At 71.5% G+C, this 55,662-nt stretch carries 57 protein-coding genes, 1 tRNA gene and 1 riboswitch (2 of these 59 cut by a window edge); of the genes, 11 read left to right on the top strand and 47 right to left on the bottom strand.

All coding sequences use genetic code 11. The annotated features are described in order from the left end of the window. The 7 genes from folE to dacB form a co-directional block, all read right to left on the bottom strand. Window positions 1-438: the 5' portion of a GTP cyclohydrolase I FolE gene (gene folE, locus C9J87_RS00570; RefSeq protein ID WP_010831370.1), read on the bottom strand. Its footprint begins 171 nt before the window's first position; only the first 438 of its 609 coding nucleotides appear in the window; it begins with the start codon at window positions 436-438; its stop codon lies beyond the left edge, outside the window. Between the two features lie 14 nt (window positions 439-452). Beyond that, the gene (gene ftsH / locus C9J87_RS00565) at window positions 453-2,501 is read right to left on the bottom strand and encodes an ATP-dependent zinc metalloprotease FtsH (protein WP_107704464.1); all 2,049 of its coding nucleotides are present in this window, start codon (window positions 2,499-2,501) and stop codon (window positions 453-455) included. Between the two features lie 122 nt (window positions 2,502-2,623). Then, window positions 2,624-3,175, bottom strand: coding sequence for a hypoxanthine phosphoribosyltransferase (gene hpt, locus C9J87_RS00560; RefSeq protein WP_036491889.1), 552 nt, complete (start codon window positions 3,173-3,175; stop codon window positions 2,624-2,626). 212 nt (window positions 3,176-3,387) lie between these two features. Next, the gene (locus tag C9J87_RS00555; RefSeq protein ID WP_107704463.1) at window positions 3,388-4,326 is read right to left on the bottom strand and encodes a hypothetical protein; all 939 of its coding nucleotides are present in this window, start codon (window positions 4,324-4,326) and stop codon (window positions 3,388-3,390) included. Window positions 4,327-4,518: 192 nt separating this feature from the next. Next, window positions 4,519-5,505: a tRNA lysidine(34) synthetase TilS gene (gene tilS, locus C9J87_RS00550; protein ID WP_107704462.1), complete on the bottom strand. Its 987-nt coding sequence runs from the start codon at window positions 5,503-5,505 to the stop codon at window positions 4,519-4,521. Then, window positions 5,502-6,524: a zinc-dependent metalloprotease gene (locus C9J87_RS00545; RefSeq protein WP_107704461.1), complete on the bottom strand. Its 1,023-nt coding sequence runs from the start codon at window positions 6,522-6,524 to the stop codon at window positions 5,502-5,504. The genes tilS and C9J87_RS00545 overlap by 4 nt, the downstream gene beginning before the upstream one ends. Window positions 6,525-6,533: 9 nt before the next feature. Beyond that, window positions 6,534-7,991, bottom strand: a complete 1,458-nt coding sequence (dacB, locus tag C9J87_RS00540; RefSeq protein ID WP_010831364.1) for a D-alanyl-D-alanine carboxypeptidase/D-alanyl-D-alanine endopeptidase — start codon at window positions 7,989-7,991, stop codon at window positions 6,534-6,536. Window positions 7,992-8,128: 137 nt separating this feature from the next. Between dacB and C9J87_RS00535 the strand changes: the two genes are divergently transcribed. Then, on the top strand, window positions 8,129-8,620 hold the full coding sequence (locus tag C9J87_RS00535) for an inorganic diphosphatase (RefSeq protein ID WP_036489966.1): 492 nt from the start codon (window positions 8,129-8,131) through the stop codon (window positions 8,618-8,620). A 48-nt stretch (window positions 8,621-8,668) separates the two neighbouring features. Here C9J87_RS00535 and C9J87_RS00530 read toward each other — a convergent pair whose 3' ends face one another. Genes C9J87_RS00530 through C9J87_RS00505 form a run of 6 tightly spaced genes read right to left on the bottom strand, consistent with a single transcriptional unit; the run spans window position 8,669 to window position 14,089 of the window. Next, entirely contained in the window at window positions 8,669-9,541 is an 873-nt protein-coding gene (locus tag C9J87_RS00530; protein WP_036489965.1) for an RNA polymerase sigma-70 factor, read from the bottom strand. Beyond that, the gene (locus tag C9J87_RS00525; protein ID WP_010831361.1) at window positions 9,538-10,113 is read right to left on the bottom strand and encodes a carboxymuconolactone decarboxylase family protein; all 576 of its coding nucleotides are present in this window, start codon (window positions 10,111-10,113) and stop codon (window positions 9,538-9,540) included. The genes C9J87_RS00530 and C9J87_RS00525 overlap by 4 nt, the downstream gene beginning before the upstream one ends. 52 nt (window positions 10,114-10,165) lie before the next feature. Further along, on the bottom strand, window positions 10,166-10,855 hold the full coding sequence (locus C9J87_RS00520) for a class I SAM-dependent methyltransferase (RefSeq protein ID WP_107704460.1): 690 nt from the start codon (window positions 10,853-10,855) through the stop codon (window positions 10,166-10,168). Further along, window positions 10,852-11,433 (bottom strand): alpha/beta hydrolase, encoded by a 582-nt coding sequence (locus C9J87_RS00515; RefSeq protein ID WP_107704459.1) that lies wholly within the window; start codon window positions 11,431-11,433, stop codon window positions 10,852-10,854. Before C9J87_RS00515 ends, C9J87_RS00520 begins: the two co-directional genes overlap by 4 nt. Next, the gene (locus C9J87_RS00510) at window positions 11,430-12,086 is read right to left on the bottom strand and encodes an SDR family oxidoreductase (RefSeq protein ID WP_107704458.1); all 657 of its coding nucleotides are present in this window, start codon (window positions 12,084-12,086) and stop codon (window positions 11,430-11,432) included. The genes C9J87_RS00515 and C9J87_RS00510 overlap by 4 nt, the downstream gene beginning before the upstream one ends. Further along, complete coding sequence (locus C9J87_RS00505) at window positions 12,083-14,089, bottom strand: acyl-CoA dehydrogenase family protein (RefSeq protein ID WP_107704457.1); 2,007 nt, start codon at window positions 14,087-14,089, stop codon at window positions 12,083-12,085. The genes C9J87_RS00510 and C9J87_RS00505 overlap by 4 nt, the downstream gene beginning before the upstream one ends. A 24-nt stretch (window positions 14,090-14,113) precedes the next feature. On the opposite strand from C9J87_RS00505, the gene C9J87_RS00500 reads away from it, so the two are divergent. Beyond that, complete coding sequence (locus C9J87_RS00500) at window positions 14,114-14,992, top strand: sulfotransferase domain-containing protein (protein WP_107704456.1); 879 nt, start codon at window positions 14,114-14,116, stop codon at window positions 14,990-14,992. Between the two features lie 161 nt (window positions 14,993-15,153). On the opposite strand, the gene C9J87_RS00495 is transcribed toward C9J87_RS00500, so the two are convergent. The 5 genes from C9J87_RS00495 to C9J87_RS00475 all read right to left on the bottom strand — a co-directional run bounded on the left by C9J87_RS00495 (window position 15,154) and on the right by C9J87_RS00475 (window position 21,834). After that, a complete protein-coding gene (locus C9J87_RS00495; protein WP_107704455.1) occupies window positions 15,154-16,671 on the bottom strand; it encodes a C40 family peptidase in 1,518 nt (505 codons plus the stop codon). A 338-nt stretch (window positions 16,672-17,009) separates the two neighbouring features. After that, a complete protein-coding gene (locus tag C9J87_RS00490) occupies window positions 17,010-18,056 on the bottom strand; it encodes a phosphatase PAP2 family protein (RefSeq protein WP_232819793.1) in 1,047 nt (348 codons plus the stop codon). A gap of 32 nt (window positions 18,057-18,088) precedes the next feature. Further along, the gene (locus tag C9J87_RS00485; protein ID WP_107704453.1) at window positions 18,089-19,096 is read right to left on the bottom strand and encodes an ABC transporter ATP-binding protein; all 1,008 of its coding nucleotides are present in this window, start codon (window positions 19,094-19,096) and stop codon (window positions 18,089-18,091) included. A 2-nt stretch (window positions 19,097-19,098) separates the two neighbouring features. Further along, window positions 19,099-20,733 carry an ABC transporter permease gene (locus C9J87_RS00480; RefSeq protein WP_010831352.1) on the bottom strand — a complete coding sequence of 545 codons (1,635 nt, stop codon included), beginning with the start codon at window positions 20,731-20,733 and terminating at the stop codon, window positions 19,099-19,101. Window positions 20,734-20,742: 9 nt separating this feature from the next. Beyond that, window positions 20,743-21,834, bottom strand: coding sequence for a thiamine ABC transporter substrate-binding protein (locus tag C9J87_RS00475; protein WP_107704452.1), 1,092 nt, complete (start codon window positions 21,832-21,834; stop codon window positions 20,743-20,745). Beyond that, window positions 21,826-21,932: riboswitch (TPP riboswitch) on the bottom strand. It overlaps the preceding gene by 9 nt. Before the next feature lie 58 nt (window positions 21,933-21,990). Between C9J87_RS00475 and C9J87_RS00470 the strand changes: the two genes are divergently transcribed. Further along, the gene (locus C9J87_RS00470) at window positions 21,991-22,890 is read left to right on the top strand and encodes an alpha/beta hydrolase (protein WP_010831350.1); all 900 of its coding nucleotides are present in this window, start codon (window positions 21,991-21,993) and stop codon (window positions 22,888-22,890) included. Beyond that, window positions 22,887-23,318, top strand: coding sequence for a GNAT family N-acetyltransferase (locus C9J87_RS00465; RefSeq protein WP_010831349.1), 432 nt, complete (start codon window positions 22,887-22,889; stop codon window positions 23,316-23,318). The genes C9J87_RS00470 and C9J87_RS00465 overlap by 4 nt, the downstream gene beginning before the upstream one ends. Here C9J87_RS00465 and C9J87_RS00460 read toward each other — a convergent pair. From C9J87_RS00460 to C9J87_RS00450, 3 genes are read right to left on the bottom strand one after another with little or no spacing between them, the layout of a single operon-like run. Beyond that, entirely contained in the window at window positions 23,306-24,358 is a 1,053-nt protein-coding gene (locus C9J87_RS00460; RefSeq protein ID WP_198652185.1) for an MBL fold metallo-hydrolase, read from the bottom strand. The genes C9J87_RS00465 and C9J87_RS00460 overlap by 13 nt on opposite strands. Window positions 24,359-24,362: 4 nt before the next feature. Further along, entirely contained in the window at window positions 24,363-25,193 is an 831-nt protein-coding gene (locus C9J87_RS00455) for an SDR family oxidoreductase (RefSeq protein WP_232819792.1), read from the bottom strand. Beyond that, on the bottom strand, window positions 25,190-26,263 hold the full coding sequence (locus tag C9J87_RS00450) for an NAD(P)H-dependent amine dehydrogenase family protein (protein WP_107704451.1): 1,074 nt from the start codon (window positions 26,261-26,263) through the stop codon (window positions 25,190-25,192). Before C9J87_RS00450 ends, C9J87_RS00455 begins: the two co-directional genes overlap by 4 nt. Window positions 26,264-26,362: 99 nt before the next feature. On the opposite strand from C9J87_RS00450, the gene C9J87_RS00445 reads away from it, so the two are divergent. Together C9J87_RS00445 and C9J87_RS00440 are read left to right on the top strand one after the other, a co-directional pair. Beyond that, window positions 26,363-26,767: a four-helix bundle copper-binding protein gene (locus tag C9J87_RS00445; RefSeq protein WP_107704450.1), complete on the top strand. Its 405-nt coding sequence runs from the start codon at window positions 26,363-26,365 to the stop codon at window positions 26,765-26,767. A gap of 17 nt (window positions 26,768-26,784) precedes the next feature. Then, the gene (locus tag C9J87_RS00440) at window positions 26,785-26,988 is read left to right on the top strand and encodes a hypothetical protein (RefSeq protein ID WP_157953074.1); all 204 of its coding nucleotides are present in this window, start codon (window positions 26,785-26,787) and stop codon (window positions 26,986-26,988) included. 10 nt (window positions 26,989-26,998) lie between these two features. On the opposite strand, the gene C9J87_RS00435 is transcribed toward C9J87_RS00440, so the two are convergent. From C9J87_RS00435 to C9J87_RS00370, 14 genes are all read right to left on the bottom strand, one after another. Further along, window positions 26,999-27,778, bottom strand: a complete 780-nt coding sequence (locus C9J87_RS00435) for a glycerophosphodiester phosphodiesterase (protein ID WP_010831344.1) — start codon at window positions 27,776-27,778, stop codon at window positions 26,999-27,001. A gap of 24 nt (window positions 27,779-27,802) precedes the next feature. Then, complete coding sequence (locus C9J87_RS00430) at window positions 27,803-28,450, bottom strand: YdeI/OmpD-associated family protein (RefSeq protein WP_010831343.1); 648 nt, start codon at window positions 28,448-28,450, stop codon at window positions 27,803-27,805. A gap of 10 nt (window positions 28,451-28,460) precedes the next feature. After that, window positions 28,461-29,150, bottom strand: a complete 690-nt coding sequence (locus C9J87_RS00425) for a hypothetical protein (RefSeq protein ID WP_010831342.1) — start codon at window positions 29,148-29,150, stop codon at window positions 28,461-28,463. 105 nt (window positions 29,151-29,255) lie between these two features. Continuing rightward, complete coding sequence (gene dmpG, locus C9J87_RS00420; protein WP_010831341.1) at window positions 29,256-30,284, bottom strand: 4-hydroxy-2-oxovalerate aldolase; 1,029 nt, start codon at window positions 30,282-30,284, stop codon at window positions 29,256-29,258. Then, entirely contained in the window at window positions 30,281-31,219 is a 939-nt protein-coding gene (locus tag C9J87_RS00415; RefSeq protein ID WP_010831340.1) for an acetaldehyde dehydrogenase (acetylating), read from the bottom strand. The genes dmpG and C9J87_RS00415 overlap by 4 nt, the downstream gene beginning before the upstream one ends. Further along, window positions 31,216-32,010: a 2-keto-4-pentenoate hydratase gene (locus C9J87_RS00410; protein ID WP_036489960.1), complete on the bottom strand. Its 795-nt coding sequence runs from the start codon at window positions 32,008-32,010 to the stop codon at window positions 31,216-31,218. The genes C9J87_RS00415 and C9J87_RS00410 overlap by 4 nt, the downstream gene beginning before the upstream one ends. 66 nt (window positions 32,011-32,076) lie before the next feature. Then, window positions 32,077-32,838: an IclR family transcriptional regulator gene (locus C9J87_RS00405; protein ID WP_010831338.1), complete on the bottom strand. Its 762-nt coding sequence runs from the start codon at window positions 32,836-32,838 to the stop codon at window positions 32,077-32,079. A gap of 36 nt (window positions 32,839-32,874) precedes the next feature. Further along, window positions 32,875-33,642 carry a SurA N-terminal domain-containing protein gene (locus C9J87_RS00400; RefSeq protein ID WP_010831337.1) on the bottom strand — a complete coding sequence of 256 codons (768 nt, stop codon included), beginning with the start codon at window positions 33,640-33,642 and terminating at the stop codon, window positions 32,875-32,877. A gap of 127 nt (window positions 33,643-33,769) precedes the next feature. Further along, window positions 33,770-33,845: transfer RNA gene (locus tag C9J87_RS00395), tRNA-Thr, on the bottom strand. Window positions 33,846-33,921: 76 nt separating this feature from the next. Next, the gene (locus C9J87_RS00390; RefSeq protein ID WP_107704448.1) at window positions 33,922-34,494 is read right to left on the bottom strand and encodes a hypothetical protein; all 573 of its coding nucleotides are present in this window, start codon (window positions 34,492-34,494) and stop codon (window positions 33,922-33,924) included. Between the two features lie 48 nt (window positions 34,495-34,542). Further along, on the bottom strand, window positions 34,543-36,099 hold the full coding sequence (locus C9J87_RS00385) for an alpha/beta hydrolase (protein WP_010831335.1): 1,557 nt from the start codon (window positions 36,097-36,099) through the stop codon (window positions 34,543-34,545). Further along, window positions 36,096-37,268, bottom strand: coding sequence for a DNA polymerase III subunit delta' (locus tag C9J87_RS00380; protein ID WP_010831334.1), 1,173 nt, complete (start codon window positions 37,266-37,268; stop codon window positions 36,096-36,098). Before C9J87_RS00380 ends, C9J87_RS00385 begins: the two co-directional genes overlap by 4 nt. Beyond that, on the bottom strand, window positions 37,265-37,897 hold the full coding sequence (tmk, locus tag C9J87_RS00375; RefSeq protein WP_010831333.1) for a dTMP kinase: 633 nt from the start codon (window positions 37,895-37,897) through the stop codon (window positions 37,265-37,267). The genes C9J87_RS00380 and tmk overlap by 4 nt, the downstream gene beginning before the upstream one ends. Before the next feature lie 42 nt (window positions 37,898-37,939). Beyond that, window positions 37,940-38,389, bottom strand: a complete 450-nt coding sequence (locus tag C9J87_RS00370; protein WP_107704711.1) for a hypothetical protein — start codon at window positions 38,387-38,389, stop codon at window positions 37,940-37,942. Window positions 38,390-38,479: 90 nt separating this feature from the next. Between C9J87_RS00370 and C9J87_RS00365 the strand changes: the two genes are divergently transcribed. Further along, on the top strand, window positions 38,480-39,202 hold the full coding sequence (locus tag C9J87_RS00365) for a PLD nuclease N-terminal domain-containing protein (RefSeq protein ID WP_010831331.1): 723 nt from the start codon (window positions 38,480-38,482) through the stop codon (window positions 39,200-39,202). 131 nt (window positions 39,203-39,333) lie between these two features. Here C9J87_RS00365 and topA read toward each other — a convergent pair whose 3' ends face one another. Further along, window positions 39,334-42,066 (bottom strand): type I DNA topoisomerase, encoded by a 2,733-nt coding sequence (topA, locus tag C9J87_RS00360; RefSeq protein ID WP_010831330.1) that lies wholly within the window; start codon window positions 42,064-42,066, stop codon window positions 39,334-39,336. A gap of 258 nt (window positions 42,067-42,324) precedes the next feature. Between topA and C9J87_RS00355 the strand changes: the two genes are divergently transcribed. Further along, complete coding sequence (locus C9J87_RS00355) at window positions 42,325-43,149, top strand: hypothetical protein (protein WP_010831329.1); 825 nt, start codon at window positions 42,325-42,327, stop codon at window positions 43,147-43,149. A 19-nt stretch (window positions 43,150-43,168) separates the two neighbouring features. Here the strand turns inward: C9J87_RS00355 and C9J87_RS00350 are convergent, their stop codons facing one another. The 3 genes from C9J87_RS00350 to C9J87_RS00340 form a co-directional block, all read right to left on the bottom strand. Continuing rightward, complete coding sequence (locus C9J87_RS00350) at window positions 43,169-44,626, bottom strand: DUF7059 domain-containing protein (protein WP_010831328.1); 1,458 nt, start codon at window positions 44,624-44,626, stop codon at window positions 43,169-43,171. A gap of 121 nt (window positions 44,627-44,747) precedes the next feature. Continuing rightward, window positions 44,748-47,060, bottom strand: a complete 2,313-nt coding sequence (locus tag C9J87_RS00345; RefSeq protein WP_010831327.1) for a sodium-translocating pyrophosphatase — start codon at window positions 47,058-47,060, stop codon at window positions 44,748-44,750. 162 nt (window positions 47,061-47,222) lie between these two features. After that, entirely contained in the window at window positions 47,223-47,558 is a 336-nt protein-coding gene (locus tag C9J87_RS00340; protein ID WP_036491863.1) for an STAS domain-containing protein, read from the bottom strand. 158 nt (window positions 47,559-47,716) lie between these two features. On the opposite strand from C9J87_RS00340, the gene C9J87_RS00335 reads away from it, so the two are divergent. Further along, complete coding sequence (locus C9J87_RS00335; protein ID WP_232819791.1) at window positions 47,717-50,053, top strand: DEAD/DEAH box helicase; 2,337 nt, start codon at window positions 47,717-47,719, stop codon at window positions 50,051-50,053. A 9-nt stretch (window positions 50,054-50,062) separates the two neighbouring features. Next, window positions 50,063-50,368 carry a hypothetical protein gene (locus C9J87_RS00330; protein WP_010831324.1) on the top strand — a complete coding sequence of 102 codons (306 nt, stop codon included), beginning with the start codon at window positions 50,063-50,065 and terminating at the stop codon, window positions 50,366-50,368. Between the two features lie 6 nt (window positions 50,369-50,374). Here the strand turns inward: C9J87_RS00330 and C9J87_RS00325 are convergent, their stop codons facing one another. The 8 genes from C9J87_RS00325 to ssd form a co-directional block, all read right to left on the bottom strand. After that, complete coding sequence (locus C9J87_RS00325) at window positions 50,375-50,746, bottom strand: Rv3654c family TadE-like protein (RefSeq protein ID WP_107704446.1); 372 nt, start codon at window positions 50,744-50,746, stop codon at window positions 50,375-50,377. After that, window positions 50,743-51,072, bottom strand: a complete 330-nt coding sequence (locus C9J87_RS00320; RefSeq protein ID WP_232819790.1) for a TadE family type IV pilus minor pilin — start codon at window positions 51,070-51,072, stop codon at window positions 50,743-50,745. Before C9J87_RS00320 ends, C9J87_RS00325 begins: the two co-directional genes overlap by 4 nt. A gap of 38 nt (window positions 51,073-51,110) precedes the next feature. Next, window positions 51,111-51,323 (bottom strand): DUF4244 domain-containing protein, encoded by a 213-nt coding sequence (locus tag C9J87_RS00315; RefSeq protein ID WP_051204084.1) that lies wholly within the window; start codon window positions 51,321-51,323, stop codon window positions 51,111-51,113. Between the two features lie 174 nt (window positions 51,324-51,497). Beyond that, a complete protein-coding gene (locus C9J87_RS19550) occupies window positions 51,498-51,644 on the bottom strand; it encodes a hypothetical protein (protein WP_157953073.1) in 147 nt (48 codons plus the stop codon). A gap of 61 nt (window positions 51,645-51,705) precedes the next feature. Beyond that, a complete protein-coding gene (locus C9J87_RS00310; RefSeq protein WP_107704443.1) occupies window positions 51,706-52,410 on the bottom strand; it encodes a type II secretion system F family protein in 705 nt (234 codons plus the stop codon). After that, the gene (locus C9J87_RS00305) at window positions 52,407-53,174 is read right to left on the bottom strand and encodes a type II secretion system F family protein (protein ID WP_010831320.1); all 768 of its coding nucleotides are present in this window, start codon (window positions 53,172-53,174) and stop codon (window positions 52,407-52,409) included. The genes C9J87_RS00310 and C9J87_RS00305 overlap by 4 nt, the downstream gene beginning before the upstream one ends. Then, the gene (locus C9J87_RS00300; RefSeq protein ID WP_010831319.1) at window positions 53,174-54,325 is read right to left on the bottom strand and encodes a TadA family conjugal transfer-associated ATPase; all 1,152 of its coding nucleotides are present in this window, start codon (window positions 54,323-54,325) and stop codon (window positions 53,174-53,176) included. The genes C9J87_RS00305 and C9J87_RS00300 overlap by 1 nt, the downstream gene beginning before the upstream one ends. Beyond that, window positions 54,325-55,344, bottom strand: a complete 1,020-nt coding sequence (ssd, locus tag C9J87_RS00295; protein WP_036491855.1) for a septum site-determining protein Ssd — start codon at window positions 55,342-55,344, stop codon at window positions 54,325-54,327. Before ssd ends, C9J87_RS00300 begins: the two co-directional genes overlap by 1 nt. A gap of 178 nt (window positions 55,345-55,522) precedes the next feature. On the opposite strand from ssd, the gene C9J87_RS00290 reads away from it, so the two are divergent. Then, a protein-coding gene (locus C9J87_RS00290; protein WP_010831317.1) for an HAD family hydrolase crosses the window boundary here: on the top strand, window positions 55,523-55,662 show its beginning. Its footprint extends 658 nt past the window's final position; only the first 140 of its 798 coding nucleotides appear in the window; the start codon lies at window positions 55,523-55,525; its stop codon lies off the right edge, out of view.

Genomic DNA, 55,662 nt, shown 5'->3' with positions numbered 1-55,662 from the left:
GATCTCCATCAGTGCGTCGGCCACCTGGGTGGTGAGGCGCTCCTGGACCTGCGGACGCTTGGCATAGACGTCGACCAGGCGGGCCAGCTTGGACAGCCCGGTGATCTTGCCGCTCTCGGCCGGGATGTAGCCGACGTGGGCGACCCCGGTGAAGGGCACGAGGTGGTGCTCGCACATCGACCACAGCTCGATGTCGCGCACCAGCACCATCTCGTCGTGACCGATGTCGAACGTCGTGGTGAGCACGTCCTCCGGGCGCTGGCGCAGGCCCTGGGTCAGCTCGGCATAGGCCCGCGCGACCCGGGCCGGCGTCTCCAGCAGCCCCTCGCGCTCCGGGTCCTCGCCGATGGCCGCGAGCAGCTCGCGGACGGCAGCCTCCGCACGCGCGTGGTCGTAGTCGGGGATCTCGCGCTCGTCGAGGCTGATCGGATCGGTCATCGTCGCGGGTCCGTTCAGGCCGGGGGTGCAGGAGGCTCGGTGTCGCCCGGCAGGTCACCGTGCGTGTCGCCACCCGAGCCCGGCGGCGTGAGGATGACGCCACCCTCGCGACCGGACGCCAGGGCACCCGCAGCGGCGCGGTCACGGATCTCCTGCGGGATCTCCACGGGCGGGATCGTGCTGGGCGTGCGCGCGTCGGAGCCGGTCCACGCCGGACGGTCGGGGTGCAGGCGCAGCGGGACGAAGATCTCGGCGATCTCGGCCTTGTCCAGGGTCTCCTTGTCGAGGAGCTCCAGCACCAGTGCGTCGAGCACGTCGCGGTTGTTCTCGAGGGTGTCGAAGGCTTCCTGGTGGGCCGTGGAGAGCAGCTTCTTCACCTCCTCGTCGATGATCGCGGCGACCTCTTCGGAGTAGTTGCGCTGGTGGCCCATGTCGCGGCCCATGAACGGCTCGGAGGAGCTGTCGCCGAGCTTGATCGCGCCCAGGCGGTCGCTCATGCCGTACTGCGTGACCATCGCGCGGGCGAGGTTGGTCGCCTTCTCGATGTCGTTGCCGGCGCCGCTGGTGACGACGTGGAAGATCAGCGCCTCGGCCGCCATCCCGCCCAGCATGTAGGCGAGCTTGTCGAGCATCTCGCTGCGCGTCTGGCTGTACTTGTCCTCGTCGGGCAGCACCATCGTGTAGCCCAGCGCACGACCGCGCGGCAGGATCGTCACCTTGTGCACCGGGTCGGTGCCGGGAAGCGCCGCGGCGACGAGGGCGTGGCCGCCCTCGTGGTAGGCCGTGATCAGCTTCTCCTTCTCGCTCATCAGGCGAGTGCGTCGCTGCGGACCGGCGATCACGCGGTCGATGGCCTCGTCGAGGCTCTCGTCGGTGATCAGCTTCTCGTTCTGGCGCGCGGTGAGCAGCGCGGCCTCGTTGAGCACGTTGGCGAGGTCGGCACCGGTGAAGCCGGGCGTACGGCGAGCAACGCTGAGCAGGTCGATGTCGGCCGCGATCGGCTTGCCGCGCGAGTGCACCTTCAAGATCATGTGCCGGCCGTTGAGGTCGGGGGCGTCGACGGCGATCTGGCGGTCGAAGCGGCCCGGGCGCAGCAGCGCCGGGTCGAGCACGTCGGGCCGGTTGGTCGCGGCGATCAGGATGACGCCGCCGCGGACGTCGAAGCCGTCCATCTCGACGAGGAGCTGGTTGAGGGTCTGCTCGCGCTCGTCGTGACCGCCGCCCATGCCGGCGCCGCGGTGGCGACCGACGGCGTCGATCTCGTCGATGAACACGATGGCGGGAGCGTTCTCCTTCGCCTGCTCGAACAGGTCGCGCACGCGGGAGGCACCGACGCCGACGAACATCTCGACGAAGTCGGACCCGGAGATGGAGTAGAACGGCACGCCCGCCTCACCCGCGACAGCGCGGGCGAGCAGGGTCTTGCCGGTGCCGGGCGGGCCGTAGAGCAGGACGCCCTTGGGGATCTTGGCGCCGACGGCCTGGAACTTCGCCGGCTCCTGGAGGAACTCCTTGATCTCGCCGAGCTCCTCGATCGCCTCTTCACAGCCGGCGACGTCCGAGAACGTCGTCTTCGGCATGTCCTTGGTGATCAGCTTGGCCTTGGACTTGGCGAACTGCATGACGCCGCGGCCACCGCCCTGGGCCTGGTTCATCAAGAAGATGAACAGCAGCACGATCAGCGCGAACGGGAGCAGGGTGACGAGCAGGGAGCTGAGCAGGCTGGGCTGCGGGTTCTCGGAGTTGGACTCCTCGATGGTGCCCGTGTCGACCTGCTCGTCCACCAGCGCGAGCAGGCTCTCCTGCTGGCCGTCGATGTAGTGGGTCAGCACCTTGTCGCTGCCCTCGCGGGTGCCGTCGTCCAGGGTCGCCTGGATCTCCTGGTCACCGTCGATGAAGGTGATCTCCTTGACGTCGCCGTCCTTGATCCAGGTGCTCAGCTCGGACGTCTTGACCTCGTCGTACCCGCCGTTGGGTGCGAGGTACTGGATGGCCAGCAGGACGCCGAACATGGCCAGCACCATCCACAGCCAGGGGCCCTTGAATATGCGCTTCACTTGCATCTTTCGCCAGGGGTGATCAGGAGTGACGCGACGCTACCTCGTCGCGGCCAGCCTGTGGTCTTGGTGGTGCCAGTCGTGCTTACGCAGGCATTGTTTCAGGCGGGGTGAAAGCGAGGCGCCGCTCAGGAGTAGACGTGGGGGGCCAGCGTGCCGATGTCGCGCAGGTTGCGGTACTTCTCGCGGTAGTCCAGGCCGTAGCCCACGACGAACTCGTTCGGGATGTCCCAGCCGACGTACCTCGGCTCCACCGGCATGCTCAGCGCCTCCGGCTTGCGGAGCAGGGTGGCGATCTCGACGCTGGCCGGGCTGCGGCTGCCGAGGCTATTGACCAGCCAGCTCAGCGTCAGCCCGGTGTCGATGATCTCGTCCACGATCAGCACGTGCCGACCGGTGATGTCGGTGTCGAGGTCCTTGAGGATGCGCACCACGCCGCTCGACTTTGTGCCCGAGCCGTAGGAGCTGATCGCCATCCAGTCCATCTCGACGTGGCGCGGCAGCGCCCGCGACAGGTCGGCCATGACCATCACCGCACCACGGAGCACGCCCACCATCAGCAGGTCCTGGCCCTCGTAGTCGGCCGCGATCTGGGTCGCCATCTCAGCCAGCCGCGCCTGGATCTGCGCTTCGGTGAACAGCACGTTGACGAGGTCGTTCTCCACGTGGGCTGACTCCATGGCGTCAGCGTAGATGCACGCCGGCCTCTCGTCGCCACGGGTCCGTGCGGCGTACGACGCTCCTGCTCGCAATCGCCTCCCGATGGATTTCCACTCCTGCGAGTGGAAGTTCATCCGGGGGTGAGCGTGGGAGGGCCGATCCTGACCTGCATTTCCACTCGAGCGAGTGGAAATGCATCGGTGGGTACGGCGACGCGCGGGCGGCGCAGCCGTCAGGCCGCGGCAGCCTGCCCCGGGAAGTGCGGGCGCCAGTCGTCGCTCGGCCGTTCGGGCAGACCAGGCAGGCCGCGGGCGGCCAGCAGACGGAACACCCGGTCGACGGTCTCCTCCGGCCTCTTGTAGACCCCACCGGCCACCACCACGAGGATGCGCCAGTCATCGTCGTCGATGGCCTCGCGACGCTCGAGATCGCTCTCCCACTGCTCGATGCGTTCGACGTGATGGCGCCCGTCGTACTCCACGACGACGCGCACCTCTGGCCAGCTCAGGTCGTAGCGCCTGATCTCCATGCCGTCCTCGTCGCGGATGCTGACGTTGACCACCGGCTCGGGCAGCCCGGCCAGCACGACCAGCATCCGCAGCCGCGACTCCATGGGCGAGTCGACACGGGCGCGCACCCAGCGAGCGGCTTGGCGCGCCAGGAGTCCGGCCCGACCGGTCGCCTTCTTCGCGGCTCGCTTGAGCTGGCTGATGCGGACGCCCTGCCGACGCACCATCCAGTCACCGGCGACGACGAGCTCGACCAACGGGAGTTCCTCGGCGAGCTCGACGAACAGGTCCGTCAGCACCGAGACACGCACACCATGGACGACGGCCACGTCCGCTCCCGGGCGGTGATGGGTCGTCACGCCCCGTCGGCGCAGCCGGTGGGCGTCCGCAGAGACGGTGACGTGCTCGCCCGGTCGTGTGCTGACCGGCACCCGCCAGACACGCGCCGCTGAAGCATGGGAGGCGAAGGCATCGTCGAAGTAGCAGGCGAGGGCCGCCTTGACCCGCAGCAGGGCAGAGTCCGGAACCTCCGCCGACACGATGATGCCGTGGAGCAACCGGCGGAAGGCCGGCGAGTCGACGTACGACCGGGAGTAGCCGGCACGCAGGGCCCGGAACCGTGGGAACGGCTCACGAGGGTCGAAGGGACGGTTGCGGTGCATGTCAGCAGGATGCCGCTGACCGGCCCGACCGCGTCGAGGTTATCCACAGGTGTCGTGGAGGGGCTCCGGCCTCCCGTGCCAGCCCCTCCTGAACTTCCACTCGTGCGAGTGGAAATCCATCGGGGGCTGAGCGTGGGAGCGCCGAGCGAGCCCTGAACTTCCACTCGTGCGAGTGGAAGTTCAGCCGGGGACTCAGGAGGGGGCGGTCGGAGCCGGCTCGAGGACGAGCAGAGCGTCACGGCGTACGGCGCGCAGGTGGCCCGGGAGGTCGATCCACTTCTGCCCCCGCCAGTCGGTCAGGAGGGCGTCGACGGCGAGGACGTGCTCGTGGAAAAGCTCGGCGGGCGGGGCTCCGGCAGCGAGGGCGGCGGAGCGGATGACCCGGCGGCGCAGCGCCGGCGGCTGGGCGGACAGCAGCGGGATCGTAAGTCCGTGCGGACCGGCCACCTGCGCCAGGACGGAGTCAGCCAGTGAGTCGAGCAGCGCCATGTCGTCGCGGAGCTGGTCGGCGGTCCGGGCGAGGGTGCGGGCCACGCCCGGCCCGAGCTCGTCCTCGAGGAGCGGCAGGATCGTGCGGCGGACGCGCACCCGCGTGAACGCCGGGTCCGAGTTGTGGGGGTCCTCCCACACCGTGAGGCCCTCGACCTGGCAGGCGGTGACGGTGTCGTCGCGGCGTACGTCGAGGAGCGGGCGTGCGAAGACGTCGAACCCGCGCCGCATGCCGGCCAGGGAACGACCGCCCGAGCCGCGGGTCAGGCCGAGCAGCACCGTCTCGGCCTGGTCGTCGAGGGTGTGGCCGAGGAGCACGACCGCGGCGGAGAGCCGAGCGGCGACCTGCTCGAGCACGGCGTAGCGCGCCTGCCGGGCGGCACCCTCGGGACCGATCCCGGTCGCAGAGACCGTGACGATCGCGGTCAGAGTCTCGTCGGCACCCATCGCGGCCATCTGCTCGACGACGCGCTGGGCCTGGGCGTCCGAGCCCGGCTGGAGCCGGTGGTCGACGGTCACCCCGACGACCCGCAGCGACCTCTTGTGCCCCTCGAAGAGAGAAGCGGAGAGCAGCGCCAGCGAGTCGGCTCCGCCGCTGCAGGCCACCACCACGGTCGCGCCGGGGTCGAGCGGGTCGAGCACGGCGCGCACACCTCGGCGTACGACCGCGAGAGACGGGTGGAGGGTCACAAGACGCGGGTGATCCAGGCGTCGGGGTCGCCGATCTCGGACTTGGACGGGAGGTTCTCGGGGCCGGCCCAGACGGCGTTGAACTGCTCCATGCCGACCTTGTCGACGATGTGGTTCACGAAGGTGGCGCCGTCGCGGTACTGCGCCATCTTGGCGTCGAGGCCGAGCAGCCGGCGCAGGATGCGGTCGAGGGTGCCGATGCCCTTGCGGCGCTCGTTGAAGGACGCGCGGATCGCGTCGACCGAGGGGATGACGGTGGGTCCGACGCCGTCCATCACGACGTCGGCGTGGCCCTCGAGCAGCGACATGACGCCGGTGATCCGGTCGAGGATCGCGCGCTGCTCGGGGGTGCTCATCATGTCGATCAGGCTGCCGCCACCACCCCGGACGGCCTCGGAGACGCGACGGACGGCGTCCTCGGCGAGTCGGGTCGGCTCGACGCTGTCGGTCAGCGCCATCATCTCGGAGTGGAGGTGGTCACGCATCCACGGCACGGCCGTGAACTGCACGCGGTGGGTCTCCTCGTGCAGGCAGACCCACAGGCGGAAGTCGCTCGGGTCGGCGCTGAGCTCGCGCTCGACGTGCACGATGTTGGGCGCGACGAGCAGCAGCCGGCCGGACGGGTCGTGGAAGGGGTCGAACTGCCCCAGCACCTTGGTGCCGAGGAAGCCGAGCAGCAGGCCGACCTCGGCGCCGGTGACGCGGGAGCCGATCGCCAGCGAGAGCCCGGACGGGGCGCCCTTCTTCGCCGACAGCTTGGCGACCATCGGCTCGATGATCTTGGCGAAGCCGTCGGCGTTGGCCTGCACCCAGCCGCGCCGGTCGACGACCAGCACGGGCGCGGTGTGCTCGGCCGCGACGAGGCCGGTGAACTCGCGCACCAGGCCGGTGGAGCGGTCGGCTCCCGCGCGCAGCTCCGCGACGGCGGCGGCCGCGTCGTCGGGGGACACCTCGGGCCCGTCCCCCGCCACCTTGGCGCCGAGGTTCACCGCGAAGTCCCAGTCGACCAGTCCACTCATGCCGCGACCCTAGCCCGCGCCGCACACACAGGCGGCGAGGTCCGCGGCGAGCGCATCCAGGGCAGCCTCGACGTCGACCTCGCGCGCCTTCCCGGTCTTGTCCACGGCGAGCACGAACACCATCTGCGTCCCGTCGCGCCCGGTGGCGAGCCCGGCGAGCGAGCTGACGCCGCTGAGCGTGCCCGTCTTGGCGCGTACGTCGCCGAGCGCGACTGCGTCCGCGGAGGCGAACCGGCCCGCGAGCGAGCCGGTGAAGCCGGCCACCGGCAGCCCAGTGATCAGGGTGCGGAGCTCGGGGTGGTCGGCGCGGGCGGCGATCTGGAGGACCTGCAGCATGGTCGTCGGCGAGAGCCGGTTGAAGCGGGAGAGCCCCGAGCCGTCGTGGACGACGTCGGAGCCGGTCTCGACGCCGAGGGACTGCAGGGTGCTGAGCACCCCGGCCGCACCACCGGTGAAGGAGCCGTCACCGGTGACCGCGAGCCCGACGTGGTGGGCCAGCACCTCGGCCGCCTCGTTGTCGCTGACGTCGAGCAGGCGCTCGACGACCTGGTCGACCCGGGCGCTCTCGACGCTGGCCAGCGTGGCCGCGCCCGGTGACGCGACGCCGCGGGTCGGGGCGCCGAGCACCTTCACGCCCTGGGCGGCCAGCGCCCTGGCGAAGGTCGCGGCGGCGGTGAGCGAGGGGTCGTCGCTGCGGCCGTATCCCGTCGGGGACGCGCCCCGGTCGACCCACAGGGCCGTGATCGGCGTGACGATGTCGTCGGGGACGTAGTCGGCGCGCCACTTCGGGTTGTCGGTGGGGCCGGTGAACAGCGAGTCGTCGTAGACGACCCGCACCCGCTTGCGGCCCTTGAGCGCGCGGGCCGTCGCGCGGGCCAGGGTGAGGACGTCGGCGCGGGCGGGGTAGACCGACGCGGCCTCCTCGGGCGCCACCGGCTTGCTCGCGAGATAGGGGTCGCCGCCGCCGACGAGCACGACCTGGCGCCGGGAACGGCCGGCCACGACGCGCGTGGTGAACCGGGTGTCGGGTCCGAGGGCCGACAACGCGGCAGCGCTGGTCAGCAGCTTGGTGATCGACGCCGGCAGGAACTGGTCGTCGTCGCGGGTCCACACGGCACCGTCGCCGCCCAGGTCGCCGACCGCCGCCACGACGTGCTTGCCGAGGTCCTTGTCCCGCAGCCCCTCGGCCACGGCGGCCTCGACGGCGGCCGGGTCGACGAGGGTCTGCGGCTGCGCGGGCGCGGCGACCGGGGCAGGCGCGGGCCAGGCCGGGAACTCCAAGCCGGCCGGCGGCGCGACCGCTGCCGGGTCCTGGGTCACGTCGTCGCCGTACCAACCGAGGTAGCGGGGACCGAGATCGAAGCGGTAGGCGGCAACCGCTCCGCCGAGCAGTGCGAGGACGAGCAGGGTGGGCAGCCAGTGCGCCGCAGCGCCCGGACCGGCAGGGTGGCGTGCGTCACGTCCCACTCGATTTGCCCCCGTTCCTTTGGCCCTTTTGCGTCATTGTGCGCGACACTGACCCTCGAGCCGGGCCCGGGTCCACCCTGGAGTGCCCGGACGGACCAGCTCCGGAGTCGCCGGGGCATCGACGACGTGGAGGCACTGTGCTCGAGTTTGACGTGGTGATCGAGATCCCCAAGGGCTCTCGCAACAAGTACGAGATCGACCACGAGAGCGGCAAGATCTACCTCGACCGGATGCTCTTCACCTCGACGGCCTACCCCGAGGACTACGGCTACATCGAGAACACGCTCGGTCTCGACGGCGACCCGCTCGACGCGCTCGTCATCCTCCAGGTGCCGACCTTCCCCGGCTGCCACATCAAGGCCCGCGCCATCGGCATGTTCCGCATGACCGACGAGGCCGGCGGCGACGACAAGGTGCTCTGCGTCCCGACGCACGACCCGCGCATGTCGCACCTCAAGGACATCAACGACGTGTCGGAGTTCGACCGTCTCGAGATCCAGCACTTCTTCGAGGTCTACAAGGACCTCGAGCCCGGCAAGTCCGTCGAGGGCGCCAACTGGGTCGGCCGCGAGGAGGCCGAGGCCGAGGTGCACGCCTCCTTCGAGCGGGCCAAGCACGCCGGCCACTGAACCACCGCCTCGAACCCGCCCGGAGCTCTCCGGGCGGGTTCGTGCATTTCAGCGGGTCAGCTGGCGCTTCTGGGCGTCGAGGCCCTTGAGCTTGTGCGGGTTGCGGACGATGTAGGCGCCGGTCACCAACCCGTTCTCGAAGGTGAACGTCGCCACCGCCTCCAGCTCGCCGTCGAGCTCGAGCCGCAGGGCAGGCCCGCCGTTGACCGAGACGATCTCGGCGGAGGTCGAGGCCTCGTAGACGCCGGCCAGGAAGCGCAGCACCTTCTCGGCCCCGAGGATCGGCCGCAGCGCCGCCCGCTTGAAGCCGCCGCCGTCGGTGATCAGCACGATGTCGGGGGCCATCGCATCCATCAGCGCCTGGAGGTCGCCGCCGTTGACGGCGTCGATGAAGCGCTCCAGCACGGCACCGTGCGCCTGCGGCGCGACCACCTCGCGCGGGCGCCTCGCCTCGACGTGCGACCTGGCCCGGTGGGCGATCTGGCGCACCGCCGCCTCCGACTTGTCGACCGCCGCCGCGATCTCGGCATAGGACACGTCGAAGACCTCGCGCAGCACGAACACCGCCCGCTCGACCGGGGGCAGCGTCTCCAGCACCAGCATCATCGCGGTCGAGACGCTGTCGGCGAGCGCGACGTCCTCGGCGACGTCGGGGGCGGTCAGCAGCGGCTCAGGCAGCCACGGACCGACGTACTCCTCACGGCGCCGCGCGTTGCCGCGCAGCTTGTTGAGCGAGAGCCGCGTCGTGATCCGCACGAGGTAGGCGCGCTCGTCGTGCACCTCGTCGGTGACGTCGGCCCACCGCAACCAGACCTCCTGGAGCACGTCCTCGGAGTCGGCCGCCGATCCGAGCATCTCGTAGGCGACGGTGAACAGCAGGTTGCGGTGCGCCACGAAGGCGTCGGTCCGGCTCACACTCACACCTCGGAGGGTACGGCGAGGGGCAGCTCGCACACGTCGCTGTAGCCCTGGCTCGCCAGGCCCATCGCGGAGTTGAAGCGCGAGCGCTCGTTCTCGATCGCGACCATCATCGTCAGCTCGACGACCGCGGCGTGGCCGAGCCGCTCGTCGAGGCTCGCGACCATGTCGTCGGTGACGGCCGGCGGGGTGGCCGTCATCGCCTCCGCGTAGGCCATCACGTCGCGCTCCAGCTCGGTGAAGACCTCCGACTCGCGCCAGCGCGGCACCTCCCGCACCTTGGCGAGGTCGAGACCGTCCTCGCGGGCCATGAAGTAGCCGAAGTCCAGGCACCACGAGCAGCCGATGACGCCGGCGCTGGCCATCACGGCGTAGGTCTTGAGGTGCGCGTCGAGGGCGTCCCACTTGGCGACCTTGCGCTCGAAGCCGAAGACGCCGTTCATCACCTTCCTGTTGTGCCACAGGACGTAGGCGTTGTCGGGGACCTGGCCCCACATCCGGCGGGCGACGCGGCGCATCACCGCGCCGTACGCTCCGTCGATGGTGGCCTTCGGGATCCGGAACGTGCTGGTCATGGTGATCTCCTTGGTCGGTGGTGTCTCCTACGACATGGAGACACCGACCGCGTCAGGTCTGTGACAGCTGGCCCTTGATCGCGCGGAAATATCCCATCGCGCCACTCATCTCGAGGCGTACGGCGCCCGCGCCGGCCTCCTCCAGCCAGCGGCGCGCGTCGTCGGAGCTGCACATCGGGCCGAGCACGTGGGCTCGCCGGCCGACAGCGTGCACGAGCTCGTAGCGCCGCGCCAGGCCGCTGAAGTCGTCGGTGAACAGCGAGCTGCCGCTGATCGCGGCGCCCGGCTTGAGCACGCGCACCATCTCCTGGATCGCCCGCTGCGGGTCGGGGAAGACGTGCAGGCCGGTGAGCGACACGACGAGGTCGAAGGAGTCGTCCGCGAACGGCAGGTCGCCCACGTCGGCGATGGCGGTCGTGACCTGGCCTTCGACTCCGCGCCTGTGCGCGACGTCCAGCGCACGGTCGAGCATCGCCTGCGAGATGTCGGCCGCGACGTAGTCGAGCCGGGCGCCGGGTCGCAGCCCGCGCAGCGCGACCCCGCCGCCGACCGGGACGTCGAGCACCCGCGAGCCGTCGGGCAGCTCACCGATCTCCCGCGCGGCGGCGTACAACCGCGAGATGTCACTGCCGAGGCCGAGCCGCCACAGGGGCCTGCCGAGCGCGGGGTGCTCGACCATCAGCGGGTAGAACTTCGCCCACAGCGGGTCCTCGTCCCACGCGCCGACGAGCGGGAGCCTCATGGCATGCCCGCAAGGAACGAATCGACTGCGCGTGCGACCTCGACGTGGATCTCGGCCGAGCGCACGGCGTCGGCAGTGCCCATGCCGTGATCGGCGTCGGCCACCTCCAGCACGTCACAACCGGCGTCCGCGAGCTCGCGGGCGACGGTCGCGTCCCAGAGCTCGTCGGCCAACCCGCCGACGAGGAGCTGGCGCCCGGCGTTGGCGGCGATCGCCTCGGCGAGGGCTGGCTCGACAAGCAGGGGTGTCAGCCAGATGGCGTCAAGGGCCCGCTCCGCGGCGTACGACGCGGCGCGGGTGCCGAGCGACTTCCCGACGATGACGACCTGGTCGGCGTCCTCGTGGGCGAGGGCCTCCTCCACGTGCCGGCGCACCCAGTGCTCCGGGTCCTCACCTTCGGCGCGATCGGTCGTGTCCCACCAGATCTGCTGCACGGTGAACCCGTGCTGGACCAGGGCTTGCCGGGCGAACTCCAGCAGCGGCGCCGACGGCGGGTAGGCGCGCCCCGGCGCGATCACGGCCAGACCGCGGCTCTCGCCGGCGGGCTCCCACCGGGTCGGCAGCCCTCCGAAGGTCATCCGTCGTACCCCACGTGTGCGGTCCACTCGTCGTCGGAGCGGATCGTCGCCGCGTGCAGGGCGGCGGACACGGCGGGCGGTGCGAACGGGCCCTCCTTCGCCAGCGATCCATTGATCTGTACGGCGACGGCGCGGATGCCGCGCCCGGACAGGGTCGCGTCGAGGCTGGTCACGAGATTGCGGACCGCGGCCTTCTGGATGCCGAGGCTGGGCGCGGCCGGCGACGGCTTGTCCGCGGCCATGCTGCCGGTCACGAGCACCCGCGACCCGGCCGGCATCGCCTCGACTGCCGCCTGGACGGCGGGGAGCAACGGCGCGACCCCCAGCGCGAGGTCCTCGAAGAGCTGGTCGGGCGTGAGGTGCAGGACGTCGGCCTCGCGCCACGCGCTGGGGTTGAAGTGGAGCACGTCGATCCGGCCGTGGCGCTCGACGACGCCCGCGACGAGCGTGGCCACCGCAGCCGGATCGGTGAGGTCGGCACCCAGCCCCTCGGCGGTCGCACCCTGCTCGCGGAGCCCGGCGGCGAGCGGCTCCATCTGCTCGTCGGTCTGCCCGACGAGCACGACGGTGTGGCCGGTGTCGGCGAAGCGGCGGGCCGTGGCCAGGCCCAGGCCGGGCCCGGCGCCGAGGACGAGATAGACCGGGTCGTTCACGTCAGGATCTCCTCCGAGCGCAGCATCTCCTCGGGCACCCCGAAGGCGTCGACGAGGTCGACGGCCAGCGGCCGGATCTTGCGGCACAGGTCGTTCACCTCGCGGCTGATCTGCTTGGAGCGGGCGCTGGAGAGTCGGCCGTGCTCCATGAACCACGCCCGGTCGGCCTCGATGGTGGTGAGCGCGTGCAGGTCGCAGAGCAGGTTGAGCGCGACCTTCAGGTCGCCCTCGGGCAGCGCCCGGGTCTTCTCGATGAAGGAGTCGAGCACCATCCGCTCGACGTGGGCCCGCGCCGCGGCGATGACGTGGTCCTGGACGCGGGAGAACACCTCGCCCGGGTTCATCCCGTTGTCGATGCCGCGCTTGAGCCGGCGCGCCACGCCGCCGAGCATGTGCTCCTCGCGGAAGCGCAGCATCTGGCGCTGGTAGTTGGGATCGAGCAGTCCGGCTTCCTGGTCCCACTCGTCGCCACCGGGGAGCGCGTCCTTCAACCGCTGGAAGAGCTTGTGGGCGCTGGTCTTCTCGATCACGGTCTCCACCGCGAGCCCGGCGACGAACTTGACCATGCCGAACTGGTCCATGTCGGAGAACTCGCTGGAGTAGTCGGTGAGCAGGCCCTTCGCGACCAGCTGCAGCAGGACGTGGTTGTCGCCCTCGAAGGTGGTGAAGACGTCCGTGTCGGCCTTCAGCGCGGTGAAGCGGTTCTGGCTGAGGTAACCGGCGCCACCGCACGCCTCGCGGCACTCCTGGATCGTCCGGGTCGCGTGCCAGGTGCCGAGGGCCTTGGTGCCAGCCGCGCGCGACTCGAGCTTGCGCCGCGACTGCTCGTCCCCGGTGACGCCCATGAACACGTCGTGCAGGGCGCCGGCGACGTACTCCTGCGCGAAGTGGAGTGCGTAGGTGCGCGCGATCAGGGGGAACAGCCGCCGCTGGTGCATGCCGTAGTCGAGGATCAGCTGCTCGGTGTCGGGGTCGCTGGCCTCGAACTGACGACGCCGGGCGCCGTAGCGGGTCGCGATCGTGAGGGCGACCTTCGCTGCGTTGATGCCGGCGCCGCCGACGCAGACGCGCCCCTGGACGAGGGTGCCGAGCATCGTGAAGAAGCGCTTGTTGGGGTTCTCGATCGGGCTGACGTAGTCGCCCGCCTCGGTCACGTCGGCGAACTGGTTGAGCAGGCTGGTGCGCGGGATCCGCACCCCGTCGAACCAGATGCGCCCGTTGTCGACTCCGTTGAGCCCCATCTTGTGGCCGCAGTCCTCGATCCGGATGCCGGCCACGACCTTGCCGTCCTCGCGCACCGGCACGACGAACGCGTGCACGCCCCGCCCTTCGCCGCCGACCTCGAGCTGCGCGAAGACGACCGCGAGCTCGGCATGCGCGGCAGCGTTGCCGATGTAGTCCTTGCGACTGGCGTCGTCGGGCGTGGTGAGGACGAACTCCTGGGTCTCCACGTCGTACGTCGCGGTGGTGCCCAGCGCCTGGACGTTGGACCCGTGTCCTGTCTCGGTCATCGCGAAGCAGCCCATCAACCGGCCGGTGATGAGGTCGCTGAGGTAGGCGTCGTGGTGTGCCTTGGTGCCGAGCTGGAGGATCGCGCCGCCGAAGAGGCCGAACTGCACGCCGACCTTGACGAGCACGCTGAGGTCGCCGAAGGCGAGGGTCTCGAAGGCCGCCACCGAGGCGCCGACGTCACCGCCACCGCCGTACTCCGGCGGGAAGCCCATCCCGGTCTGGCCGGTGCCGGCCATCTCCACGACGACGTCGCGCACACGGTCGCGGAAGTCGGCCCGGCTCATCTCCTCGGCGTCCACCAGGATCTGCTGGTGCTCGGCCAGGTTGCCCCGGACGAGCGCCCGCACCTCGGCGTACTCCCCGTCCAGGAGAGTGGTCAGCGCCGCGACGTCGACGACGGGCTGCACGTAGCCGCCGTCCGCCTCCTGGGCCTGGCCCTCGGACTTGCTTGCCTCGTCGGTCACGTTCTCGACAGCGTCGCTCGTGGTCATGTCCCACAAGGTAGCGTCGCGCGCGTGAACCGTCCCGAGCCCGAGACCGACTTCGGACGCATGGCCTACAACTTCTCCATCGTCGGCGTGCAGAAGAGCGGGACCTCGACGCTGTCCGGGACCATCAGCCAGCACCGCCTCGTGTGCCGGCCGCCGCGCAAGGAAGCGCACTTCTTCAACAACGAGGAGTACGACTGGTCGCAGCCCGACTACGAGCGCGACTACACCGCGCCGCGGCGCGCGCGGATCCACACGATGGTCGGCGACTCGACGCCGGTCTACCTGTTCTGGCCCAACGCGCTCGAGCGGATGCGCGCCTACAACCCCGACCTCCCGCTGATCGCAGTGTTCCGCGACCCGCTGGAGCGGTTGTTCTCGCACTGGACGATGCTGCGCACCCGCAACCCCGACTGGCCCGACTGGCCCGGCTTCCTCACCGAGTTCCGCCCGACGACGCTGCCCATGACGGTGCCGACCGACGTCAAGCCGATGCGCTACAAGCACATGTCCGGCATCGCGCGCGGCTACTACGGCGCCCAGCTCGAGCACGGTTTCTCGGTCTTCCCGCGCGAGCAGTGGCTGCTGCTGGAGTTCCGCCAGATGCTCGCGGCGTTCAACCCCTCGGTCGACCGCGCGACCGACCACCTCGGGCTACCGCGCTTCGAGGAGCACCCGCCGTTGCGCAACCGCTACGCCGGCGCCGAGCTGGTCAGCGGGACCGCCCCGACCGCTGACGACCTCGCGGCGCTTGCTGAGCTGTACGCCGCCGACCTGGCCGTCTTCGACAAGGTCTCGGGCCTCGACACCTCCGAGTGGCCGACGACCCGCATCCTCGCCGGGACCCTCGACCCGGGCGAGCTCGCGGCCCGTTTCGCCACGAAGGTCGCACCGCTCCCCTCCTGACGCGGGCGCAGCGCCGTACGAGCATCCGCCTCCGCTGAACTTCCACTCGTACGGGTGGAAGTTCAGTCCGTCCGTGGCCGGGCTGTGCGCGACGGCCGATGAAGATCCACTCGCTCGAGTGGAAGTTCAGGTTGGCGCGACGACGGGTCCGTAGCGACCGGTCAGGGGCGGGCGAAGAAGTTCGGCGCGGTCCAGGAGTACATCGACTCCTGGACGACCGGTCGACCCGTGCGCGGGGCGTGGATCATCTGGCCGCCGCCGATGTAGAGGGCGACGTGGTAGATCGAGGACGACTTCGAGCTCGAGCCCCAGAAGAGCAGGTCGCCGGGCACGAGCGCGGCCGCGGTGATCGGCGTGGAGCCGGTGTACTGCGCGACCGAGTAGTGCGGCAGCGACTTGCCGCCGGCAGCCCAGGCGCCGGCCGTCAGGCCCGAGCAGTCCCAGGCGTCCGGACCCGAGGCGCCCCACTTGTAGGGATCGCCGATCTGGGCCGTGGCGAAGGAGATCGCGGCCGATGCGTTCCCGGAGGGGGCCGGCGGGGTCGTCGGAGTCGGGGTCGGCGTAGGCGTCGGGGTGGGCGTGGGGGTCGGGGTCGGGGTGGCCGTCTGCGTCGGCGCCTTGGTCGGCGTAGGCGTGGGAGTCGCGGTCGGCGTCTTGGTCGGCGTGGGGGTGGGAGTCGGCGTGGCCGTCTGCGTCGGCGCCTTCGTCGGGGCCTTCGTCGGCGTCGGCGTCGGCGTCGGGGTGGCGGAGGCCGCAGCCTCCTCCGCGTCCTGCTTCGCCTTGGCGGCCGCCTCCTGGGCGTCCTTCTCGGCTGCTGCCTGGGCTGCTGCCTGGGCAGCGGCGTCCTCGGCGGCCTGGGCCGCGGCTGCGTCGGCCGCCTGCTGTGCAGCCTGGGCGGCAGCCTCGGCCGCCTTCTGCTCGAGCGCGGACTGGCGCTTCTCGGCGAGGGCATAGCTGATGCCCTGGAGCTCGGCGAGCTCCCCGATCAGGTCGGTCTTGGTCCGGGCGATGGACTCTGCCTCGGCACCGGCCTGCTCCTGGGCGGCGGCGGCATCGTTGCGGGCGGCGGCAGCGTCGTTCTCGAGCTGCTCGGCCTGGGCGAGCGCGTCCTCCGCCTGGCGGTCGGCGACGGCGGCCAGCGTGGAGGACGCCTCGAAGGCGTCGAACTTGCTGTCCAGCACGCGCTCGGTGACCTGCATCGTGGCGGTCGTGTCGAGGACGCTCTGGATGCCGTCGGCCTCGACCATGGCCGCGAAGCCCTGGAGCTCGGGGTTGTACTGGTAGCTGTCGACCAGCGCATCGGCGTACGCCTGGCGGCTCTGCTCGACGTCCGCGCGGGCGACGGCCGCTGCCTCGTTGGCCGAGGCGGCAGCCGCGCGGGCCTGGTCGGCGGCCCAGCGCGCTCCGTTGAAGGCCTCGGCGGCGACGGAGGCCGAGACGGCCGAGGTGCGCAGCCGCTCGTTGGCCAGCGCGAGGTCGGCGCGGACGGCGGCGACGTCGCGGGCGGCGGCGTCGGCACTGGCCTCGGCGCTGGCGACGTCCTCCTGCGAGGGCACGTCCTCGTCCGCGGCGTGGGCCGAGACGGCAACCCCCGAGGCGAGCAGGGTCAGGCTCAGCGCCGACGCGGTGATCCAGCGGATCGGCGTTCGGCTCTTTGTGGGCGCAGACAGGGCTCGCACGGTGTATCCCCTTGGCAGTAGACGGCCATGGGTGACTTCCCTTTCACCCATGACACTTGCGGCACGTTAGTGCTCACCAGCCCCAAAGGGAACAACTTTCACAAAAAACATGCAAGTCGTCGGCGTGTCGACTTGCGAACTACAACAATGTAGTTCTCGACAGGTGGCTAGCTGTGGGCGTACTCGCAGGAGCCTTCCGGATGGCTTTCCACTCGCACGAGTGGAAATCCATCGCGAGTTGAGCGCGAGCGCGCGGTACGGCGCCCGAAGATCCACTCGACCGAGTGGAAGTTCATCGGGGCGGGTGCGATGACTGGCCCTGCCCGCCCGGGCGAACGTCAGTCGACGTCGACGGGGACCTTGGACGTGGTCGACGTCGGGTGCGAGGCGAATCCCCCGCGGTCGAACTTCTGCCCGCTGGCGAGGCCGCCGAGCCAGAAGGAGACGAGCGCGATCGCGACGCCCGCGATGTCGTCGGCGACGTAGTGCCAGCCGAAGTAGAGCGTGGCGACCACGGTGATCGCGAAGTTGATCCAGAAGATCCAGTGCACGAGCCGGTTGCGCAGGGTGTACTGCACCATCAGCGCGACGAGCAGGGTGATCGCGACGTGCAGGCTGGCGAAGCCCGCCACCGATTGCACGGCACCCTCGATGCCGTCGCGGACGACGCCCTTGCGGGCATAGAACAGCGAGTCCATCAGCGCACCCGAGCCGGTGTCGGGCAGGTCGCGGTAGAGCCAGGAGTACTGGAAGCCCGGGCCCAGTGTCGGCAGCGCGTAGTAGGAAGCAGTTCCGAGCGACCACGCGAGGCATTGGGAGGTGGCGAACCAGTAGCCGAAGGTGATGTTGCGCGACCACACGAGCCAGGCGGCCAGCGCGAGCGGGACCAGCGGCAGGAACCAGAGGTAGATCGACGAGAGCACGTGGGCGGAGGGGCCGGTGCCGAAGATGGTGTGCAGGACGGTCGCGGGCTCGTGGCCGAGGAAGAGCGCGCGGTCCATGAGGTGGAGCTCGCGGTCGTACTTCGCGTCGCCCATGATGAAGGGGAGGAACGACTTGAGGTTCCGATAGCTGACATAGGTGATGTAGAAGCACACCAGGCCCATGACGACGAGGATCATCCGCTCGCGGGTCCAGTGGTCGCGGACCCGGTTCTTGACGATGTCCGGCATCAGCTTCGGGTTAAGCCGCGAGACCCACAGGGTCCGCGGCAGCATGTCGAGCAGGAACGCGCCGAAGACGAGCAGCGGCAGCCTCAGCCACGACGGCCCGAGGAACCCTTCGGGGTCGACGAGGCGCCGGTCCAGGCTGAAGGCGGCGACGACCGCGAGCAGTCCCGTGACCGTCGCGACTCCAACGAGCAGGGCATAGGCCGGGCGATACACGAAGGGCAGTCTAGGCAGGGCCCTGCGACAGGTCAGATTCCACGGATCGGCGCGACCCGGGTCGGATCGACCCGCAACCGCACGGTTTCGCCCGGTCCCCAGTGGCTGTCGCGGGGCGCGACGGCGTCGACGAGACCAACGTCACCGACGTCGACCACCAGCCGAACCAGCTCCGGGGTGGCGCGCGCGGACTCGACGGTGCCGCGGAGCCGGCCGTCCTCGTCGGCGACGAGCGCCGATCGGCGTACGGCGAGGCCCGCGACAGCCTCGGCAGCCAGAGTGCCTCCGGGGTGCCCGGGGACGGCGGCCAGCACGGTGGCCACGGCCGAGCCGGTGAGCACGCGCGCATAGCCGAGGAACAGGGCAGTCTCGGTGTCGACCGGCGCGGCCCACACGTCCCCGATCGGGCCGGACTGGACGACGCGCCCGGCGCGCATCACCGCGAGCCGGTCGGCGACGTGGAAGGCCTCCTCGTGGTCGTGGGTGACCATCAAGGCGGTGGTGCCGGCGGTGTGCAGGATCTCGCGCAGGTCGACGGCGAGCCGTTCGCGCAGGCCGGTGTCGAGGGCGGACAGCGGTTCGTCGAGCAGCAGCAGGCGGGGCTCGACGGCCAGGGCCCGGGCCAGCGCGACTCGCTGGCGCTCGCCACCGGACAAGGTGGCCGGGAGGCGGTCGGCGTAACCCTCCAGCCCGACGAGGGCGAGCAGCTCGGCGACGCGTTCGTCAGAAGGGCGGCCCCGCAGGCGCAGGGCGTAGCCGACGTTGCGGGCGACGGTCATGTGGGCGAAGAGCTGGCCGTCCTGGAACATCAGCGCGAAGCCGCGCTTGTGCGTCGGTAGCCGGTCCACCCCGACGCCGTCGAAGGCGATCGTGCCCGCGGTGAGGGGCTCGAGACCGGCGATGGCGCGCAGCAGCGTCGACTTGCCGCAGCCGGAGGGGCCGAGCACGGCGAGGATCGACCCGTCGGGGACCTCGAGCGAGACGTCGTCGACCGCGACGACGCCGTCGTAGGCGACCGAGACGTCCGTGAGGGTGAGCATCGTCAGAAGGCTCCCACGCTCGGCACGCGGAGGCGCTCGACGGCCAGCATCACCACGGCCGTGGCGGTCGCGAGCACGACCGACGCGGCGAGCGCCATGCCGTAGTTCATCTCCCCCGGGTGGCCGATGAGCCGGAAGATCACGACCGGCACGGTCGGGTGCTCGTCGCGGGCCAGGAAGGAGGTCGCGCCGAACTCCCCCAGCGACGCGGCGAAGGCGAAGCCGCTCGCGGCGAGCAGCGGCTTCCACACCACGGGCAGGTCGACGGCGAGCAGCGCCCGCCACGGCGAGGCGCCGAGGGAAGCCGCAGCCTGCCGCTGCCGGTCGTCGATCGCGCCCAGGACGGGCACCAGGGTGCGGACCACCAGCGGCAGCGCCACCAGCGCCTGCGCGATCGGCACGAGCAGCGGCGAGTCGCGCAGGTCGAGCGGCGGCTGGTCGAGGGTGATCAGGAAGCCGAAGCCGAGCGTCACGGCGCTGACGCCGAGCGGCAGCATGAAGAAGCCGTCGAGGATGCCGCGAGCGCGTCGCTCCGCCCGGCTCTGCGAGCGACGGGTCACGAGCACGGCGACGGCCAGCCCCATCGCCAGGGCCATCCACGTCGCATCGACGGCCGTGCGCACCGACGTGAGCAGCGCGTCGGTGACAGGCACGAGGAGCGCGTCGTTGGAGCCGACGCTGGTCAGCGCGCGGTAGTTGGCGATCGACCAGCCGTCGTCGGTGCGCAACGAGCCCAGCACCAGCGTCGCGATCGGCGCGGCCACCATGATGAGCACGAGCACCGTCACCGCGATCGCGGGCGCGTCACCGGTGCGGATCGCCCGGGGGCGGGCGGTGGAGCGGTGGGCCGTGGCATCGGGCGTGGCCCGCAGTCGCGCAGCGACGCCGAGCAGCGCGACCACGACGACGAGCTGGAGCACGGACAGCGCGGCGGCGGCCTGCAGGTCGAACAGGGTGGTGGTGAGGAGATAGATCTCCGTCTCGATGGTCGCGTAGCGCACCCCGCCCAGGGTGAGCACGATGCCGAAGGCGGTCGCGCAGAAGAGGAAGACGACACTCGCGGCGCTGACGATCGCCGGGCGCAGCGCCGGCAGCGTCACCGTCCACCACACCTGCGCCGGCGAGGCACCGAGGGCTGCGGCCGCCTCGGCGGGCCTGGTGTCGAGCGACTCCCAGGCGGCCCCGACCGCCCGGACCACGACCGCGATGTTGAAGAAGACGAGGCCGGCGATGATCGCGACCGGTGTCCCGTCGAGGCCGAGGAAGCCGAGCGGCCCGGCCTCGCCGAGGAGCAGCCGGAAGGCCACGCCGACCACGACGGTCGGCAGCACGAAGGGCACCAGCAGCGTTGCCCGGACCAGCCGGCGACCCGGCAGCGCGAGGCGGTGCAGCACGAAGGCCACCGGCAGGCCGAGAAGCACCGCGATCGCCGTCGCCGACCCCGCGGACCACACCGTGAACCACGCGACCCGCCGCACCCGGGGCCGAGCCAGGACGTCGAGGACGCCGCGAGGGTCGAAGGCCCCGTCGGGCCAGAACCCGCGCGCCACCATGCCGCTCACCGGCAGCACGAAGAACACGCCGACGACCAGCACCGGCCCGGTCGCGAGCAGCGCGAGGGTCAGCCAGCGCCTCACCGGGAGGTCCTACCTGGTGACAACGTCCGTCCACTCCGAGAGCCACTGCTCACGGTTGGTCGCGATGTCGGCCGGCGGCACCGACAGCGGCGACGGCGGCTGCACGGCGTACGTCGCCCAGTCGGTCGGCACCTCGACGCTGTCGCTCACGGGGTAGACGTACATCGAGGTCGGCAACGCGGCCTGCACCTCGTCGGAGAGCAGCCAGTCGATGACGGCCTCGGCACCGGCCGGGTTGGCCGCGCCCTCGAGGACGCCTGCGTACTCGACCTGGCGGAAGCAGGTGTCGAGCAGGGCCTCGGTGGTGGTCTCCCCGTCGCTGACGGTGAACGCCGGCGAGGAGTCGTAGGAGACGACGATCGGGCGCTCGCCCTTGCCGCCACCCTGGGTGAAGTCGCCGTAGTAGGCGTCCTCCCAGCCGTCGACGACCTTGAGCCCGTTGTCCATCAGGCTTGACCAGTAGCCCTGCCAGCCGCCCTCGGCGTCGCCGTACTCCGCGATCGTGGCGAGCAGGAAGGCCATGCCGGGGCTGCTGGTCGACGCGCCCGGCGCGACCATCAGGTCCGAGTAGGTCGGGTCGATCAGGTCGGCCAGGGTCGAGGGCGGCTCGATGCTCTGCTTCTCGAACCACGTCTTGTCGATGTTGACGCACACGTGGCCGACGTCGATCGGGGTGAGCTTGTCGGCGCCCTCGTCCAGCGCGTAGTCCGAGGCACCCTCCGGCAGGGTCGGCTCGTAGGTCGCGAAGACGCCCTCGCCGAGCGGCCGCGAGGCGAAGGTGTTGTCGATGCCGAAGGCGAGGTCGCCGGTCGGGTTGTCCTTGGTCAGCGACAGCTTCGCGCTGAGCGTGCCGGCGTCGCCGGCGGCGCGGGTGACGAGGTCGATGCCGGACTCGGCCTCGAAGGCCTTGACCAGCTTCTTGGGCAGCGTGAAGGACTCGTGGGTCACGAGCACGACCTCGCCGCCGACCTCACCCTCGGGCGCGGTCGAGCCGGGCTCGGTGGCCGTCGGCTCGTTGTCGTCCCCGCCCAGGGTGCTGCACCCAGCGGCGGCGAGCACGAGCACGGACGTGATGGACAAGCTGGCAAGGCGACGCAGCATGCGTGGACTCCCTATCGCCGGTGTTAACCGGATCAGGTTCGGAGGGTCTGCAGACGGTCCTGCACTCTCAGCACTGGTGTGCTCCCCTGTCTTCGACCGCAAGCGTACGCCGCAGCGCGGGCGACCCCACTCCTGGTCCGTGGATAGATTGCGCCCATGCCGAGCCTCCGCCACCAGATCGTCGCCACCGCCGTCCCGCGGGTCCGCAAGGCACGCGAGCTCGACTCCGAGCCCGCCGAGCGCGCCCGGATCGAGGCCTGGCACCAGCGCACCCCCGCGGATCTGCCGACGAAGGCCGTGCGGCAGTTCGAGCGGCGCTTCAGCGTCGTCACCGAGGACATCGGCTTCCCCTCCCACGTCATCACACCGCGGCACACCGAGCCCACGCGCACGCTCTTCTACGTCCACGGCGGCGGCTTCGTCGCCGGCATCGACGCCGCCCACCTCCGCCACGCCACCCGCCTCGCCGGCCGGATCGGGGCGCGGGTCGTCATGCCCGACTATCCCCTCGCCCCCGAGCACACTTGGCGCGACAGCCACGACGCGCTCGTCGCGCAGGCCGCTCGCTTCGCCGACGAGCCGGGCGGGATCGTGCTCGCCGGCGACTCGGCCGGCGGCGGCCTCGCGCTCGCGATGGCGATCTCGATGCGGGACCGCGGGCTCACCCCGGCGACCCATCTCGTCCTGCACGCACCTTGGGTCGACCTGACGACCAGCACGCCCGAGACCCTGGAGGTCGATGCCGTCGACCCGTGGCTCTTCCACTCCAAGGTCGTCGTGTACGCCGACTGGTGGGCCGGTTCCGCGAGCGACCTGGCTCGTCCGGAGGTGTCACCGGCGCTGGCCGACCTCCACGACCTGCCGCCGGCGCTGCAGCTCTACGGCACCCGCGACCTGCTCTCGCCCGGCTGCCGGCTGCTGGCGAAGCGGGCTGCCGACGCCGGCTGGGACCTCACCAGCATCGAGGAGCCCGACCTCATCCACGTCTACAGCATCCTGCCGTTCATCCCCGAGGCCCGCCGGGCCCTGCGGCAGGTCGTCGAGTTCGTCTCGTGACGATCAGCGTCCACACCTTCGACGAGCTCGACTCCCGCGCCGCCTACGCGTTGTGGCGACTGCGGCAGCAGGTGTTCGTCGTCGAGCAGCAGTCGCCGTACCCCGATCTCGACGGTCGCGACCTCGAGCCGGCCACCCGCCACGTGCTGGCCCACGACGGGGCCGAGCTGGTCGCCTGCCTGCGGGTGCTCGACGACGGAACGCACGCGCGGATCGGACGCGTCGCCGTCACGCCGGCCGCCCGTGGCCGTGGGCTGGCGCGCGAGCTGATGGCCGCGGCACTCGCCGCGATCGGCGACCGCGAGATCCGGCTGGACGCGCAGACCGGGCTGACGGAGTGGTACGCCACCTACGGCTTCGAGGTCAGCGGGCCGGAGTTCGTCGAGGACGGGGTGGCGCACCGGCCGATGGTGCGTCAGGCGCCGTAGAGCACGACCCCGTCGTCGTCGCCGCGCGTGAGCGATCCGCGCGCGACGAGCAGCTCGAGGTGGGCGCGCGTCTCGAGCGTCGCGAGCGCCGCGTTGAAGACGTCGAGGTCGGCCAGCTTGTGCTCGTGCCGGGTCCACGGCAGCACGCTCGCGACGTCGTACGCCGATCGCGACCCGTCGCCGATCGCGGCGACGCACAGGTCGAGCCGCACCTCGTGGTGCGCGAGGAGCTCGTCGACGCGGGCGTGGGAGCTCGGAGCGACCGGGCCGTGGGCCGGCAGGAGCGTCAGGTCGGGCAGCCCGCGCACCTTGGTCAGGGAGGCCATGAAGTCACCGAGCGGCTGCTCGGCCAGCGCCGGCTCGAAGCCGATCGACGGGGTGATCGTCGGCAGCACGTGGTCACCGGCGAAGAGGAGACCGGCGGGCCGGTCGGCGAAGACGTAGTGGCCCTGCGTGTGCCCGGGCGTGTGCACCGCGTCGATGGTGCGGTCGCCGACGCTGAGCTGGAGGTCGGACTCCAGCCAGGTGTCGGGGTAGTCCCACATGGTCAGGTCGGGGGTCGAGTCACGGGTGAACTCCCCCCACTCCCGGGCGATCGCCGGCGCGCCGGCCGCGAGGAACATCGCGATGTGCGGGTCCTCGGCGTCGCGGTCGACGGCGTGGATGAGGTCGAGGGTCGGCTTGTCGCCGAGGCCGAGCGAGACGTGCGAACCGAACTCGCGACGGACCGTCACCGCCTGCGTGTAGTGGTCGCGGTGGACGTGGGTGACCAGGAACCGGGTGATCTCGCGGACGTCGCGGCCGATGTCGCGCAGCGACTTCTCGAGCAGGGTACGCGAGACCTCGATCGCCCAGCCGCCGTCGATCAGGGTGAGGCCGTCGTCGGTCTCGATCGCATAGACGTTGATCGCGCGGAGCCCGTCCATCGGCAGCGGCAGCGGGATCCGGTGGACGCCGGGCGCGACCGGCCACGTCCCGGGCTCGGTCCAGTGGGTGCCGGAGTCGGGCGAGATCGCTTTGGCGGTGCTGGTCGACGTCACCGCGTCACTCTAGATCGGGCAGTCCGAGGTCGAGGTTGGGCTCCTGGATCCCGCCGTCGACCTCCAGCATCTTGCCCGTGACATAGGCACTCGCCGGCGACGCGAGATAGAGCACCGCGGCGGCGATGTCGTCGGCCTCGCCGATGCGACCCAGCGGCGTACGCGTCTCCATCTGCTCCCGGAGCTCGGGCAGCTCCGCGACCATGTCCAGTGCACTGGTCATGATCGAGCCGACGAAGACGCCGTTGACCCGGATCCGCGGCGACAGGTCGGCCGCGGTGAGTCGGGTCCAGTGCGCAAGCGCGGCCTTGGCGGTGCCGTAGGCGACGTAGCCCCGGCCGGCGGCGCGGCCGAGCAGCGAGGAGATCGTGACGACCGACTTCTCGCCGTCGCCCACCAGCAGGTGGGGCAGGGCCGCGCGGGTCAGCGCATGCGCGGTGCTCACGTTGAAGTGGAAGGCGTCCTCGAGCGCCACCACGTTGGTCCTGACGAACTCGCGCGGCATCGCTCCGCCGACGTTGTTGACGACCGTGTCGAGGCGACCGAACTCGTCGACGGCCGCCTGCGCGAGGGCCGCCACCGCGTCGGTGTCCGAGAGATCGGCGGGTACGGCGAGGGCACGCCGGCCGGCTTTGCGGACCTGGCTCGCGACGGCCTCGAGCTGGTCCTTGCTCCTCGCCGAGATCACGACGTCCGCGCCGGCCTGGGCGAGCGCGACCGCGGTCGCCGCACCGAGCCCACGGCCCGCGCCGGTGACGATCGCGACGTGGTCGGTGAGGGTGAAGCGGTCGAGGATGGAGCGGCCGGAGGTCGAGGAGGGCCGAAGGCTCGTCACGAGACCACCAGTCCGCGCCCGGTCACGAGCGGCAGGTCGAGCGCCGTGACGAGGCCCGGCTTCGCGGCGACGACCGCGGGCACGGAGTTCACGAGCCGCTGCGCGGTGACGATCATCCCGGAGACGTTGTGGTCGCCGTGCTCACCGTGGTGGCTGAACTCGATCTTCAGGTGCGGCTCGCCCGTCACGACGACGCGGTAGCAGCCGCCACCCTCGGCCGGCGTCGGCCACTCCGGCACCTGGTCCTCGGCCGTGCGGGTGATGTGCTCGAGCACCACGCGCGGCACCCCGTCGACCGTGCCGATCAGCTCGAACCGGACGGCGCCCATGGTGCCCTCCTTGACGTCGACGCTCGCCGTGCTCACGTCCCGCTCGGCCGGGCGGCGGTCGACCTTCTCGACGAGCGGCTCGTCGAGCAGCAGGTCGAGGCCCTCGGCGATCTGGCGGACCACTGCTCCCCACGCCATGCTCAGCACGCCCGGCTGCCACAGCAGCTTGTCCGCGTCGACCGCGTCGCCGAAGCCGAAGATGTCGCGCATGACGACGGGCTGGAAATAGGTGGAGTAGTCGGCGATCTCCAGCACCCGCACCTCGTCGATGCGCTGGCTCAGGCTGGTCAGCTGGAGCGGCAGCACGTCGTTGGCCCAGCCCGGGTCGATGCCGTTGACGTGCAGGCTGGCCGGCGCGCGCTCGATCCGCTCGATCATCTCGGGCGGGAGGATGCCGAAGGGGAACTGCAGCAGCACCGGCCCGGAGCTCACGACGTTGATGCCCGCCTCGACGAACTCGCTCAGGTCCTCGATCGCCTCGAAGGTCCGGTCGTCGGTCATCGCGCAGTGCACGATGCAGTCGGGCCTCAGCGCGAGCACGCCCTCGCGGTCGGTGCTGGCGAGCACGCCGAGGTCCCGGTCGAGCCCGGCCAGGCGACCCGCGTCCTGGCCGCCCTTCTCGGCGCTGCTCACCCAGACGCCGACGAGCTCGAGCGCGGGGTGGCGGTCGATGCCGGCGATCGCATGCCGCCCGACCGTGCCGGTGGACCAGACGACGACGCGCAGTGGCTTCTCTGTCATGCGCCAAAACTAGAACACGTTTCACTATCTGGGTAGGGGCAGAACCGCGGCAAGTGGGTACCGCTCCGACACGCACCCGCGCACCACCCAGGAGGAGAGATGCCCGACGCACTGGCCCAACGGCGTGCCGAGCGCGCCCGGTCCCGGACCGCCGAGGCGGACAGCCGGGCAGCCTGCCTGTCTCTGAGCGTGAAGTGCGCAGCGATCTGCTCCGCGACGGCCGACGCCTGCCTGCGCGAGGAGACCGACGACGACCTGAGCACCTGCATCCGGCTGGCGCTCGACTGCGCCGACATCTGCGGAGCGGCCGCCTCCGTGCTCTCGCGTCACGCCATCGGCGACGACGACGCGATCCAGCCGATGCTGGAGGCCGCGGCCGACGCCTGTGCGGCCTGTGCGTCCGAGTGCGAGAAGCGCGCCCTCACCCACGAGCAGTGCCGGTTGTGCGCAGAGGTCTGCCGCCGGTGCGAGCGAGCCTGCCGAAGCCTGCCCACCGCGTCATGACCAACCAGGAGGGAACCATGAGCACCTACGACGAAGGCATCGACGACCTCGATCCGGACGACCTCGACCAGGACGTCCTGGAGCTGGACCCCAACGACCCGGAAGCGCCCGCGGACAACGAGATCGACCCGGAGACCATCGCCCACCTCGACCCGGACGAGGAGGTGCCGGCCTCGGGAGAGCTGCCGCCCGACCCCACAGGTCTCGGGGCGCTCGACTGAACCGGCTGGCTCAGCCAGCCCACCGCTGGTAGCGACGCACCGACGGGGTGACGACTCCGTCCACCCCGAGCTTCGCCAGCTCGCGCCACTGCGCGGGCGAGTCCGCATAGCCGCCGACGACCACGATGCCCTTGCGGCGCAGCCGCTTGACGCGCGACTTCGTCAGGCTGGCGGCGGGCGCGTTGTAGCCCTCGACACGACCGATCGAGGCCTTCACCTTCGCCCAGCCGCTGACGATGAGCTGGGTGTCGAGCCGCGGCGAGAGCCGGTGCACGCGCTCGAGGACGGTCAGGCGCAGCGACGAGATCGCGACCTGCTCGAAGACCGTCGAGTCCTTGAGCAGGTTGACGACCTCGCGGATCTGGCGGATCGACCAGTTGCTGCCCTTGAGCTCGATCATCAGCGAGGCACCGCTCTGGTCTGCCCACGTGAGCAGCTCGCGCGCCGTGAGGATCGGCTGGCGCGTCGTGTCCTCCCGGCACTTCTTGACCAGGTCGCGCAGCGTCCAGGACCCGATCGGGCCGCTGCAGTTGGTCGTCCGGCCGACACCGCTGTCGTGGAGCACGACGAGCTTGTCGTCCTTCGTGCGCCGCAGGTCGGTCTCGATCGCCGTGGCCCCGTCGGCCAGTGCGCGCCCGAACGCGGCCAGCGTGTTCTCGCCGAGCGTGCGCGTGGGCGCGCCACGGTGGGCGGTCAGCGTGAAGTCGGGATCGGCGAACGCCGGCACCGAGGTCAGGCCCGGGACGAGGCTCAGCAGGAAGGCGAGGGGAAGCACGCGGCGTACGAACACGCAGACATGATGCACTGCCGCGGCTCACGCCTGCCGCGCCGCCTCCGCCGCTCTCGCGACCCACTTCGGTTCGTCGCCGTAGCGCTGCGGCTTGATCAACCGGCCGGCGGCGCAGTCCTCGATCAGCTGCACCAGCCTGCTCTCCCGCGTCTCCTCGCGCTTGGCGCTGACGACCCAGTTCTCCGCGATCTTGCGGTAGGACGGCGTCGCGATCTCCCAGAACGCCGCGGCCGCCGGGTCGGCGAGCAGGCGCTCACGCTGCTCGTCGGACAGCAGACCGCCCGCCTCGTAGGCATGGATGCCGCTGCGTTCGGGCTTCCTCTTCTCGTACGCCGCCAGGCCGGCCGGCCGCATCCGGCCCTCGGCGACGAGGCGCTCGACGTGGGCGATGTTGATGGCGCTCCAGATGCTGCTCGACTTGCGCGGTGTCCAACGCTGCCGCACGGCGTCCTCGTCGATGCGCTGCGCGACGCTGTCGATCCAGCCGAAGCAGAGCGCTTCGGGGACGGCGTCCGCCCACGTGAGCCCACGGTCGGGGACGTGCTTCTTCCGCAGCCCCATCCACAGCTCGGTGGCGGTCTCGTGGTTGGCCTCGAGCCACGCGCGGAACTCCTCGGCCGAGGCGAAGAAGGTCGCCGGCCTGTCCGGCGTGCCGCCAGGTGTCCCGATCATCGGCCCGGAGTCAGACCCGCAGGGAGGAGGTGATCGGCGCCTCTCGGGCCAGCTCGACGCCGTCGAGCATGCTCTGGACAGCGCCGACGGTCCGCACCACGTCGTGGGGGGCGAACTTGTCGGCGTGGGTGAAGAGCGCGTGCGCGCCGATGGCGACGACCAGCACGGAACCGCGGACGAAGTCGAGGCGGACGGCGGTCTCGCGCAGCGTCTCGTCGAGGGCACCGAGGACGGCCAGGACGCGGAGGCCGACCTCCGCCACCACGTCGGCGGAGATCGTGCCGGCCAGCTCGTCGTGCATCGACCCGACGAGCTTGCCCTCGTCGGTCATGAGCGCGGACCAGTCGCTCGAGAAGTCGATGGTCGCCCGGCGCAGCCCCTGCCGGATCGCTTCCTGGGGGCCCAGTCCGGGCACCGGGACGATCTCGGGCAGCGGGGTCGGGTGGACCTCGACCTCGGCCATGATGCTCAGGTCCGGAGCGACGCCCGAGGCTCGTGCCACGACGGCGAGGGTGCTCATGGTGCTGAGGCGCTCGAGGCCGCCGAGGTCCAGGAGCTCACCGATCTGGCTGCCCATCCGGCAGGCGTAGCGCAGGGCAGCGGCGAGGTTGCCCGCGGCCCTGTCATCGCCCTCGACCGTGCCGTCGGGCAACACGTCGAAACGCACCCGCTCGCGTCCCTGCTCGTACGACTCCGTCAACGTGCTCTCCCCGGATGGCAACTCAGTCGATCCCCAGCAGACCGAATCTAGCGCTGCTCGGTCGATCGCGGGTCATTTGTCCATGCCGGGCCCGGAGGCGGGGTGTCACGAGGCGGGCGCTGGCTCCTCCTGACGAGCGGCGACGAGGTTGAGCGCGATGTCCACGATCATGTCCTCCTGGCCGCCGACGAGCCCGCGGCGGCCGACCTCGAGCAGCAGCTCGCGCGAGTCGACGCCGTAGCGCTCGGCCGCGGTCTCGGTGTGCCTCAGGAACGAGCCGTAGACACCGGCATACCCGAGCGTGAGCGTCTCCCGGTCGACCCGGACCGGGCGGTCCTGCAGCGGGCGGACCAAGTCCTCGGCCGCGTCCTGCAGCGCGAACAGGTCACAGCCGTGGTCCCAGCCGTTCAGGTCGGCGACGGCGATGAAGGGCTCGATCGGGCAGTTGCCCGCGCCGGCTCCGAGGCCCGTGAGCGAGGCGTCGACGCGGGTCACGCCCTCCTCGACGGCGACCATCGAGTTGGCCACCGAGAGCGAGAGGTTCTCGTGCGCGTGGATGCCGATCTCGGTCGCCGGGTCGAGCACGTCGCGGTAGGCGCGCATCCGCTCGCGTACCCCGTCCATCATCAGGCGACCGCCCGAGTCGGTGACGTAGACGCAGTGCGCGCCGTAGGACTCCATCAGCTTCGCCTGTCCGGCCAGCGTCGCCGCGTCGGCCATGTGGCTCATCATCAAGAAGCCTGAGACGTCCATGCCCAGCTCGCGCGCGGTCGCGATGTGCTGCGCGGAGACGTCGGCCTCGGTGCAGTGGGTGGCGACCCGGACCGACCGGACGCCCATGGCGTGCGCCCGCTTGAGGTCCTCGATGGTGCCGATGCCGGGCAGCAACAGGGTGGTGAGCCGCGCGTTGGTGATGTTCTCGGCGGCAGCCTCGATCCACGCCCAGTCGGTGTGCGAGCCCGGGCCGTAGTTGAGCGAGCCGCCGGAGAGGCCGTCGCCGTGGGTGACCTCGATGCCGCCGACGCCGGCCGCGTCGAGGGCGGCGACGATCTCGCCCACCCGGCCGGGCTGGATGCGGTGCCGGATGGCGTGCATGCCGTCACGCAGCGTGACGTCCTGGATGAAGAGCTTCATGCCGACACCTTCTTCTTGGTTGCGGCCATCGCCTCGGCCATACGAAGGGCCGCACTGGTCATGATGTCCAGGTTGCCGGCGTACGCCGGGAGGTAGTGCGCGGCGCCCTCGACCTCGAGGAAGACGCTCACCTGGTGCGTGACCGGCTGCTCGGTGAGCGTGTGCACGGGCTGGTCGGCGGGGACCGGCACGACCTGCACCAGCTGCTTGAGGCGGTAGCCGGGGACGTACTCCGACACCTGCCCGACCATCCGCTCGACCGACGCGCGGATCTCGTCGTGGGTCGCCTCGTCGGGCGCGTTCACCAGCGCCAGCACCGTGTCGCGCATGATCAGCGGCGGCTCGGCCGGGTTGAGGATGATGATCGCCTTGCCGCGCCCGGCGCCACCGACGGCCTCGATGGCGTGGCTGGTCGTCTCGGTGAACTCGTCGATGTTGGCGCGGGTGCCGGGCCCGGCGCTCCTCGAGGAGATCGACGCGACGATCTCGGCATAGGGCACCGGCACGACCTGCGCGATGGCCGCGACGATCGGGATCGTGGCCTGGCCGCCGCAGGTGACCATGTTGACGTTGTCGGCGTCCACGTGGTCCGCCAGGTTGACCGCGGGGATGACCATCGGGCCGATGGCGGCCGGCGTCAGGTCGACCAGCTTCTTCCCGTACGGCGCCAGCTTGGCCGCGTTCGCGACGTGCGCCTTCGCCGAGGTGGCGTCGAAGACGATCTCGATCTCGTCGAAGCCGGCCATCGCGATCAGCCCGTCGACGCCGTCGGAGGTGATGGGTACGCCGAAGCGGGCCGCGCGGGCCAGGCCGTCGGAGTCGGGGTCGATGCCGACCATGGCGCCCATCTCGAGCGTCTCGGAGAGGCGGAGCACCTTGATCATCAGGTCGGTGCCGATGTTGCCGGAGCCGATCACGGCCACCTTGGTCTTCATGCTTGGTTCCCTTCGTGGAACGTGACGGACACGGAGCCGAGTCCGGAGATCTGCGCCTCGAACGTGTCACCGGCGGTGACGGGCACCATCGGGCCGAGGGCGCCGGAGAGGATGACCTGCCCGGCTCGGAGCGGCTCACCGAAGTCGCGGGCGGTGCGCGCCAGCCAGGCCAGCGCGTTCAGGGGGTCGCCGAGGCAGGCGGCGCCGTTGCCGGTGGAGACGACCTCGCCGTTGCGGGTCATGCTCATCTCGACGTCGACGGGCTCGACCTCGTCGAGCGTCTTCGAGGCACTGCCCAGCACGTAGAGCGCGCTCGAGCCGTTGTCGGCGACGGTGTCGGCGAAGGTGATGTCCCAGGCTGCGATGCGGCTGTCGACGATCTCGATGGCGGGCACGACGTGCGCGATCGCGGCCCGGACCTGGGCGTCGTCGAGATCGCCGTCGGCCAGGTCGGCACCGAGCACGAACGCCACCTCGGCCTCCACCTTGCCCTGCAGCAACCCGTGGGTGGAGACGCTGGCGCCGTCGGGGAAGCCCATGTCGTCGAGGAGCACCCCGAAGTCCGGCTGGTCGACGCCGATCTGGGCCTGCACGGCCGCTGACGTCAGGCCGACCTTGCGCCCGACGATCGTCGCCCCGGCGGCGACCCTCTTCGCGATGCCGGCGCGCTGCACGGCGTACGCCGCGTCGGCATCGGCGCCGATCAGGTCGCGGACGGGTGGACAGGGAGTCAGGGTCTGCTGAGCGAGGGCGAGCCGCTCGGTCGCAGGCTGCACGTTGGTCGTGGTCACGTGCACACTGTGCCGTCGCACGCCCGTGGAACCTCGCGCCGGGTTCCGGTCAGCGGAACACGACTTTCAGCGGCGGGCGAGGGTGGCCGAGATGCCGCGGGCGGTGACGCGCACCCGATCGGCGTTGGCCTGCGGGTTGAAGCGGGTCACCGGGCCGGCGACGCTGACGGCGGCGACGGCCTCCCCGTCGAGGTCGAAGACCGGCGCGCCGACGCAGACGAGTCCGAGGCGGGACTCCTCGAACTCGTAGGCGACGCCGGTCGTCCGCACCTGGGCGAGCTGGCGGGCCAGGATGCCGGGCGCGGTGACGGTCCGCGCGGTGTGCCGGGCCAGGCCCGCAGCCACCACGGACTCGAGCACGTCCTTGGGCGCGTGCGCGAGCAGCGCCTTGCCGACGGCGGTGCAGTAGAGCCCGAGCCGCCCGCCGGTGCGCGATGGTACGGCGGCCTGGCGGCGACCGCCGAGCTTGGCGATGTAGACGACGTCGATGCCGTCGCGTACGCCGAGGTGGACCGTCTCGTTCACCTCAGCCCGGAGCTCCTCGAGGAACGGGGTGGCCACCTCGAGCAGGTCGCGCTCCACCGACGCGCGCATGCCGAGCTCGAACATCAGCCGGCCCAACCGGTAGAGGTCATCACGTCGCTCCAGCAGGCCGGAGGCGACCAGGTCACCGCACACACGGTGCAACGTGCCCTTCGCGAGGCCGGTCCTGCGCCCGAGCTCGGCCAGGGTCACGCCGCGGTCGTCCATCGTGAAGGCCCCGAGCACCGCGACCACCTTGCCGAGCACCGTGTCGGTGCCGGTCGACGATCGCGGCCCGGGGTTCACGGGAGGAACGTACCGCCGCGACGGGGCGGCCGTCGGTCAGAGGTTGACCTGGATGTCCGCGTCCTCGCGCAGGGTCTCGACCAGCGACTGGGCGACCTCGGAGAGCTTCTCCGACTTCGCCTGCTCGGCGATCTGCGACTTGACCTGGGCGTAGGGCGGGATCTTCTGTCCCTGCTTGCCCATCTGCGCCTGCTGCTTCTTGGCATCGGCATAGATCTTGCGGAGGTCCTGCTCGGTCGGCTCGACCGATCCGGCCTCGTCGGCGACGAGCTGCTCGATCACCATCTGCGTCTCGAGCTGGACGCGGGCCTGCTCCTCGGTGGTGCCCTGCTTCTCGAGCGCGGCGATGAGCTCGTCGGTCGAGGCGAGCTGGTTCTCCTTCGCCAACGTGGCGAGCTCGTCCTCGACGTCCTGCTCACTGACGCTGATGCCGCGGGATTCCGCCTCCTGGGCCAGGAGCTCGTTGTCCACGAGCTGGTCGGCCGTCTGCTGCTTGATGGCGTCCTCGTCCGGCGCCTGGCCGGTGCTCTGCGCCTGGGCGGTGGCCTGCTGGAGCTGGGCCTCGAAGACGGGGACGAACTCGTCCTTCGTCACCTCCTCGCCGTTCACCTCGGCCACCACGTCGGGAATGTCGCCCGAGGCGGTCGAGTCATCGGCCCCCGCGGACTCCTCCTGCGACGTCGACTCCTCCGACGTCGCAGCACTGTCGGAGGCGTCGTCACCGCCGCCGCAGGCGGCGAGGGCGAGCATGGCGGCGGCCAGGGAGAGGCCGAGGGCAGGGCGGAGTCGCTGTGAAGAAGTCATCCGGACCGACCGTACCCACCGACCCTGAGCGGCTGCTGAACGGCGCCTGAGGAGGCGGGCCGGGGCACCCTCGACGGAAAGCGCGAAGGCCCCCGGTCCGCATCGCTGCGGAGCAGGGGCCTTGCGGTGGAGCCGCCTGTCAGAATCGAACTGACGACCTTCTCATTACGAGTGAGATGCTCTACCGACTGAGCTAAGGCGGCGTGCTGCCCGGCGCGGTCGAGACCAGCCGGGCAACTCGAGAAGGATAACGCCCGCGCCGCCAGCGTGAAAATCAGGTCAGCACCCGTCGCGGAGCAGGCCCGGACGGCGTCCCTTCGTGAGCTCGATGAACGCGAGCTCGGCGTCGGCCGTCGGCCGTCCGTCGTCGGCACTCGCATCCATCGAGAAGCCGAGCCAGCGGCGCTGGGTGCGGATGAAGAAGCCCCACTGGTCGTAGTCGTTGGTGCGGGGCCCGAGCAGGCGGTCGCCGTACGCCGTCCTCAGGTCGGCCAGGGTGCTGCCGACCTCGATGCCCTCCTTGGTGCTGATGCCGTCGCCGAAGACGCCGATCGTGCCGACCGTGCCCTCGGTGCCCTCCACGAAGCCGGGATAGACGTCGATCGACGTGCGCCACGGCCTCGTCGGCCAGATGTCGCGCGTGCCGCAGGCGGCGGTCTTCACGTCGAGCGCGAAGTAGCCCGACTCCGCGGCCGACTCGAGGCTGTCGCCGATGCGCACGGTGTCGAATCGCCCGGGCGCGATCCTCACGTCACCGGCATCGGCGCCCTGGTGTGCCGACGTGGGCGCCGGGGCGGCGAGCACGGCGGCAGCGAGTGCGCCGGCGAGCGGCAGGACGAATTTCTTGAGCATTGGAATCCCCCTCCATTGCAGTGAGCCACCAGACAACCACACGGCGCCTCAGCAGTCGGTCTGGTCCTTCGGCACGTCCCCGTCGAGGAGGTAGGACTCGATCGCAGTGTCGATGCACTCGTTGCCGGAGTTGTAGGCCGTGTGGCCGTCACCGTCGCGGCGGAGCAGGACCCCCGAGTCGAGCTGCTCGGCCAGCGCCTCGGCCCACTTCATCGGCGTGGCGGGGTCGCGGGTGGTGCCGACCACGAGGATCGGCGCGGCGCCCTCGCCGCGGATCTCGATCGGTGCCTCGGTGGTCCTGGCCTTCGACGCGCGGCACGACGTCAGCGACCACGCGAAGATCGAGCCGAACGTCGGCGAGGCCTCCTCGTAGGCCGGCAGCTCGGCCGCGACCTTGCGGAAGGGGACCGAGGACGGGTCGTCGAGGCAGTTGATCGCGAAGATCGCCTCGGAGGAGTTGTCGGTGTAGCCCTCCGGGCCGCGCGAGGCATAGAGGTCGGCCAGCTCCATCAGCGCGGTGCCGCTGCCGTCGAGCGCCGAGCGGAGCGCGGCGCTGAGCAGGAACCAGTAGTCGCGGTTGTAGAGCGGGGTGACGATGCCGTAGAAGGCGTTGCCGATCTGGAGCTCTCGGTCGTCGCCGGTGGGCAGGGGCGAGGCCTCGACGTCGGCGAGCAGGCCGCTGATCGTGGCCAGCCCCGCGTCCACCGACTCACCGAGGAAGCAGCTGTCCGTCGTGTCGACGCAGTTCTGGATGTAGGCGCGCAGCGCGGTCTCGAAGCCGGCCGCCTGCTCGAGGCCGAGCTGGCGGTTGTCGAGCGAGACGTCCACGGCACCGTCGAGCACGAGCCGTCCGACCCGGTCGGGGAAGAGCTCGGCATAGGTCGCGCCGAGCTTGGTGCCGTAGGAGGCGCCGAGGTAGGTCAGGGTCTCCTCGCCGAGCGCGGCGCGCAGGACGTCCATGTCGCGGGCGGCCTCGATGGTCGAGACGTGGTTGACCGCGTCGCCGCTGAGCTCGGCGCAACCGCGACCGAACCCGCGGATCAGGGAGGCGAACTCCTGCTCCTCCGCCGCGTCGTCAGGGCTCGGGTCGGAGGAGAGATAGGTGTCGAGCTGGTCGTCGGTGAGGCAGTCGACCGGGGCCGACTCGCCGGTGCCCCGGGGGTCGAAGCCGACGATGTCGAAGGCACGCAGCAGGGGTTCGCGGAACACCCGGTTGGCGGCAGCGGCGTAGTCGGTGCCGGGCGCACCCGGCCCGCCGGGATTGACCACGAGCGCACCCTGGCTGTCGCCACGCGCCGGCACCTTGAGCAGCGCGATCTCGATCGTCTCGCCGGTCGGCTCGGCGTAGTCGAGCGGCACCTCGAGCGTGGCGCACTCGACGTCGGACTCGCAGGACTCCCAGTCGAGCGCCTGACCATAGAAGTCGCGCAGCTCCGGCGAGGGCGCGGACGCCTCGTCGGGCTCGGCGGCCGGCGACGAGGACCGCGATCCCGGCCGGTCGGACCGGGGCCCGCCGTCGTCCGAGCGGATGAACGCGGACGCGAAGGCATAGAACGTCGTCACGACCAGCGCGAAGACCAGCAGCACCACCACGAGCTTCTTCATCGACCAGTTCCCCCCGGCAGCCGCAGCGCCACCATCATCGACTCGAGCGCCAGGAGCGGCGGCACGTTGAACTCCAGCATCTGCTCACGCGCGGTGAAGATCGCATCGATCATCCGCAGCAGCTGCTCGGGCGTGGTCACCCGCGTCAGCTGCTCGATCTCGGCACGCATCTCCTCGTTGACGAGCGCGCCCGGCGCACCCACGGCGAGCGCGATCGCGTCGCGATAGACCGACGTCAGGTCCATCAGGCAGCGGTCGGCGACATCGAGGATGCGCCGCTTGGCCCGCGTCTTCTGGTCCTTCTCCAGCGCACCCAGCGCCGGGGAATATTCGCGCGGTCGCCTGCCGCGCTCCACGACGCCGTACGCCGCGTCGAGGTCCTTCTTCTCGCGCGCATCGAGCTCGGTGGTGATCGCCTCGGCCTCGTCCTTGGCGATCTCGGCGACGTTGGTCGCGGCCTGCATGCAGGCGCCGATCGAGGTCAGCCGGGCCGGGATCTGCACGACCTGGCGGCGCCGCAGCCGGGTCTCCTCGTCGCGGGCCAGCGCCCGGGCGCGGCCGATGTGGCCCTGGCTGGCGCGGGCGGCGCTGGCCGCCAGCTCGGGCCCGATCCCGAGGGTGCGCACGAGGAAGTCGGCGACGTCGTCGGCCGGCGGGGTGGTCAGCGTGACGAGGCGGCAGCGCGAGCGGATCGTGGGCAGGACGTCCTCGACGGTCGGCGCGCACAGCAGCCACACGGTGCGGGCGGTCGGCTCCTCGATCGCCTTGAGCAGGGCGTTGCAGGCCTGCTCGGTCAGCCGGTCGGAGTCCTCGACGACCATGACCTGCCAGCGGTCACCGGACGGGGCCAGGCCGGCGCGGCGCACGAGGTCGCGCACCTCGTCGACGCCGATGGAGAGCTTCTCGGTGCGGACGATGCGCACGTCGGCGTGGGAGCCGGTCATCACCGTGTGGCACGACTTGCAGTGTCCGCAGCCGCTGCCGCTCTCGCACTGGAGGGCGGCGGCGAAGGCGACCGCGGCGTTGGACCGGCCGGAGCCGGGCGGGCCGGTGAACAGCCACGCGTGGGTCATCCCGTCACCGGTCGCAGCGCGCTGCAGGCTCTCGATGACGGGCTGCTGGCCGACAAGGTCGTCCCAGACCGGGCGGGCCTCCCGGGTGTCGCTCACGGCAGCATCGCCTCGACCCGCGTGCGGATGGATCCGGCGATCTCGTCGATCGGAGCCCGGGCGTCGAGGACGAGGTAGTGGTCGGGGTCGGCGTCGGCGAGGCCGAGGAAGCCCTGGCGCACGCGCTGGTGGAACTCCAGGGACTGGCCCTCGATCCGATCGCGCTCCTCGAACCGGCCCAGGCCGGTCTGGGGCTCGAGGTCGAGGACCACGGTCAGGTGGGGTCGCAGGTCGCCCGTCGCCCAGCGGTTGACGCGCTCGACCTCGGCGACGACCAGGTCGCGGCCGGCGCCTTGGTAGGCCAGCGCGGAGTCGACGTAGCGGTCGGTGATGACCACCTCGCCCCGCGCCAGCGCCGGGAGGACGACCGTGTCGACGTGCTCGGCCTTGTCGGCGGCGTACAACAGGACCTCGGTGCGGTGCGAGAGCTCCCCCGTCGCGGGGTCGAGGACGATCTGGCGCAGGGCCTTGCCGACCTCGGTGTCACCGGGCTCGAAGGTCAGGAGCACGGTGTGACCGGCCCCCTCGAGCCAGTCGGCGAGCAGGCGCGACTGGGTCGACTTGCCCGCACCCTCGCCGCCCTCGAAGCAGACGAACAGCCCGCTGTCTGCATAGACCTTCTCGCTCACGCGCACACCCTACGGGCGAGCACCGACGCCCAGTGCGCTCCGTCAGATCTGGCCGTCCGCATCGTCCGGCGTCGCCTCGTGGCCCTCGATCCCACGCGTACGGCGCAGCTCCTTCATCTCCGCCTCGAAGATGTGCCTCCGGCCCTCCACCAGCTCGTCGATCGCACGCTGCTGGAGCCCGGTCGCCTCGGCGTAGTAGCCGTCGTCAAAGGCCTCGACCATCTGGAAGGTCCACATCCCTGGTAGCGGGTTGCGCCCCAGCACCTTGCGGTCGAGGTCGGCGGCGATGGCGTCGTGGCCCGCGTCGCGGAGCAGGTCGGTCGCCTCCTCCAATGTCCGCTCCGCACTGCCGATGAGGCGGTGGAACGCATAGAGGTGGCCACGGGCGTGCTCGACGTGGTCGACGGCAGCGGACAGCTTGCCCAGGGCCTCGATCGTGGCGTCGGAGACACCTTCGGGACGGCGGTGCTCGGGTGCGGGTTGGTCGCTCACGGTCTCGACGATCACACGCTCGCCCACCGCTCCGCCACACCGCTAGGGGCGGGAGCCCTAGGCTTCGTCCACGCGCGGCAAGGGGGAAGCATGCCGATCATCGAGGAGCAGCCGACAGGTGACCTTGGCTCACCGATCGAGCACGCGACCCGCCAGGTGCGGATCGTCGCCTGGTCCCTCGCGCTCGGCTGGGTCTGCCTGTTCGCGTCCCTGCTGACCTCCGCCGAGCGGGAGTCCTCCTACGCCGACCTCGAGGCCGGCATCCGCGCAGGCGAGATCTCCGAGGTGCAGGAGTCGAGATCGGACTTCGGCGCCGGCACGACCGGCTACGAGACCGTCGACATCCGCTGGCGGGACGGCCTCGTCCGTCGTACGGCGACGCTGACCCATGCCTCGGACGAGCGCTCCGCAGCCGAGGCCCGCAAGGGTGGCACAGCCCTGCCCGTCGTGGTCGGCTCCGTCGCGGACCACCTGACGGCGCTGGACCCGGACCTCCGCGTCACCCGGGGTGAGCGGCTGCTGGCGTCCATGACGATCTCCGGCTGGAATGCCAGCGGGTGGCACGCGCTGGCCCACCTCGTGCTCCTCGTAGCCACCCTCGCCCTGATCTCCGGTCCGCGCCCCTGGCGGGCGACGCGGTGGGCCTGGGCCTGGCTGGTGCTGCTCGCGCCCCTCGTCGGGGTGCCGGCGTACTTCCTGCTCGGCGGAGCCACCGGCCTGTTCCGGCCCCGCCCGCCCGCGCGGGTGTGGCTCACCGGCGGCTGGGCCTTCCTGCTCGCGTTGCTGCTCGGTGGCGGCGCGGCCTCCCGCTGAGCCGGCCGGTCGGGTTGTCCGCCCCTGAACTTCCACCCGAGCGAGTGGAAGTTCAGGCCGGAAACCGACCGGCCACGCTCGGGCGACGATGAACTTCCACCCGTAGGAGTAGAAGTTCATCGCGGGGTCGATCAGGCCTTCTTCGCCGGCGTCTTCTTGGTCGCCGTCTTCTTCGCGGCGGGAGCCTTCTTGGTCGTGGCCTTCTTGACCGTCGTCTTCTTCGCGGCGGTCTTCTTCACGGCCTTCTTGGCCGGCGCCTTCTTGGCGCCCTTCTTGGCCGCCTTCTTCGCCGGGCCCTTGTCGCGCCGTTCCTGGAGCAGCTCGGCCGCGCGCTCGAGGGTGATCGACTCGACGGTGTCGTCCTTGCGCAGGGTGGCGTTGTACTCGCCGTCGGTGACGTACTCCCCGAAGCGGCCGGCCTTGACGACCACCGGCTGACCCGAGACCGGGTCGTTGCCGAGCTCCTTGAGCGGAGCGACCGCGGCACCGCGACCGCGCTGCTTGGGCTGGGCGTAGATCGCGAGCGCCTGGTCGAGGGTGATGTCGAAGATCTGGTCCTCGCTGGTCAGCGAGCGGGAGTCGGTGCCGCGCTTGAGGTAGGGGCCGTAGCGCCCGTTCTGCGCGGTGATCTCCTCGCCGTCCTCGCCTGCGCCGACGACGCGCGGCAGCTCGAGCAGCTTGACGGCCTCCTCGAGCGACACGGTGTCGAGCGACATCGACTTGAACAGCGAGCCGGTGCGCGCCTTGGCCGACTTGGGCGCGTCCTCGGGCAGGACCTCGGTGACGTAGGGGCCGAAGCGGCCGTTCTTGGCGACGACCTCCAGCCCGGTCTCCGGGTGGATGCCGAGCACGGCCTCCTCGCCGGCCGGGTTGGCGAGCAGCTCGCGCGCCTTGACCAGCGTCAGCTCGTCGGGCGGCAGGTCGTCCGGCACGTTGGCCCGCACGAGCGCGCCCTCGTCGCCTTCGGGGCCGGGGCCCTCGACGTACGGGCCGTAGCGACCGACGCGCAGGTCGATGCCCTCGCCGATCGGGAAGGTCGCGAGCTCCTTGGCGTCGATGTCGCCGAGCTCGTTGACCAGCGTGTGCAGGCCCTCGATCTCGCCGCCGCCGAAGTAGAACTCGGCCAGCTCGGTCTTGCGGTCGCGGCGACCGCCGGCAATGTCGTCGAGGACGTCTTCCATGCGGGCGGTGAACTCGTAGGAGATCTGCCGCGGGAAGTGGTTCTCCAGCAGTCGCACGACGGAGAACGCCAGCCAGGCCGGCACGAGCGCCGAGCCCTTCTTGTAGACGTAGCCGCGGTTGACGATGGTGCCCATGATTGAGGCGTACGTCGACGGGCGCCCGATCTCGCGCTCTTCGAGCTCCTTGATCAGCGTCGGCTCGGTGTAGCGCGCCGGCGGCTTCGTCTCGTGCCCAGCGGCCTGGACCGACGCGGCCGAGACGGCCTCGCCCTGGGTCAGGTTGGGCAGGCGGGTCTCCTGGTCGTCGCGCTGCGACGAGTCGTCGGTGCCCTCGACGTAGGCCTTGAGGAAGCCGTGGAAGGTGATGACGCGACCGCTCGCGGAGAAGACTGCGTCCTCACCCGTCGAGGAGGTCCCGCCGATGCGGATCGAGACGGACTGGCCGGTCGCGTCCTTCATCTGCGACGCGACCGTGCGCATCCAGATCAGCTCGTAGAGCCGGAACTGGTCGCCGGTCAGGCCGCTCTGCGCGGGCGTGCGGAAGGAGTCGCCGGCCGGGCGGATCGCCTCGTGGGCCTCCTGCGCGTTCTTGACCTTGGAGGCGTAGGTGCGCGGGGCGTCGGGGACGTACTCGGCGCCGTACAGCTCGAGAACCTGCTCCCGGGCGGCGTTGATGGCCGTGCCCGACAGCGTCGTGGAGTCGGTTCGCATGTAGGTGATGTAGCCGCCCTCGTAGAGGCGCTGCGCGACCGACATCGTGACGCTGGAGCTCATGCCGAGCTTGCGGCCGGCCTCCTGCTGGAGCGTGGTGGTGCGGAAGGGCGCATAGGGCGAGCGGCGGTAGGGCTTGGACTCGACCGACCGGACGTCGTACGTCGTGTCCTCGAGCGCGGCAGCCAGGGCCTCGGCGCGGGCGCGGTCGAGGTGGACGATGCCGTCCTTCTTCAGGACGCCGTCCTGGCCGAAGTCGCTGCCGCGGGCGACGCGGGCGCCGTCGAGGGAGTGGAGCTTGGCCGGGAACATCCGCTGGTCGTGGGAGCTGCCGGCGTCGAAGGTGCCCTCGAGGTCCCAGTAGGACGCGACGCGGAACTTCATCCGCTCGCGCTCCTTGTCGACCACGAGCCGGGTGGCCACGGACTGCACGCGACCCGCGGACAGGCCGGACATGACCTTGCGCCACAGGACGGGTGAGACCTCGTAGCCGTAGAGGCGGTCGAGGATGCGGCGCGTCTCCTGGGCCTCGACGAGGTCCATGTCGAGCTCACGCGGGCTGTCGGCCGCCGCGAGGATGGCCGACTTGGTGATCTCGTGGAAGACCATCCGCTTGACCGGGATGCCCTTGGGGGCGAGCTCGTCGAGGAGGTGCCAGGCAATGGCCTCACCCTCGCGGTCCTCATCGGTGGCGAGATAGAGCTCGTCGGCGTCCTTGAGCAGCTTCTTCAGCTTCGCGATGTGGCTCTTCTTGTCGCGCGGCACGACGTAGTAGGGCTCGAAGCCGTTGTCGACGTCGACGGCGAGCCGGCCCCACGGCTTGTCCTTGATCTTGGCCGGCGTGTCAGCGGCGTTGTTGGGCAGGTCGCGGATGTGACCGATGGACGACTCGACGACATACCCGCTGCCGAGGTAGCCGCCGATCATCTGCGCCTTCTTGGGCGACTCGACGATGACCAGCTTGTGTGCCACGTGTTTCTCCTGCTCCCTGCCAATGAATCGTCGGGCGACTCCCAGTGAGTCCGCGACGCAAGATCCCGGTGTCCGTCCCCAGTGCCGACCCGATTGCGCCGCAACCGTAGCGCGTGAAATCGAGACGTCCACTCCTGCGCGTCCCTGTGGATGGACGGTGCAACGGGCGGCCGGGGCCGGGTCTGTGGATAACCGAGCTCGATTGTCGGTCGGTGGTGCCAGCGTGACACGTCACCACAACCACCCGAAGGAGCACCCGTGCACGACCACTATGACGACCCCTGGTCCACCCCGTCCTACCCCTCCGTCCACCCACAGAGCGACGTCGTCACGCACCTCGTCTTCGTCGGCGGCCGTCTGGCCGAGACCTGGTCGGAACAAGCAGCCGATGGCCCGTACGCCGAGTTCGCGCGGTCGCTGGCTCGCGAGCGGCAGCCGGTGGAGCCCGCGCCGTCACCCGCGGTCCCCGTCCACGTCCGGCTGCTGGAGTGGCTGGACGAACAGGCCGGCGGCCGCGACTCCCTCCTGGCGCTGGGCGGCGAGCCCCTCGGTGACGACGACACCGACGTGCCCACCGCGGAGCGCGCGTCCGACCAGCAGCGCTTGCTGGCCGTCGCGGAGCTTCTCGACGGTTGTGCCAACGTGCTCCTGCACGTGGAGGAGTGGGGCAACGCGTGCCGGCGCGCCCTGGTGACGCTGTGGGAGGTCGACCGCGAGGCGGTCTCCTTGGCGCCGACCGCCTCCCACGTCGCCGCCGGGATCGTGTGGGCGGTCGGCAAGGCCAACGGCTGGTTCCCCGGCAGCGGCCATGCGATCTGCACCCAGTCGCAGCTGCGGGACCACTTCGGGCTGACGGCCTATCCCAGTGCCTACGGCAAGTCCGTGCAGGCGGCCCTGCGCGTCACCTGGCCGACCGCGACCGCATCTTCGGGCTGGCGACGGCCGATCACGCCCGAGCTCGAGGCGCTCGGCCGGCCCGACCTGCTCACGGCCCGCACTCGCCGTACCCTCCTCCGCTTGCGCGAGCAGGCCCTGGCGAGCGCGCGGATCGCCGAGCCGGGCGAGCTCGACGAGGCGTCGTGACCGCGCGCGGCGACCCGGGTCACGGCGTGGTCAGGAAGCCTTCGTCGACCAGCTCGCGCACGACCGGCAGGTAGGTCGCGCGCAGCTCCTCGCCGTCCTGGTCGGTGAGCTCGGCAACGGCATCGAGGATCTGTGCCACCGACAGGTCGCCGTCGCTGGCGCCGATCAGGGCAGCCTCCACGGTGTCGACCTGGCGGGCTCGCCGGAAGCCGCGCTGCTGGCGGACGACGATGGTGGCCGGGTCCTCGGCGCCGGGCGGGCCCTGCGTCTCCTGCAGCACGTCGGGCCGGGCGACGAGGTGCGTGGTCACGTCGATCTGGCTCCGGGTCGCGGTGAAGTGGTCGGCGATCGCCGGCCCGATCGGCTGCTCGACGTCGTAGCGCCACTCCTCGAGCCGGTGCTGTCCGCTGCCGCCTGCCTGGAGGTTGATCCAGCCGAAACCGACGCCCTCGATGCCCTGCTCGTCGAACCACGACAGCCAGGTGTCGTAGCGGCGCGGGTAGTCGGGGGTGCCGTGCACGCCTTCGTCCTTGAGCCACAGCTCGACGTACTCGCTCGGGTCGATGACCTCGCGCTGGATGACCAGCGCGTCGCAGTCGTCGCGCAGCCAGGAGGCGAGGCGCTCGTCCCACTCGGTGCCGCGCAGGATCGACCAGTTCGCCAGGATCTGGCACAGGCCGCGCTCGGTGAGGTGGGCCGGCGCCGCGCGGACGATGTCCTCGACGACGCGGTCTCCGGGCAGCCCGGAGTCACGGTAGACGAGCCGCTCGCCGGTCGCGGGGCTGATCACGAACGGCGGGTTGGTGGCGATCAGGTCGAACCTCTCGTCGGCCACCGGCTCGAAGAAGGAGCCGTCGCGCACGTCGACCTCAACGCCGTTGAGCACCGCGTTGAAGCGGGTCATCCACAGCGCGCGCTGGTTGACGTCGGTCGCGACGACGCTCGCCGCATGGGTCGCGAGGTGGAGGGCCTGCACCCCGCACCCGGTCCCGAGGTCCAGCGCGCGGCCGACCTCGTCGCGGACCGTCAGCTGGGCCAGGCTCGTCGAGGCACTGGAGATGCCGAGCACGTGGTCGGCGCCGACCCGGGTCGGCGCGCCGTCGAGGCCGGGGGTCAGGTCGGAGACGACCCACAGGTCGACGTCGTCGGTGGAGTAGGGGCGGACGTCCATCCGAGCCGCGACCTCGCCGACGCTCTGCTCGAGCAGGCCGGCGTTGCAGAGCCGGTCCACGAGTCCGGGCAGCGCACGCTCCGCCTCCGCGTGCGTGGTCGGCGTCTGGAGCAGGAACAGCCGGGTGAGCGTGCTCAGTGCGGAGCCGTCCGCCGTGCGGCGTACGCCCGGCGTGGTCTCGTTGCGGCTCAGCGCGCGGTGGCCCTGGTCGCCCAGCACCTCGGCCACGGCGTCGTAGGTGAAGTCGGCCGCGACGAGCGCTGCTCGCAGATCGGTGGCCAGGGTGAGCTCAGGGGCGGCGGTCATGACGACAGTCTTCCAGCGTGCACGAGGTTGAGTACGCGGGCGCCTGCGGTGACCGCCGCGCCACCGTGGAACGGCAACGGCCCGCCGGTCTCCCGGCGGGCCGTCGTCGTGCTGGGGTGGATCAGGTGGTGGCGTGCGGTGCCATCGACGAGGAGCCAGTGTTGTCACCGTCGTCGCTGATCGACACCTCGCGCTGCTTGGAGACGTAGATCGCGGCGGCGATGATGCCGACCGCGACGACGGCGATGATGATCCGCAGCACGTCGTTCTGGTCATCGCCCACGCTCATGGAGACAACCGCGCTCGCGATGAGCAGCGAGACGAGGTTCATCACCTTGATCAGCGGGTTGATGGCCGGGCCGGCGGTGTCCTTGAACGGGTCGCCGACGGTGTCACCGATGATGGTGGCCTCGTGGGCGAGCGAGCCCTTGCCGCCGTGGTGACCGTCCTCGACGAGCTTCTTCGCGTTGTCCCAGGCGCCGCCCGCGTTGGCCAGGAAGACGGCCATCAGGGTGCCGGTGCCGATCGCGCCGGCGAGGAAGCCCGCCAGCGCGGTGGCGCCGAGGCCGAAGCCGACCGCGATGGGAGCCAGCACTGCCAGGATGCCGGGCGTCACGAGCTCGCGCAGCGAGTCCTTGGTGACGATGTCGACGACCTTGCCGTACTCCGGACGACCGGTGCCCTCCATGATCCCGGGGATCTCCCGGAACTGGCGGCGGACCTCGTAGACGACCGCTCCCGCGGCTCGTGCGACAGCGTTGATCGCCAGTCCGGAGAAGAGGAAGACGACGCAGGCGCCGAGCAGGACGCCGACCAGGACGGCCGGGTTGAAGACGTCGAACTGCAAGAACTCGTCCTGCGCCGGGTTGGCCTCGACCAAGGCATCGAACACCGAGGTGGCGTAGGAGCCGAACAAGGCGGTCGCGGCGAGCACGGCCGTCGCGATCGCGATGCCCTTGGTGATCGCCTTGGTGGTGTTCCCGACCGCGTCGAGCTCGGTCAGGATCTGCGCGCCCTCCGGGCTGACGTCACCCGACATCTCGGCGATGCCCTGTGCGTTGTCGGAGACCGGACCGAAGGTGTCCATCGCCACGATCACGCCGACCGTGGTCAGCAGGCCACAGCCGGCGAGCGCCACCGCGAACAGCGACACGGTGAGCGCGGCGCCGCCGAGGAGGTAGGCGCCGAACACGGCCGCTCCGATGACCAGCGTGGTGTAGACGGCCGACTCGAAGCCGACCGAGAGACCCGCGAGGATCACCGTGGCCGCACCGGTGAGCGAGGTCTTGCCGACGTCCTTGACGGGGCGGTGCTCCGTGCCGGTGTAGTAGCCGGTGAGCGCCAGGATCCCTGCGGACATCACGATGCCGATGACGACGGCGGACGCAGCGATGAACCGCGGATCGCCCTCGGCGTCGATGAGCGCATCGGAGATGTTCGTGAACTCGGCGAAGCTGCTGGGCAGGTAGACGTAGGCCAGCACGACGCTGGCCACCGCCGCGATGCCCGAGGAGAGGTAGAACGAACGGTTGATCGTCTTCAGGCCGTTCTCCCCCGCCTTGGGCCTGGTGAGGTAGACACCCGCCACCGCGGTGAGGGCGCCGATGGCCGGGATCAGCAGCGGGAACACGAGACCCTTGTCGCCGAAGGCCTGCGAACCGAGGATCAGGGCGGCGACCAGCGTCACGGCGTACGACTCGAAGAGGTCTGCAGCCATGCCGGCACAGTCACCGACGTTGTCGCCGACGTTGTCGGCGATGGTGGCGGCGTTGCGCGGGTCGTCCTCGGGGATGCCCTGCTCGACCTTGCCGACCAGGTCCGCACCGACGTCGGCAGCCTTGGTGAAGATGCCACCGCCGACTCGCATGAACATGGCGAGCAGCGCGGCGCCGAAGCCGAAGCCCTCGAGCACGTCGGGGGCCGTGTCCTGGAAGACGAGCACGACGAGGCTGGCACCGAGCAGGCCCAGGCCGACGGTGAGCATGCCGACCATGGCGCCGGTGCGCAGACCGATCGTCATGGCGGGCTCGCGTCCGACGCTGTCGGCAGCGGCCGCGACCCGGAGGTTGGCGCGGACGGCGAGGTTCATGCCGAGATAACCGACCGCAGACGAGAAGCCGGCGCCGACCAGGAAGAACACGGAGCGGAAGATGCGCACGGTCATGTCGTCCGCCGGCAGCACGAGCAACGCGAAGAACGCGATCACCGCGAAGATGCCGAGGGTGCGGAACTGCCGGGTCAGGTAGGCGTTGGCGCCTTCCTGGACAGCTAGGGCGATGGTCTTCATGTTGTCGGTGCCTTCACCGGCGGCCAACACCTGCTTGCGGAACACCACCGCCATCGCGAGCGCGCCGAGCGCGATCGCGAGGACGACGATGACCAGAAGCTGGTTGGTGCCCGTGAGCGTCACGACAGCGGGATCGATCCCGGTCATGTGCGTCCTCCTGGGAGTGGAACGTCTAAGTACGAACGCGCGGGAGTCTACGCACCTGTGACCCGGATCACGCGGACGGCTGTGTCACACATCACATGCGTGTTCCGGGCATGCCGGAACGACCGCACCGCCGTACGGCGACGTGCGATCGACGAGCGAGCGTCAGCGAGCGACGGACGGGTCGACGGAGTCGTGGATCACGAACACCTTCGCCAGCCCGGTGATGCGGAAGATCTTGAGCAGTCGCTCCTGGGAGCAGATCAGCTCGAGCGAGCCGTCGTGGGCGCGGACCTTCTTCAGGCCGCCGACGAGCACACCGAGGCCGGTGGAGTCGAGGAACTCGACGGCCTCGAGGTCGATCACGATGTGGTAGGAGCCGCCACTGACGAGCTCGGTGATCTGGTCGCGCAGCTTGGGCGCGGTGTAGACATCGATCTCACCGCCGACCGCGACGATGGCGCGACCGTCTTCCTCGCGGGTCGCAAGGGTCAGATCCACGACTGCTCCGATTCGGAAGAACTCCACTCGAAGCAGGACGCCCCGAATGCTGCCGAGAGTCATCAAACCATGACTCACGGCATCCACGCAGGCCCACCCATGACCTGGGGATGAGCCGCGGCGCTCCGGTGTCGGTGCCGTTTGCGACACTGCGCAACGTGAGCACCCTCGACGGACCCCAGCATCGCCGGGTGGACGAGGTCGTGGCGCGCCTGACGGCGGTGCCGGGCCGCGAGGGCAGGCTGCGTCATCTCGAGGTGGTGGCGCCCCGGCCGGCCGTGTTCGCGCCGTGGCCGGACTGGGTCGCCGACGACGTGCGGGCCGCCTTCGAGCGGGCCGGTGCGACGACCCCCTGGCAGCACCAGGCCGTCGCCGCGGACGCCGCCCACTCCGGCCAGCACGTCGTGCTCTCCACCGGCACCGCCTCGGGCAAGTCGATGGCCTACCAGCTGCCGGCCCTCACGGCCATCCGCGAGGGGCGGGGCCGACGCGGCGAGCGCGGGGCGGGTGTCCTCTACCTCGCGCCGACCAAGGCACTCGCCAACGACCAGCTGACCAACATCGCCGCCCTGGGCCTCGACGTGCGCGCCTGCACCCACGACGGCGACAGCACCCGCGAGCAGCGCGACTGGACCCGCGACTTCGGCGAATACGTCCTGACCAACCCCGACATGCTGCACCACTCGCTGCTCCCCCGGCACGCCCACTGGGCGGCCTTCCTCGGGTCGTTGCGCTACGTCGTGGTCGACGAGTGCCACCACTACCGCGGCGTCTTCGGCGCCCACGTCGCCCACGTCCTGCGGCGGCTGCGTCGCATCTGCGCGATGTACGGCGCCAACCCCACCTTCATCCTCGCCTCCGCCACCGTCGCCGACCCGGAGGTCGCCGCCGGTCGGCTCACCGGGCACGACGTGCTCGCCATCACCGCCGACCACTCGCCGCGCGGGCAGGTCTCGCTGCTGCTGTGGGAGCCACCGTTCACGAGCTACGCCGGGGAGAACGGTGCGCCCGTGCGGCGCGCGGCCTCCTCCGAGGTCGCCGACCTGCTCGCCGACCTCGTCGCCGAGGACATCCGCACGCTGGCCTTCGTCCGCTCCCGCCGGGGAGCCGAGCAGGTGGCCGCGACGGCCGCCGAGCTCCTCGCCGACGTCGACCCGTCGTTGCCGGCCCGGGTGGCGTCCTACCGCGGCGGCTACCTCCCCGAGGAACGCCGCGAGCTGGAGGCGGCGCTGCGTCGCGGTGACCTGACCGGGCTGGCTGCCACGAACGCCCTCGAGCTGGGCATCGACATCAGTGGGCTCGACGCCGTGCTGATCGCGGGCTTCCCCGGGACCAGGGCGGCGCTGTGGCAGCAGGTCGGGCGCGCGGGCCGCGGCGCCCAGGACGCGCTCGGCGTGCTGGTGGCCGGCGCGGACCCGCTGGACACCTATCTCGTCAACCATCCCGAGGCGCTGCTCGGCCAGCCTGTCGAGGCCACAGTCTTCGATCCCGGCAACCCCTATGTGCTCGGACCACACCTGTGCGCCGCGGCCCAGGAACACCCGCTGGCACTCAGCGACCTGCCCCTGTTCGGCGACGGCGCCCGGGCCGTCGTCGACCGGCTCACCGAGGGTGGGCTGTTGCGCAAGCGCCCGCAGGGCTGGTTCTGGACCGACCGTCGCCGGGCCAGCGACCTCGCCGACATCCGGTCGAGCGGAGGCGCCCAGGTCCAGCTGATCGAGTCGGAGACCGGGCGCGTGGTCGGCACCGTCGACGGGTCGAGCTCGCACGGCACGGCCCACCCCGGCGCCGTCTACGTCCACCGCGGCGAGACCTGGCTCGTCGAGTCGCTCGACCTCGAGGAGCACGTCGCAGTGATGCACCCCGCCGACCTGCCCTACTCGACGTCGGCCCGGGAGGTCACCGACATCTCGATCGTCGCCGAGCGCGCGCACCGCGACTGGCACGACTGCCGCCTGTCGATGGGCGAGGTCGACGTCACGCACCAGGTCGTCTCCTTCCTCAAGCGACGGCAACCGAGCGGCGAGGTGATCAGCGAGGAGCCGCTGGACCTGCCCGAGCGGTCGCTGCGGACGACCGCCGTGTGGTGGACGGTGCCGGGCGACGCGCTCCTCGAGAGTGACCTGGTCGCGGCCGACGTCCCGGGTGCGGCGCACGCCGCGGAGCACTGCTCGATCGGGCTGCTGCCACTCTTCGCCACCTGCGACCGGTGGGACATCGGCGGCGTCTCCACCGCGATGCACCCCGACACGGGTCGCCTCACGGTGTTCGTCTACGACGGCCACCCGGGTGGTGCAGGCTTCGCCGAGCGCGGGTTCCACGCGGCCTTCGAGTGGCTCACGGCCACGCGCGAGACCATCGCCAGCTGTGAGTGCGAGTCGGGTTGTCCGTCGTGCATCCAGTCGCCGAAGTGTGGCAACCAGAACAACCCGCTCGACAAGGCCGGCGCCATCGCGCTGCTCGACCTGCTCCTCGCCGGCGCCCGCGCCGAGTAGCCTGCCGCCATGGTCATTCTCGGAATCCTCCTCATCATCGTCGGCGCGGGCGCGATCCTGGCAGCGCTGTTCGTCAGCGAGCCCGGAGCGGGCGGTGAGCTGCTCGGCTTCGAGGTCAACACCCTGGAGAGCTTCTTCGTCGGCGTCGCCTCGGGGGCCGCCATCCTGCTGGGGCTGTCGATCCTCAAGTGGGGCACCCAGCGCAGCATCGCCCAGCGCAAAGAGCGCAAGGAGCTGAACAAGCTCAGCGAGCGGCTCGACCGCGCGGAGGCCGAGCGGCGCTCGGACGACACCACCCCCGACGAGCGGATCTGAGACCCCTCACCCCGACACCGCAGGCCCCGCGCGGGCCTCGGCCGTGACGTCGTAGCGACGATCGACGAGTCGTGGCCCGTCGACGCGCACAGCGACGGTCACGACCCTTCCCGTCAGCCGGCACGCCGCGAGCGCGGCCCCGTTGTCGGCAGCGATCCGACCGGCCGCCGCGCACGCGTCCGCACCCGCGACCGCGGCAGACGCCCCGGCCAGTGCGGCCAGATCGGCTGCTGCCTGCGCTGACCGCTGGGTGACGACGATGGCCGCCACCCCGGACAGGCCGAGCCCGACGAACATCAGCAACCCGCTGACGGCCAGCACGACAACGGTCGCCGCTCCGCGCTCGTCCCCGGGCCGTGACCGGGCCGGACCGTTCATGCCTCCTCCAGCACGGCGACGGCACGCGAGCTGACGGTCACGCCGGGCAGGAAGTCGAACAGCCCGCCGGGGCCGTCCACCTCGGCACTCGCCGTGACGGACACGCGGCCGCCCTCGAGCGCCACGTCGATGGCCGCGCCGGTCGGCGCGATCCGCGTCGCCACGGCCCGGGCCGCCGGCTCGGAGTCGCCGCGCGCGATGGATCGCGCCGACTCGCGCGCCGCATCGACGACCCGGATCTGGGCGGAGGCCGCTGCCAGCAGCCAGACCAGCCCGACCGTGACAGCCAGCAACAGCGGCAGTCCGAGCGCGAGCTCGGCAGTCACTGCGCCGCGCTCGCCTGCGCGCCCTCGCGGACGTGGGATCACTTGATCCCCAGGAGTCCCAGGACGTGGTCGAACAGGGTCTTGAGGAGCTGGTCGCCGAAGCCACCGCTGAGCAGCTTGTAGAGCAGGCCGGCGAAGCCGGCACCGGCGGCCGTGCCGACGGCGTACTCGGCTGTGGTGATGCCGCGCTCGTCGGCGGTCGAGCTCGCGCGACTCGGCAGCGCGCGCAGGGTGGGAGCGTGGTCGGTCATGGGATGCCTCTCGGTCCTGGCCCGCCCGATGCGGGCCCTCGCCCCGACTCTGCGACGGACCACCCCCATCGCGTCGGCGACGACCCCGGCCCCTGTGGACGACCCGCCCCGCACCCGGCCTGTGCACGGAAGGTGGCCCGCGATCGGGACGGTCGGGACCCGACCGGGCCGCGACTACACGCCCGCGAGCGCCTCCGCGGACCTCGACTCGTCGAGGTGGGCGTGCAGCGTGGCCCGCACGTGCTCGAAGAACCCTCGGACGTTGCCGACGGCCGTCACCGTGTCGGGGACGCCGCACATCACGTGGGTGCCGCTGGGCATGCGGTTGATCCACACGTTGACGTCGTCGTCCCCGCCACTGTCAAAGTGACCGCGACAACGCTCATGGAGCCAGGGACGTGAGCAGCCCGGCCACGGTCGGCACGATGCCGATCAGCAGGAAGGCCGGCAGCAGGCACAGCCCCAGCGGCACCGCTGCCTTCACCCCGACCGCGCGCGCCCGGTCCTCGACCGCGGCCGACGCCGACCGCTCGAGCTCGTCGGCGAGGCGCTCGACCGCGTCGGCAACCGAGCTGCCGCTGGTCTCCGCCCGGGCGAGGGTGCGTCCGAGTGGAGCGAGGACGTCGTTGTCCCCCAGCCCACCCCAGACGAGCACCGGGTCGACCCCCATCCGGAGGCGCGCGAGCGAGCCGTCCAGGCGCTTCGCGGTCGGGCCGGGGGACGCACCCAGGACGGCGGCCAGGGCGCCCTGCGGGGACGCTCCGGAGCGCAGCGCGCACGCGAACAGGTCGACGACGTGCGGCAGCTCGCGGGCTGCCACCTCGCGCTCCCGGCGTACGGCGACCGGCTCCGCGCGTCCGAGCGCGATCCACGCCCCGGCGGCAGCGAGAGGGGCGACCGCGACACCGACCGGTCCTCCGACGAACAGGCCGGCACCCACGCCGGCGAACAGGCAGAGCACCGGGCGCCAGCGGCCGGGGCGGGCACCCGTCTCCGTCGACGGGATCCGCGCAGGCCGCAGCCGCGGACCGGGCGGGAACGCGAGCAGGGCTGCCATCGCGGCGGCGACCGCCGCCAGCACGCTCATCGTGGATCTGCCTGGTCGGCGATGGCCTCGATCCACCACAGCCCGGCGACCGCGAAGGTGAGCCCGCCCACCAGGCAGCCCCACCCCACCGGGGTGTCGAGGAGGAACTGCCAGGGGTCGCCGCCCGCTCCCGACCCCATCCCGAGCGCGACGACGGGCAGGGCCGCGACCAGCCGCGCGGTGGCACGGGCAGACGCGAGCTCGGAGGTGACCACCCGCTGGGTCTGGCGCTGGGCGCGGATCCGCGTCGCGACCCGCGAGACGGCGTGGGCCAGGCCGTTGCCGGAGTGGTGGGCGACCTGCCAGGCCGCGGCGACCACGCGGAGGTCGCCCGCACCCGGCACGCCGGCGACGCGGCGCAGGGCGGCCGGCACGTCGGAGCCCAGCGACCACGCGTCGACGACCGGCGAGAGGCCTGACCAGCGGCGGGCGGCCTCGGCCAGCGCGTGCCCGGGAGGCCGGCCCGCGGCCAGCTCGGCGGCCAGCACCTCGCACGCGTCGAGCACCCCGGCCGCCGCCACACCGCGCTCGCGTCGCTCCCGGCGGCGCTGCCAGACCAGCCGACCGCCTGCGGTCGCGACCGCACCGGCCCCTGCGACCACCGCCGCACGCATCGGCACCCCGCCGCTCGCCAGCCCCCAGCCGCCGAGCGCGGCCCCTGCGAGCAGCACCGGTCGCCACGACCACGCCGGGCTGAGTGCCGGGGCCGGCGGGAGCAGCAGCCACGCCGCGATCCCGGCGAGCGCCGCGGCCAGGCCCGTCATCAGCCGATCCGCTCGGCCAGCAGCACCGACGCCGGCCCGCGGGTCGTCCGGCCGTCGCTACCGAAGGCGACCGCCGTGGCGATGGTCACCGTCCCGGACTCGGTGCGCACCGGCACTCCGACCTGGCTGACGTGGCGCCGCCCGTCGGACGCCCTGGCGACGTGGATGACCGCATCGAGCGCGGAGGCGAGCTGGCTGTGGGCCGCCGCGCGGGGCAGACCGGCGGCCGCGGCGAGCGCCTCGATCCGGGCCGGCACGTCGCTCGCGGAGTTGGCGTGCAGGGTGCCGCAGCCACCGGCGTGACCGGTGTTGAGGGCGGCCAGCATGTCCACCACCTCGGCACCGCGCACCTCCCCCACCACGAGCCGGTCCGGCCTCATCCGCAGCGCCTGCCGGACCAGCGTGTGCATGGTGATCTCGCCCGCGCCCTCGATGTTGGGTGGGCGCGCCTCCAGGCCGAGCACGTGCGGGTGGGCGGGGCGCAGCTCGCTGGCGTCCTCGACGAGCACCAACCGCTCGGTCGGGTCCACCAGTCCCAACAGGGCCGCGAGGAGGGTGGTCTTGCCCGATCCGGTCCCGCCGCTGATCAGGAAGGCCAGCCGGGACCCGACGATCGCGCGCAGCACCTCGCCGCACTCGGGGCTGACCGACCCTGCTGCCGCCAGGTCGTCCAGCGAGAAGGCCCGCGCCGAGGGGACGCGCAGCGAGATCGTCGTGCCGGGGCGAGCCGTCGGCGCCAACACCGCGTGGAAGCGGGTGCCGTCGGGCAGCCGCACGTCGGCATAGGGGGTGGCGTCGTCGAGCCGGCGGCCCCCGGTCGAGGCGAGGCGCTGCGCGAGCCGCCGCACGGCAGCGTCGTCACGGAAGCGCACCGACGTCAGCCGCAGTCCCTCGCCGTCGTCGATCCACACCTGGTCGGGCCCGTTGACCAGCACGTCGGTGACGCCGGTCCGGCGCAGCAGCGGCTCGAGCGGACCAGAGCCGAGGACGTCGCGACGCAGCGCGTCGTGGACGGCCAGCACGGTGGCGTCACCGACCGGTCGACCGGCCGCGCGCATCGCCTCGGCGACGCGGTGCGGCGACAGGTCGCCGGGCGTCGCGGCCAGCCGCTCGCGCACGTCGTCGACCAGTCCGACATCCAGGTCTGCCATCACGCGACCTCGGCGAGGAAGCGGGCGACCGCCCTGCCCAGGGGCGCGCGGCGATGGCGGACAGGCCCGAGGCCCAGGTCGACGGCCTCGGCGAGCCCTCGTTGCTCGGGCACCTCGAAGGCCAGTGGGACGCCCGTCGCGGCAGCGAGGTCACGCACCGGAACGGGACCTCGCCGGGCCGCCAGCCGCCACCGCGAAGTGTCGGCCATCGGCTCGATCAACCGCATCGTCGACGCCACCCCGCTGACCGTCGCCGGCGTCACCGCGAGCACGAGGTCGCACCGCGCCATCAGCTCGGCCGACAGGGCACCCGCCTGACGGGCGAGGTCGAGCACGACCAGCGCATGACCGCGCTGCCCCGCGGCCAGCACGTCTCGCACCCGCGCGAGCGGCGCTGGTGTCGCCGCCCCCGCTGCCCAGGTCAGCACCCCGACGCCGTCGCGGCGCGGCACCGCCTCGCGCAGGGAGCGGGACCCGAGCCGGCCGGCGGAGGTGGCCAGGTCGTGCCAGCGCACCCCGGCCGTCTCGTCCAGGCCCAGCAGGCGGTCCAGCCCCGGGCCGACCGGATCGGTGTCGATCACCAGCGAGGGGCCGTCACGCCCGCCCACCTGCCCGAGCGCGCACGCCAGCGTCGAGGCACCCGCACCTCCGGACCCGCCGACGACCCCGAGGACGAGGCCGCGACCCGGCACCTCCTCCACGTCCGCGAACAGCGCGCCCAGGTGTGCCTCGGCCGCCGGCAGCTCGACGACGCAGGCAGCACCCAGCTCGAGCGCCAGGCGGAACACCTCGGTCGCGGGCGCCGTGGAGACGATGACGACACCCGCCCGCTGCGGTGGCGCGACGGCCGCCACCTCACCCACCAGGTCGTCGCCGACGACCACGAGCGGCGCCACCGACCACGACGCGAGGGCGGCGACCGGGTCGCCGCGCACGTCGAGCCGCACTCCGGCCCCGGCGGCGAGCCGGGCCAGGTCGTCGAGGAGCGACGGGTCACGGGTGAGGACGAGGGGCTGCATGTCCTCGACCCTGACCCACACCGGGGACAGCGCGCCGACCACCGGCACCGCCCCTGTGGACAGGGCTGCACGCACCCCGTCTGTGGACGGTTCGCGACCCGGTCGACGGCCGACGCCGCGGCGTACGGAAGACCACGATGTGCGCACGAGCGACCACGCGCCCGCCTACGATGGCGCCATGCCCCGTCCCACCGCGGCTTTCTTCGATCTCGACAAGACGATCATCGCGAAGTCGAGCACGCTTGCCTTCAGCAAGCCCTTCCAGGCCGGCGGGCTGATCAGCCGGCGAGCGATGCTGCGCAGCACCTACGCCCAGTT

It is taken from the genome of Nocardioides allogilvus, assembly GCF_003047285.1.
GTDB classification, from domain to species: Bacteria; Actinomycetota; Actinomycetes; order Propionibacteriales; family Nocardioidaceae; genus Nocardioides; species Nocardioides allogilvus.
This window is presented reverse-complemented; position numbering and strand designations above follow the sequence as displayed.

Coding starts and splice junctions, on each gene's coding strand:
- ftsH (WP_107704464.1), bottom strand. CDS start 2,501: ATGCAAGTGAAGCGCATATTCAAGGGCCCCTGGCTGTGGATGGTGCTG.
- C9J87_RS00305 (WP_010831320.1), bottom strand. CDS start 53,174: ATGACGGGCCTGGCCGCGGCGCTCGCCGGGATCGCGGCGTGGCTGCTG.
- C9J87_RS00345 (WP_010831327.1), bottom strand. CDS start 47,060: ATGACCGGGATCGATCCCGCTGTCGTGACGCTCACGGGCACCAACCAG.
- C9J87_RS00520 (WP_107704460.1), bottom strand. CDS start 10,855: ATGAGGCTCCCGCTCGTCGGCGCGTGGGACGAGGACCCGCTGTGGGCG.
- C9J87_RS00470 (WP_010831350.1), top strand. CDS start 21,991: ATGCCGAGCCTCCGCCACCAGATCGTCGCCACCGCCGTCCCGCGGGTC.
- C9J87_RS00365 (WP_010831331.1), top strand. CDS start 38,480: ATGCCGATCATCGAGGAGCAGCCGACAGGTGACCTTGGCTCACCGATC.
- C9J87_RS00430 (WP_010831343.1), bottom strand. CDS start 28,450: ATGATCGGGACACCTGGCGGCACGCCGGACAGGCCGGCGACCTTCTTC.
- ssd (WP_036491855.1), bottom strand. CDS start 55,344: ATGCAGCCCCTCGTCCTCACCCGTGACCCGTCGCTCCTCGACGACCTG.
- C9J87_RS00310 (WP_107704443.1), bottom strand. CDS start 52,410: ATGAGCGTGCTGGCGGCGGTCGCCGCCGCGATGGCAGCCCTGCTCGCG.
- C9J87_RS00390 (WP_107704448.1), bottom strand. CDS start 34,494: ATGCTCAAGAAATTCGTCCTGCCGCTCGCCGGCGCACTCGCTGCCGCC.
- C9J87_RS00555 (WP_107704463.1), bottom strand. CDS start 4,326: ATGCACCGCAACCGTCCCTTCGACCCTCGTGAGCCGTTCCCACGGTTC.
- C9J87_RS00315 (WP_051204084.1), bottom strand. CDS start 51,323: ATGACCGACCACGCTCCCACCCTGCGCGCGCTGCCGAGTCGCGCGAGC.
- C9J87_RS19550 (WP_157953073.1), bottom strand. CDS start 51,644: ATGCCCAGCGGCACCCACGTGATGTGCGGCGTCCCCGACACGGTGACG.
- C9J87_RS00525 (WP_010831361.1), bottom strand. CDS start 10,113: ATGACCAGCACGTTCCGGATCCCGAAGGCCACCATCGACGGAGCGTAC.
- C9J87_RS00300 (WP_010831319.1), bottom strand. CDS start 54,325: ATGGCAGACCTGGATGTCGGACTGGTCGACGACGTGCGCGAGCGGCTG.
- C9J87_RS00325 (WP_107704446.1), bottom strand. CDS start 50,746: ATGAACGGTCCGGCCCGGTCACGGCCCGGGGACGAGCGCGGAGCGGCG.
- C9J87_RS00485 (WP_107704453.1), bottom strand. CDS start 19,096: ATGCTCACCCTCACGGACGTCTCGGTCGCCTACGACGGCGTCGTCGCG.
- C9J87_RS00440 (WP_157953074.1), top strand. CDS start 26,785: ATGAGCACCTACGACGAAGGCATCGACGACCTCGATCCGGACGACCTC.
- C9J87_RS00515 (WP_107704459.1), bottom strand. CDS start 11,433: ATGACCTTCGGAGGGCTGCCGACCCGGTGGGAGCCCGCCGGCGAGAGC.
- C9J87_RS00475 (WP_107704452.1), bottom strand. CDS start 21,834: ATGCTGCGTCGCCTTGCCAGCTTGTCCATCACGTCCGTGCTCGTGCTC.
- C9J87_RS00385 (WP_010831335.1), bottom strand. CDS start 36,099: ATGAAGAAGCTCGTGGTGGTGCTGCTGGTCTTCGCGCTGGTCGTGACG.
- C9J87_RS00445 (WP_107704450.1), top strand. CDS start 26,363: ATGCCCGACGCACTGGCCCAACGGCGTGCCGAGCGCGCCCGGTCCCGG.
- C9J87_RS00545 (WP_107704461.1), bottom strand. CDS start 6,524: ATGAGTGGACTGGTCGACTGGGACTTCGCGGTGAACCTCGGCGCCAAG.
- C9J87_RS00350 (WP_010831328.1), bottom strand. CDS start 44,626: ATGACCGCCGCCCCTGAGCTCACCCTGGCCACCGATCTGCGAGCAGCG.
- C9J87_RS00415 (WP_010831340.1), bottom strand. CDS start 31,219: ATGAAGACCAAGGTGGCCGTGATCGGCTCCGGCAACATCGGCACCGAC.
- C9J87_RS00505 (WP_107704457.1), bottom strand. CDS start 14,089: ATGACCACGAGCGACGCTGTCGAGAACGTGACCGACGAGGCAAGCAAG.
- C9J87_RS00330 (WP_010831324.1), top strand. CDS start 50,063: ATGGTCATTCTCGGAATCCTCCTCATCATCGTCGGCGCGGGCGCGATC.
- hpt (WP_036491889.1), bottom strand. CDS start 3,175: ATGGAGTCAGCCCACGTGGAGAACGACCTCGTCAACGTGCTGTTCACC.
- C9J87_RS00450 (WP_107704451.1), bottom strand. CDS start 26,263: ATGACAGAGAAGCCACTGCGCGTCGTCGTCTGGTCCACCGGCACGGTC.
- C9J87_RS00400 (WP_010831337.1), bottom strand. CDS start 33,642: ATGACTTCTTCACAGCGACTCCGCCCTGCCCTCGGCCTCTCCCTGGCC.
- dmpG (WP_010831341.1), bottom strand. CDS start 30,284: ATGAAGCTCTTCATCCAGGACGTCACGCTGCGTGACGGCATGCACGCC.